A 56647-nucleotide genomic window follows, 5' to 3' on the forward strand; every position below is an offset into this window, starting at 1 on the left:
GCCAGGCCGGCGTCAACTGGATGTCGGCACACTCCGGCATCGACTTCCCCGTGTCGTACGGCTCGGAGGTCATGGCGGTGACCGACGGGACCGTCTCCACGAAGTGGAACAGCGCCTACGGCAACATGGCGATCGTGACGGCCAAGGACGGCACGGAGACGTGGTACTGCCACCTCTCCACGCACAAGATCTCCAGCGGTCCCGTGAAGGCGGGCGACGTCATCGCCTTCTCCGGCAACTCCGGCAACTCCACCGGCCCGCACCTGCACTTCGAGGTGCGTCCCGGCGGCGGCTCGGCGATCGACCCGCTGCCGTGGCTGCGCAGCCACGGCCTCGACCCGACGTAGCCCCGGCCGTCGAAGCCTCCGACGCCCGCCGTCCGTACGGCCTGGTCGTCGCTCGGGTCCGACCAGGCCGTAGGCGTCAGAGCTTCTCGACCGGCGCGTACCGCAGCAGGAGCCGCTTCGGCTTGGGCTCGCCGAAGTCCACCGTCGCCTCCGCGTTCGCCCCCGTGCCCTTCACTCCGACCACGGTGCCGAGGCCGAACTGGTCGTGCGTGACCCGGTCCCCGACGGCCAGCGAGACCACCGGCTTCTCCGAGGCGCGGCGCGTGGCGAAGCCCTGCGCGCCCCCCGCGCGCGACCGCGACGAGGACAGCGACGAGGCGATGCCCGCAGCCGGGCCTGACGACGCCGGAGCGCCGACGGAGCCCTTCCGCTTCCAGTCCAGATGCGTATCCGGAATCTCTTCGAGGAAGCGCGACGGCGGGTTGTAGGAGGGCGTGCCCCAGGCGCTGCGCATCGAGGAGCGCGTGAGGTAGAGCCGCTCCCGTGCGCGCGTGATGCCCACGTACGCCAGGCGGCGCTCCTCCTCCAGCTCCTTGACCTGGCTGAGGGAGCGCATGTGCGGGAAGACGCCGTCCTCCATGCCGGTCAGGAACACGACAGGGAACTCCAGGCCCTTGGCGGTGTGGAGCGTCATCAAGGTGATGACTCCGGAGCCGTCGTCCTCCTCATCCGGAATCTGGTCCGAGTCGGCGACCAGTGCGACACGCTCAAGGAAGTCGGAGAGCGATCCTGCCGGCGCCGTCACCGCATCGCCTGCTCCCGCCTCACCTGCTCCCGCATCGCCCGCCGCAGCCTCACCACCGGCGGTCTGGGCCTCTTCCCGCTGGGCGTTCTCCTGCTCGAACTCCAGCGCTACGGCCGCGAGCTCCTGGAGGTTCTCGATGCGGGTCTCGTCCTGCGGGTCCGTCGAGGCCTGCAACTCGGCCAGATAGCCCGTGCGTTCGAGTACGGCTTCCAGGACGACGGCCGGGCCCGCGCCCGACTCGACGATGGTCCGCAGCTCTTCCATCAGCGTGTTGAACCGCTTGACGGCGTTCGTGGAGCGGGCCGCCATTCCGTATGCCTCGTCGACACGGTGCAGCGCCTGCGGGAAGGAGATCCTCTCGCGCTGCGAGAGCGCGTCGATCATCGCCTCGGCACGGTCGCCGATGCCCCTCTTGGGTACGTTCAGGATGCGCCGCAGCGGGACGGCGTCCTCGGGGTTGGCGAGAACGCGCAGGTAGGCCAGCACATCGCGGACCTCCTTGCGCTCGTAGAAGCGGACGCCGCCGACGACCTTGTAGGGCAGGCCGACGCGGATGAAGATCTCTTCGAAGACGCGGGACTGCGCGTTCGTCCGGTAGAAGATCGCGACGTCGCCGGCCTTCGCGTCTCCCGCGTCCACCAGGCGGTCGATCTCGTCGGCGACGAACTGCGCCTCGTCGTGCTCGGTGTCCGCCACATAGCCGGTGATGCGCGCGCCCGCGCCCTGGTTGGTCCAGAGGTTCTTCGGGCGGCGGCTCTCGTTCCGCTCGATGACCGCGTTGGCCGCCGTCAGGATCGTCTGCGTGGAGCGGTAGTTCTGTTCGAGGAGGATCGTCGTCGCGTCCGTGTAGTCCTCCTCGAACTGGAGGATGTTGCGGATGGTGGCGCCGCGGAAGGCGTAGATCGACTGGTCCGCGTCACCCACCACGCACAGCTCGGCCGGGTCGTCGCCCTCGCCCCCGGAGGGGCCGACCAGCTCGCGCACCAGGGCGTACTGCGCGTGGTTCGTGTCCTGGTACTCGTCGACCATGACGTGGCGGAAGCGGCGGCGGTAGTGCTCGGCGACGTCCGGGAAGGCGCGCAGGAGGTTGACCGTCGTCATGATCAGGTCGTCGAAGTCCAGTGCGTTCGCCTCGCGGAGACGTGACTGGTACATGGCATAGGCCTGGGCGAGGGTCTGCTCGAAGCCTCCCCCAGAGCCGCCGGCCTGGGAGGTGCCCCCAGCGACCTGGCCCGCGAAGTCCTCCTCGTCGATCAGCTCGTTCTTGAGGTTGGAGATCTTGGCGCTGAACGACTTCGGCGGGAACTTCTTGGGGTCGAGATCGAGGTCGCGGCAGACCAGGGCCATCAGGCGCTTGGAGTCCGCGGCATCGTAGATCGAGAACGAGGACGTGAAGCCCAGCTTCTTGTACTCGCGGCGCAGGATGCGGACGCAGGCGCTGTGGAACGTCGACACCCACATCGCGTTGGCCCGGGGGCCCACGAGCTGCTCGACGCGCTCCTTCATCTCGCCCGCGGCCTTGTTCGTGAAGGTGATCGCGAGGATCTGGCCCGGGTGCACACCGCGCTCGGCGAGGAGGTACGCGATGCGGTGGGTCAGGACGCGGGTCTTGCCGGAGCCCGCGCCGGCGACGATGAGCAGCGGGGAACCCGCGTGCACGACGGCCGCGCGCTGGTTCTCGTTCAGTCCTTCGAGCAGCGTCGCCGGGTCGGTCACCGGGCGCGGGGCACCGTCCCGGTAGTGCGTGTCCCGGGTCATGGGCGCGTCGAACTTCCCGTCGAACAAATCGTCCGGAACGTGCTCCGGAGCGCTGTCCTCGGGCGGGGGCGGGTGTTCTTCGTCCGCGGCCCGGGAGGGCTGCAGGTCCGCCAGGAAGCTGTCGTCAAAGAGGCTGCTCATCGCCTCCCGAGTCTAGGCGGACCCACTGACAACCCGCGCCGGGTTCCGCCGACCCGTCCGTCGCTCACGGCATGTCCACGGCCGGACACCGTCCGAGACGGCCCTGTGGGCACGCTGCGCACGGGCCGCGCCGGAGCCTCGTAACGTCACGAAAACGTATCGGGCATATCGAGCATCGACCTTCACAGGCGTCGCACAAGTTGGCTAGCGTGCTGCGCGGGCCGCTCGTATTCCCACCGGCGAACCCCGCCGGGAACGCGCGGCCCCCGCCGAGTCCGACATGTTCGGAGCCGGGGACCCACCGAGAACCTGGGGTGAATCGGTCCCGTGCGCAGTACGGAACCGTAGGGCAACCTTCCGGACCATCCGCCCGAACCCGACAGCTAACCCGGTAGGCGGGCTACGGAAGGAGTCGCCTCCCTTGGCGTCGCACCGCAAGCCGCGGAACCGGCCGGCCGGAGTCCGCACCGCCCCCGCCGTCGGCATCACCACGGCCGCCCTCACCTCCGTGGCGCTTCTGTCGCAGAGCGCCCAGGCCGCGCCCGCCTCGCCCACGAGGCCCAGCCTCGAAGAGGTGCGGAAGAAGGTCGACGACCTCTACCACCAGGCGGGCGTGGCCACCCAGAAGTACAACTCGGCCAAGGAGAAGACCGAGAAGCAGCGCAAGAAGGTCGACCACCTCCTGGACGATGTGGCCAAACGCACGGACAAGCTGAACGACGCACGTCAGGAACTCGGCTCCTTCGCCGCCGCGCAGTACCGCACCGGAGGCGTCTCGGAGACGGCAACGATGTTGCTGGCCGACGATCCGCAGGGCTATTTCGACCAGAATCACCTGGCGGACCGGCTGACCACGCGGCAGAAGAAGGCCGTCGACGACTACGAGACGCAGCGGGCGGCGGCGACGAAGCAGCGCACGAAGGCGGCGAGGAGCCTTGGGACGCTGACCGACTCGCGGGACGACCTGCGGACCAGCAAGCGGACCGTCCAGAAGAAGCTGGGCGAGGCGCGCGAGCTGCTGTCGGACCTGACCGCCGAGGAGAAGGCACGGCTCGCGGCGATCGAGCGCGAGAGGGAGCGGGAGGCGAAGCGGAAGGCCGAGAGGCTGGCCCGCGAGCAGGCCGCCGAGGCGGAGCGCGAGCGCCGGGCCGAGGAGGCGGCGCAGCGGGAACGGGAGAAGGAGCGGGGAGACGGTCAGGGCACCGGCTCGGGTTCTGGCCCGGGCACAGGTTCCGGTTCCGGCTCCGGCTCCGGAAGCTCGGACGGGAGCTACGCCACCAAGGCCGCGAAGGTCATCGACTTCGCGGAGGCCCAGATCGGCAAGCCCTACGTGTGGGGCGCCGCGGGCCCCGACTCCTACGACTGCTCCGGCCTCACCCAGGACGCCTGGAAGGCCGCCGGGATATCACTGCCGCGCACCACATGGGACCAGGTCAAGGTCGGGACGACCGTGAAGACGGCGGACGCCGAACCGGGTGACCTGGTCTTCTTCTACGACGACATCAGCCACGTAGGGATCTACACGGGCGACGGCAAGATGATCCACGCCCCGAAGCCGGGCGCGAACGTCCGCGTCGAGTCCATCTACTACATGCCGATCCACAGCGTGGTGCGCCCGGCCTAGCTCCATCTCTCCGCACCCTGCCGCACCGCACCGCGCCTCGCCCTGCCGGTGCCGGAGTGACTACGGAAACGGCACCACGGAAGACGAAAACGCCCTCCACGCGTGCGTGGAGGGCGTTTCCCTGGTCCCGTTCTCAGCAGCCCGGCATCAGGTCCACAGCACGGCGATGAAGATGTTCGCCGTGGTCAGCAGCCCCACCGCCCCGAACACGCCCTTGTCGATCTTCTCCTCGTCACGCTTCACATAGACCAGCGCGAGGATCACGATCAGCACGGCCATCTTGATGCCGATCTTGAGGTTGTTGACCGCGTTGTCGTCGGCCTGGTTGAGGCCCACCAGGACCACACCGGTGACGAGCATGGTCAGCGCACCGTGCAGCATCGCCGGGACGAAGCGGGCCGTGCCCTGGCCCATCTGCTTCATCTGGGTCAGGAAGCCGCCCAGGAGGCAGGCGATGCCGATGATGTGCAGGGCGACGAAGAGATGGATGAGTACGTCCATGGGCCGGAGCCTAACCCTCGCCCCCCACGCCGGTCGCAGGCGGGCCCGTAGCAGCTCTGCGAGGGCCGGACGGTTGTATCCGCCGTATCGGTCAGGGCCGTACACGAAGGCCGCCCCGCTTCGCGACCGCCACGGTCAGACCCGTTCACCGTTCCGCCCACTCACGACAGTTGCGCACAATCCGCGGCCAACCCGTGACGGCCCCGCTTAGCGTCCTTCCCCAGGTGACCGGCTCCCCAATGCCGCCCGGCGCACGGGCGGCAGTCGGACACCACCGCCGAGAAAGGTCCGGCGGCGGTCCGCTCCCCCTGTGCGGGCCGCCGCCGGACATGTGAGGAGCTCTCTTCGTGGCAGCACACCGCAAGCCCCGGCACCGCTCGTTCAGCGGGAGCACGGCCCGCACAGCCGCCACGATCGTCCTCGCGGGAGCCGCCTCCGCGACCGCCTTCGACGGCACGGGGCACGCGGAGCCGCAGCTCGGCCCGGCCGAGGTGAGGTCGAAGGTCGACGCGCTGTACCACGAGGCGGAGATCGCCACCGAGAAGTACAACGGCGCCAAGGAGAAGGTCGACAAGGCGGAGAAATCGCTGGGCGAGCTGCGTGACGAGGCGGCCCGCAGGACGCAGAGGCTCAACACCGCCCGGCAGAGCCTCGGCTCCTACGCGACCGCCCAGTACCGCGCCGGCGGCCTCGATCCCTCCCTGCAGCTCGCGCTCTCCTCGGACCCCGAGCAGTACCTGGAGCGCGCCTCGCTCGCCGACCGGGCCGGCAGCCACCAGGCCGCCACGGTCAGCGGCGTACGGGAGCATCTGCGGGGCATCGACCAGCTGCACGACGAGGCCGACGGCCGCCTGGCCACCCTCCGGGCACGCCAGGCGGAGCTGCGCAAGCACAAGGCCACGGTCACCGGAAAGCTCTCCGAGGCCAAGCGACTCCTCTCCCGGCTCACCGCCGAGCAGCGCGCGGAAGCCACGGACGAGCGCATCGAAGGCCAGGCGGACGCCGACGGCCCCCGGACGTCCCGCACGGATGCCCGGCAGGCGGCAGGGGCTGCGTCGAAGGCTCCCAACGCCCGGGCGGCATCCGCCGTCTCCTACGCGTACCAGGCGATCGGCAGCCCCTACGTGTGGGGCGCCACAGGCCCCGACGCCTTCGACTGCTCAGGGCTCACCCAGGCCGCGTACCGCGCGGCAGGCGTCTCACTGCCCCGCACCTCCTATGCGCAGATCGCCGCGGGCGAGCGCGTGCCCCGCTCCGGGCTCCGCCCCGGTGACCTGGTGTTCTTCTACTCCGGCATCAGCCACGTAGGCATCTACGTGGGCAACGGTCAGATGATCCACGCCCCCAACCCGAGCGCTCCGGTCCGGCTGGCACCGGTCGACCAGATGCCGTTCGCGGGAGCCACGCGGGTGGCTTGAGCAGCCGGCCCGGGCCGATGCCCTCGGCAGACGCCGCCCACTGACCGGCCCCTTGCCCTCGTCGAACCCGGTCGTCCCGCCGCCTCGGCCTCGCGCACTGCACTGCCGATGGCTCCGCTCAGACCAGCCGCCGCGCCGTCGCCCACCGTGTCAGCTCGTGGCGGTTGGAGAGCTGCAGCTTCCGCAGGACCGCCGACACATGCGACTCAACGGTCTTCACGGAGATGAACAGCTGCTTGGCGATCTCCTTGTACGCATACCCGCGCGCGATGAGCCGCAGGACCTCCCGCTCCCGCTGAGTGAGGCGGTCCAGGTCCTCGTCGACCGGCGGCGCGTCGGTGGAGGCGAAGGCGTCCAGGACGAAGCCGGCCAGACGCGGCGAGAACACCGCGTCGCCGTCCTGCACCCGGAAGATCGAATCCACCAGGTCGGTGCCGGTGATGGTCTTGGTGACATACCCGCGGGCGCCGCCGCGGATGACACCGATGACGTCCTCGGCGGCATCGGAGACCGAGAGCGCGAGGAAGCGCACCGGATTCTCCGCGTCCGCCATCAACGGCGCGCAGCGGCGCAGCACTTCCACACCTCCGCCACCGGGCAGGTGCACGTCGAGAAGGACGACCTCGGGCCGTGTGGCCGTGATGGTCGTGACCGCCTGGTCGACATCGGCCGCCTCTCCGACCACCTCGACGCCGGTGACGTCGGTCCGGCCGATCTCCGCCTGCACCCCGGTGCGGAACATCCGGTGGTCGTCGACGAGCACGACCCGCACGCGACGCCCGCCCGCACCGCCGCCCTCGTCCGAACCGGTCGGCTCCACGGGCTCGTTCGCCTCGGTCGCGTCGCTCATGTCGTCGCCGTCCTCTCCATTTCCAGCTCGACTTCCGTGCCGCCGCCGGGCACCGCGCGCAGCCGCGCCGTGCCGCCGTTGCGCTGCATGCGGCCGATGATCGATTCTCGTACGCCCATGCGGTCGTCCGGCACGGAATCCAGGTCGAAGCCGGGGCCGCGGTCCCGGACGGACACGAACACCGTCTCTCCCTCGACTTCGGCGAAGACCTGCACCGCGCCGCCCTCGCCACCGTACTTGGCGGCGTTCACCATCGCTTCCCTCGCGGCCTGCATCTGCGCGCTCAGCCGCTCGTCGAGCGGGCAGTCGCCGACCACGACGACCTCGATGGGCACGCCGTGCTTGTCCTCGACCTCCGCCGCGCTGCGACGGACCGCCTCGGCGAGGGTGTCGGGCTCCTCGTCCTCGTCCTTGCCGGTGCCCTCCGGGTTGTAGAGCCAGGCGCGCAGGTCGCGCTCCTGGGCACGGGCGAGGCGGCGCACCTCGCTCGCGCTCTCGGCGTTGCGCTGGATCAGGGTGAGTGTGTGCAGCACGGAGTCATGCACGTGGGCGGCGACCTCTGCTCTCTCCTGGGCCCGGATGCGCATCAGCCGCTCCTCCGAGAGATCCTGCGTCATGCGGACGAGATAGGGGCCGGCGAGGAGCGCGATGCCGACCAGCACGGCCAGCGCGGCCTGCAGCACGGCCCCCAGGTGGGCGGCCGACCCCTGGAGCACGAAGATGCCGGAGACACCGGCACCGACCAGGAGCACCCCGGCAGCCGAGCGGGCCAGCGTCAGGGTGCGCCGACGACGGCCGACCGCCATCCAGCGGGCCCTGCGGGCGTTGTCGGCCTGCCGCCAGACAAGAGCGACGCCGGCGGCGACGAGCAGGGACGGGACGACATAGGCCTTGGTCGAGCCGTCCAGATTCACGTTGCTCACGAACGCCATGGCGACGACGACCATCGCGAGGAGCGCGACGATCTGCCCCTTGTCCGGCTTGCGCGCCACGAGTCTTCGCCGGCCGTCGGGTGAGAGCTCGGTCGTGACGGCCGCGGGCGGCCGCTCCGCGTCCACACCTCCGATGCCGAGCGGGACGAAGAACCAGAACGCCGCGTACAGAAGAGCGCCGAGACCGTCCGCCGTGGCCAGGCCGACGAAGATCAGCCGCACCCAGATCACGGGCAGCCCGAGGTGCCCGGCGAGACCGCGTGCGACACCACCGAGCCAGCGGCCGTCGCCGCTGCGGTAGAGCTTGCGCAGCGGTCGGACGGCGTCGATGGGTGGTGCGGCGGTCTCCGGCATGTCATCGATATTCACACGCGGGCGCGAGCGGGGGCATCAGGGTCGATCCCCGAGACTTCCCTGATCTCGGCCCCCGTCCCGCCCCTGTCAGGGTCCGTGCCCGAGACGTCTCAGGGGCGATATCAGGGTCCGGCCAGGGTTGTCCCGACTGCCGCGCCGCGCTCACGGCCGTCACCATGGACACATGACAGATCAGCAGCCCACCGAGACGGAGACCGAGGCCGCCATCCACGACGCCCTGCGCGGTGCGTACGGCGCTTCGGGCGGCCCCGTGGGCGGCCTGGGGCAGGAGCTGGCCGCAGACTCGCGGAAGTTCCGCCGCGATCGCCGTCACAAGCGGCTCGGCGGTGTGTGCGCGGGGCTCGGCCGGCACTGCGACATGGACCCGGTGATCTTCCGCATCGGCCTCGCAGTCCTCTCGATCACGAGCGGTCTCGGTCTGGTCTTCTACGGCTTCGCGTGGCTCTTCGTCCCGTACGAGGACGAGGAGGAGAACGAGGCGCGCAGGCTCCTCTCCGGCCGGGTGGACGGCCAGGCGCTGACCGCCGTGCTGTTCGCCCTCGTGGGCTGCGGAGTGTTCCTCACCTTGCTGAACAACGGCGGGGCGCTGACGTTCGCCGCCGTCCTCGCCCTGCTCCTTGCGGGCGCGGGGTACTGGTCGCAGCAGCGCGGGGCCCTCGCCCCCGACCCGGTCGCGGCGCAGGCCGCGGCGGACGCTCCGCCCGAGGCGAAGGCGCCGCCGGTCACCTTCGGCCCCTCCTGGTGGCGCGACCCCATAGTGAAGGACGGCACGCACGACGGGCCCTCGGGCTACTTCTGGGGCCCGCAAGGTCTGGAGATCCGCTATGAGCCGTCGGGACACCACCATGGCGCGCCCGGCGCGGGAGCCGCGTCCGTCCGGCCCCCGAAGCCCCGTGGACCGCGCTGGATCGGTGGCTGGGTCTTCCTGTTCGCACTGCTGGCCGGCGGCCTCGGCACGGGGCTGACCTGGCACGAGCATCCGCTGGGCACGACCTTGCAGGCGGGTCTGGCGTGTGCGCTCGCGGTGTTCGGTCTCGGCATCGCGGTCAGCGCCTTCCTGGGACGCACGGGAGCGGGATCGATCGTGCTTGCGGTCATCACCGCCGGGCTCCTCGCGGCCACGGCGGCCCTGCCGAAGAACATCACCACGCACTATGCCCGGACGGACTGGATACCGACCACGGCGGCCGATGTCCGCCCCCAGTACGAGGTGGGTCTCGGGACGGGCAAGCTCGACCTGAGCAGGATCGACCTCGGCAAGGGCCAGACGCTGGAGACAAGCGCCGAGGTCGGCATGGGCGACCTGAGGGTGATCGTGCCGAAGGACGCCACCGTGCGGCTCGACGCCGAAGTGGGCGTCGGCGACATCGTGTTGCCGGACGACGGCGGCAAGGACCTGGACATCGCTCCAGGCAGGGAGAAGAAGGTGACGCTGGAGCCGTCTTCGGGCGGCAAGGACGGCGGCACGCTCGATCTGCGCCTCGAAGTAGGCGTCGGACAAGCGAAGGTGACCCGTGCTACGTCATGAATCACACCCCGGCAAGCTGGTGGCGGGCCTCAGCATCCTGGCGGTCGCCGTCGTGTACGCGGGCGACGCCGGAGGTGCCTGGGACGCACCGTGGTTCGTCGCGCTGCCCATGGTGATGGCGGGGCTGCTCCTCGCAGGCGTGACGGCGGCGATCCATGGCATACGCCCGCGCGGCGCGGCCCGTACGGGTGGCCGCCCCCGGTCCGGCGGGGAGCCGCGCGACTGATCGGGCTCCGCGGCTAGCGAGGCCCCCGGGCGCCCCTGCGGCGGCCGGCGAGCATGGCGTCGACGGAGAGGACGGAGGCCCCGGCGAGTACCAGCGGCAGCCATGCCATCAGATAGGCGAGGTCGTTGCCGTAGTAGTAGGGCTCGGTGGCCCAGCTGACCGTCAGCCACAGGCTGAGCGAGATCAGCGCACCGCCCAGTGCGGCGATACGGGTGAAGAGGCCGAGCAGGGTGCCGATGCCGACGGCCAGTTCACCGAAGGCGATGGTGTAGCCGAAGCCGACGGGGCTCTTCAGCGAGAGATCGACCAGGGAGGGGATCGCGGAGATGTCGCGGATGTCGGTCATCATCTGCCCGATCGACCCGACACCGCTCGCCCGCATGAAGACGTCGTCGGTGAGCTTGTCCAGACCGGCGTAGATGAAGGTGACGCCGAGGAAGATCCGTAGGGGGACCAGGGCGTAGCGGGAGGCGGTCGTCCGCCGGTCTTCACGCCTGGCGCAGTGGGTGTGGCTGTCCGTCCGCATGCCGTGAGCCATGGCTCTCGCCGCCTCTCCCGTCGACCCGTCACCTGACCATACGGAGAAGAAGGGGCGGTTGCTCATCCGTCTGCGTCGGGTCTCGGAGCATCCCGCGCGGAATCCTGCACGACATCGTTCGAAATCTTGAGGGGAGGAGAGTTGCGATGCTTCAGGCGAGGGGGGTCGGCCGGTGGCTGGGCCGGCTGGTTCAGTCCGTGACGTCGACCGTGACGCGGTTGGTCTCGATGCCTGCCGCGGTGATCACCTGGACTTCGACGCGACCGGGTTCGACGTCGACGGGGACGGGCACGGTCAGCGTGGCGTCGGTCGGGTTGGTGAAGCCACCCGCCACGGGCACGAGGGGTACGTGGACGTGGACCGCGCCGATGCGGACGATCATGCGGGCCAGCCGGTCCGCGCTCCCCGCACCCGGCGGCACGAAGCCGGCGCCGCGGATCTCGATGTCGTCGCCCGTGCGGATCGGGGCGTCGAGGTCACCGGCCTCCCGGGACCGCACCACGGAAAGGATGACGGGACGGCCGCCTTCGGAGTACTTCCCCGCCAGGTACGTCGCGGCCGACACGAGGACGAGCAGCGCGAGTCCCCAGGGCAGATCCGGCAGCTGCTCCGGCCGACGCGCGAGGCGTACGGCGGCGAATACCACGGCGACGGCGCTGACCAGGACGTACTGCGTGTCGGTGAAGCTGCCGCGGCCCGCGTCGTCGGTGAGCGTGTCGGCGGCCCGCGGCCGGTGGGCGCGCACCTTCTGGAGCCGCTGGCCGAGGACCCGCAGGCCGACGACCCTGCGTACGAGGACGGCGACCCCGCACACCACGGCGAGGACGGTCACCGTCGCGGCGGCCCGTTCGATCCCAAGCCCGGCGATCACCTCGTCCCGCTCGTCGTGCCCCGAGGCCACGGCAAGCCGGCCCGCGAGGACGAGCACCGCGAAGACGACGAGGAACACCCAGGAAGCAGCCACGGCGCGCGAGGTGGAGAGCCGGTTGTCCTCACCGATCACCGGCGCGAGGATGCCGCCGCGCTCCCGGTGGACGTATGCCGCGCCGGTCAGCGTTCCGCACACGAGGGTGGCGGCGATCAGTCCTGCCGTGCGCGCGGCGGTCCAGCCCGCGCCGATCGCGGTGAGCGCCTGGACCAGAAGAAGGACGGTGAAACCTCCCCACACGACACCCAGCGTGCGGGGCCACAGGCGCCGCAGCCACGCCTCGCCCTCGGCCCTGCCGCGTTCGGCCACGTCCTGCGCGGACTGCGTCAGCTCGTCCGACACCCACTGCCGGGAAGCTCCCGCCGAGTGGGCGACGGCCGCGGGGACGCCTTCGCCGGCCGCCAGTTCATCACGCTTGGTGAGGAACGCGGCCACGGCCAGCCGGTGCCCCTCGCGGGCGCCGTGCGGGCAGCCACCGCACGTGCAGCCGCCGCCGTGCGCGCCCTGTCTCGCCTCCTGCACCGCCACCGCGTACGCCGCCTTCCCCGCCCTCGCGACCCTTCTGGCCGCCTCTGAACTTCCCTGTGAAACAAGGGGATTGTGCCGCACTGAGGGGTGTCCTCACTCCTCGGGTCAGGTCAGCGGGGGTGAACTGGTCGCCGCGATGTTGACTTCGGGGTCAGGTCAGCAGGTCGGGCTAGCTGCGGCTGATGTCCTGCCGCGGGGACGGGTGTTTGAGCCACGCGACCAGATCTATGGGTGTGGGCGCCCGCACGTGCCCTCATCCTCCGCGTCCTGCTGTACGAGGCGGAAGCTGCCGGGGGCGAGCGCAGGTGGTCAGAGGGGTGGGGAGCAAGGAGCCGGGTCGATCAAAGGCGACAGAAGGTGTCCGGTATCGGCGGGAGACTCGACGCATGTCGTTCAACCAGAGAGACCTCGGCACAGCGGAGCCCGTCGGCTGGGAAGGTTTCGTAGCGGCGGAGCCGGTGTTCGCGGCGACGGTCCAGAGCCGCTTCGACGCATTCGTCCACCACACCCTCGCCACGCTCCGCAAGGACGGGTCTCCGCGCACCTCGGGGATCGAAGTCCGTTTCCTGCACGGCGAGTTGTGTCTCGGCATGATGCCGGGCTCCCTCAAGGCGCTGGATCTGCGCCGCGACCCGCGCTTCGCGCTCCAGGCGAACCTGGGTTCCGACGCCGAGATGACCGAGGGGGACGCCCGGATCACGGGCCGTGCGGTCGAGGTGCGGGACCCTCGGGTCATCGCGCGCTATGCCGACGCGGTGCAGCCGCCGGACCCGGACGCGTTCCATCTCTTCCGTACCGAGCTGACGGAGGTGGTCCGTACGTACATCGAGGACGGGAAGTACCTCGCGGTGCAGCTCTGGAAGCCGGGCGCTGCGCTGCGGACGACGCGCCGCACCTGACGGTCTCCACCGGGCGGCCGGGTGACGCGGAACGGCGCCGCCCGCCTCGCGGGAGGCGGACGGCGCCGTTCACGGCAGGAGGGAGATCACTCCCACTCGATGGTCCCCGGCGGCTTCGAGGTCACGTCGAGCACGACGCGGTTCACGTCGGCGACCTCGTTGGTGATACGCGTGGAGATCTTCGCGAGGACGTCGTAGGGCATGCGGGTCCAGTCGGCCGTCATGGCGTCCTCGGACGAGACGGGGCGCAGCACGATCGGGTGACCGTAGGTGCGGCCGTCGCCCTGGACGCCGACGCTGCGGACGTCCGCGAGCAGGACGACCGGGCACTGCCAGATGTCGCGGTCGAGACCGGCTGCCGTCAGTTCCTCGCGGGCGATGGCGTCGGCCTCGCGGAGGAGGTCCAGACGCGCCTTGGTGACCTCGCCCACGATGCGGATGCCGAGGCCGGGTCCCGGGAAGGGCTGGCGCTGGACGATCTCGTCCGGCAGGCCGAGCTCGGCGCCGACCATCCGGACCTCGTCCTTGAACAGCTTGCGCAGCGGCTCGATGAGCTGGAACTCAAGGTCCTCGGGGAGGCCGCCCACGTTGTGGTGGGACTTGATGTTGGCGGTGCCGGTGCCGCCGCCGGACTCGACCACGTCGGGGTAGAGCGTGCCCTGGACGAGGAACTCCACCGGCTGGTCGCCCGGGGCCTCGGCGATGATCTCCGCCTGGGCCTGCTCGAAGACGCGGATGAACTCGCGCCCGATGATCTTCCGCTTCTCCTCGGGGTCCGAGACGCCGGCGAGGGCCTTCAGGAAGCGGTCCGCGGCGTCGACGACCTTGAGCTGGACGCCGGTCGCGGCGACGAAGTCCTTCTCGACCTGCTCGGTCTCGCCCTTGCGCATCAGGCCGTGGTCGACGTACACGCAGGTGAGCTGCGAGCCGATGGCCTTCTGCACGAGGGCGGCGGCGACGGCGGAGTCCACGCCGCCGGACAGGCCGCAGATCGCACGCTTGGTGCCGACCTGCTCGCGGATGGCGGTGACCTGCTCGTCGATGACGTTGCCGGTCGTCCAGTCGGGCTTGAGGCCGGCGCCGCGGTAGAGGAAGTGCTCCAGGACCTGCTGGCCGTGGGTGGAGTGCATCACCTCGGGGTGGTACTGCACGCCGTACAGCTTCTTCTGGTCGTCCTCGAAGGCCGCGACGGGCACGACGTCCGTGGACGCGGTGACGGTGAAGCCCTCGGGCGCGGCGCTGCACGCGTCGCCGTGCGACATCCACACGGACTGCTCGGCCGGGGTGCCCTCGAAGAGGGTGGAGTCGGCCTTGGAGACGGCGAGCGGCGTACGGCCGTACTCACGCGCGCCGGTGTTGTCGACCGTGCCGCCGAGGGTGGTCGCCATGAGCTGGAAGCCGTAGCACATGCCGAAGACGGGGACGCCGGCCTCGAAGAGGGAGCGGTCGACGGTGGGCGCGTGCTCCGCGTACACCGAAGAGGGGCCGCCGGAGAGGATTATTGCCGCGGGCTTCTTGGCGAGCATCTCGGCGACGGGCATCGTGCTCGGCACGACTTCGCTGTAGACCCGTGCCTCACGGACGCGACGGGCGATGAGCTGGGCGTACTGCGCTCCGAAGTCGACGACCAGAACGGTGTCGGGAGCGGCGGCAGCGGTGGGCGCTGATGGCACGGCGGCGGCCTTCCGGCGTTGAGCGTGAGCAAGAGGCTCAGTGCGTGAGCAGGGGGTCTGTTTTGTCGATTCTACCGGGCTCGACGGGATCACCTTCGTCGCATCCGACGGCTCTCGCGACGGGAGGGAGACGTGGGGTGACAACGCGGGCGGCACGCGGGCGGCACGCGGGCGGCACGCGGGCGGTACGCGGGGTGGCACGTGGGCGGTACGTGGGGCGGCACTCGGGCACCACGTGGGGAAGCACGCGGGCGGTACGCGGGGCGGCATGCGGGCGGTACATGGGGTAGCACGCGGGCGGTGCGTGGGGCGGCGGGCGCCGGGCTTGGTGGTGCGGGTTGTACGCCGGGGGCGCGCGCCAGGTTCCCCCCTCGCCCACGCCCCCCGGGGGCTAGCGGGGGCGGTGGGGTCTCAGTATGCGGGCCGTCTGCCGGGGGCGTTTGACCGCGCGTGGGCCGGTGGGGGCATACTGGCTCCGTGACCAAGCGCTACGACTTCCTCTTTACCTATGGCAACCGGCCTGCCGGCTGCCATGGTCGAGCTGCTTGATCACCTGACAAGCGACTTACCGGGCGCCCCGGGCCGACAAGGCCCGGGGCGCTTCGTCGTATCCGGACCTTGCCGCTCCGGGGCTCCCCGGCCGAACCGGACCTCCCAGGAGCCCACGATGACCACCGCCACCACCCCCATTGCCTCCGCCGACTCCGCCGCTGCCACCGCAGCCACCGCCCCGTCCGGTGCCAAGGGTGCCGCCCTGGCCGCTGCCGAGAGGACCGGTGCGTGTACTCCCGAGGCCGTCGGCACGATCGAGAACGCGCGGGAGCGTATCGACGCGCTCGACGACCGCATCATCGGGCTCGTCCAGGAACGGATGGCCGTCTCGGCCGTCATCCAGGAGGCCCGCATCACCTCGGGCGGGCGCCGCGTGAACCTCTCGCGCGAGATGGAGATCCTCGGCCACTACAGCGACGCCCTCGGCAAGCCCGGCACCGCCCTCGCGATGACGCTCCTCGAACTGTGCCGTGGCCGCGTCTGACCACCCGATCCTGCCTCCCCCGCAGCCGGGCCACACGCGCCCTGCGGATCTGAGTTCGGGTCGGCTCTCACCCGTACGGCGCGTGACCGGTTGCGGGCGGGCTTCGTTGGTCCCGGTGTCCGTGTCAGCCAGGGGCGGGCCCGCAAGAACCACGCGTGGCTCCGCTGGGGCGATGAGGCGCACGGACCGTTTTCCCGTGCGCCGTGGGACCTCGCTCCAGTGATGTGACCGGACGGCAGGGGACAGCAGCCCGGTCACCCAAGAGAACGGTCGGCTCCGGGGACGCCCGGGGCCGACCGGGCTCCTCCTCCCCGTCTTCCTCGGCCGCCCGCCCGCGCGCGCCCTCCGGCCCTTTTCCCGGCCTCTTTTGCCTATAGAAGCGGTCGAAACGGTTGCCCCGCGCCCGCCCATCGAGCACGATGCGTAGGAGGACGGCCTTGCGGCCATCCGTTCGCAACGTGACTGCCAGTGGTCGAGACCAGGCGTGCGCCCCCCGTGCGCCGGGGCGGCCACTGGTTGTGCGGGCCAAGCGGCGCACACCCCCCGGCGCCGCCCCGCGGCACCGACACTGCCCTGAGTCGGTGCTGACGGCCAAGGGCCCCGCGGATCCGTCCCGCGGGGCCCTTCGCTACGTCCGGTTACCGCCCGCTACTGCTTCTCCAGCTTCGCGACCTGGGCCTCGACGACCTTCTTCGGTACGCCGAACTCCTTCGGCTTGAGCAGGTTGATCGAGTAGAAGGCGACGAGCGTCGAACCGCTGCGCACGACGGTGAAGCTCATCGGCGTCTTCTGGTCGTCGATGAGGCCCACGAGCTTGTACGACACGGCGTCGTCGCCCAGCTTCGGGGCGGTCAGGGGAGCGACCTCGCCGAACTTGGAGCCCGCGTCCTCGTAGGACTTGCACTTCTCCGTGGACGTACGGAGGTCGTCCATGACGTTCTTGGCGGCGCCCTCCTTGTGGGCGAGCAGCGCGAACGAGATGACCGTGGCGTCCAGCTCGTCCGGGCCGGTCATGGAGCGGCCGACGCGGGCAGCGGCCCTGGGGTCGCTGGTGAACATGAACATGTCGGCGACCGCCTGGCAGGCGCGCGGGTTGACCGGCAGGGTCAGCTCGGGCATGTCCTCGGCGGAGAGTTTCTCGACCTTGTACCCCTTGAGGTCGCCGTTGGCGAGCACGGCCTTCTCCAGCTGGGCCGAGGAGAGCGCGGCCTTCGCCTCCGGCTTCGGCTCGGGGTCCTTCTTCGGCTGGTCCGAAGCGGCCGACTTCGACGGCTTCTTGCCGTCGTCGGAGTCGGAGCCGGAGTCGCCGCCACCACCGCACGCAGCGGTCAGGCCCAGCGCGACCGTGACCGTCGCGGCCACCACGGCCCGGGACACAGTTGACTTCACGTTCTTCTCGCCTTCAGTTCTCATCCTGCGGATCGCAGGCCCCCGCCCGAGGCGACATGAAAGCGCTGACACGCCGACTTTGCCAGTGATTTGCGTAACGATCGGAAACCGCCGGAAAGGTTGTACCGCGCCTGTGTGACTTTGGCGGCTGCGACGTCGTCCAGGGACGTCCATCAAGGTCGCCCGGGGCCGTCCACCAGGTCAGAGCTTGGCGAGTTGCGCGTCGACGATCGCGGGCGCCACCTCGGGGTTCTCGTCGGCGGTGGGCCTGGCCCCACCGACCCCACCGTCCCCGCCGCCGTCCCGTTCCGCCTGCCGGTCCTCCTGGACGCCCTCGGGGTCGTAGAGGTTCGACGCCGCGAAGGTCATCAGCGTGCCGCCGCGGCGTACGACCGTGACGCTCTCGCGGATCACGAAGTCGCCCTCGCGGTGCGCGTACGCGTACGAGACCGCCTCGTCGCCCTTGTCCGGCGCGGGCAGCGGGTGCATCCCGAAGTAACGGTGGCCGCCCACGCGGAAGGTGGCGCACCCCTTGGCCTTCGCCGCCTCTGCCCTCTCCGTTGCCTCTGCCCTCTTCGCCGCCCCGGCGGTCCGCGTCGCCTCGCGCAGGTCCGCCATCGTGCCCCTCGCGTCGGTGACCGCGTAGGAGGCGAGTTCGACGTCCGTCGTCGTGTGGTCCCCGGCGTCCGCACCGGTCACCACCCGGGCGACCCGGGCCCTCGGCTCGGGGAGGACGGCGAGCGGGGCGCACCTCGCGGGGGACGCCTGGCCGGCGCGGGCGGCGGTGGACGCCGCCGTGTCGGACGCCTTCGGGCGCTCGACCTCGTACCCCTTGATGTCACCCGTGGCGAGGGCCGTCCTCTCCAGCCGTGCCGCGGGGCCCTTCGAGGGAGCCGCACCCTCCCTCGGCTTCCCCCCACCGCCACCGCCACCGTCGCCGCCCTCACCCCCGCCGCCGCACGCGGCGGCCGATCCGAGAAGGGCGAGGGCCGCTACGGCCACCACGGATCGCGACACAGCTGACTTCACGGACTTCTCCCCCGGCTCCCGGCACTTCACGTACGTAGGCGTGGTGCGGAGTCACTCGCACCACTTCGGCCTCCACGACGGCCTTCACGACCGCCGCAACGACTACGACGGAAGAAGATCATCACCGGTTCCGCCGGGATCTCCGCCTGGCCCGCCCCTCCGCTCACCGGCCCCGTTCACACGCCCCGCCCACCGGCCCCGCTCACCACCCCCAGATCCAGAACCGCAGCGGGCTGAGCAGCACGATCGCCGCGGCCATGCCGCCGAAGACGATCACCACGCTCCACACCTGGCGGCTCCGCCGCGAGCGCTCGGAGCGGCCGCCGCGGGTCGGACCCGTGGGCGCCGCGCGCCAGTCGTCGGGGCGCCAGCGCACGGGCTCGGCGTCCCGTTTCGCGCGCCGGCGGCGCAACCGTCCGGCCCTCGCCGCTTCCTGGCGGGCCGCCTCCTCGTCCAGCCGCCTGAGCCGTTCGGCCACCATGCGGGCCCGCGCGGACGGCTCCTTCGGCGCCGACGCACGGATGTCCCGTTCGCTGTCGTTCTCGAACCTCTCCCACACCTCATCGGGTATGGCCACGCCGTCCCCTCCCCTTTTCCCCCCTCGGCCGGGCCCGGCGCCCGGAGAGGGGGGCAGTTCTACGGCACCCCCTCACGACCGCACAAGCAATGTGATCCATGCCACATAAGGATTCTGTGAATGCGGGGACAACCATTCACAGCCATTGCAGGTCATGCATGCAGTAACTATGGCCACACCCGCGTCCACACCGCGGAGGCCTCCACCTCCGTGCTGCCGCCCAGGCAGTGCGCCGGACTTCCTGAGGAACTCATGAAGCTTCGCCGTGCCATGGCAGCAGTGGCGGCCACGGCTGCCATAGCCCCGATCGCGCTTCTGTCGGCCCCGGCCGCCTACGCGACGGGGGACACCGCCGACGAGACGCCGGCCGCGGTGGCCGAGACGCCGGACCCCTCGAAGAGCACGGCGGAGGGCGACCCCGCCAAGACGCCCACGGGTACGCCGGACCCCAGCAAGACGCCCACGGGCAAGCCGACCCCCACACAGACCCCCACCCAGACCCAGACGCCCACGGGCAAGCCGACCCCCACACAGACCCCCACCCAGACCCAGACCCCGACGGGCAAGCCGACCCCCACCGCCACCGACGAGCCCACCGACGAGCCGACGGACTGCCCCGTCGACGACGACGGCGTGGACGTGGACTCGGACCTGAAGATCGAGCTGACCGGTCTGCCGGGCAAGATCGTGGCGGGCAGCGGCTGGCACGAGTTCCAGCTGACCGCCGCCAACCCGACGGACAAGACGCTCGGCGAGGTCAACTGGATCGCGGCCGTGGACAACTTCTCGGACAGCGACTCCGAGAAGAACTGGCTGAGCAACTACGCCGACCTCCAGTACTGGGACCCGGCGGCCAAGTCCTGGACGTCGATCGACGGTGACCTGAACGGCGGCCTCGCCTTCGGCGTCACCTCCGAGCTCGGCCCGAAGGACAAGGTCGCGGTCAAGCTGCGCCTCGACGTCAGCGCCAAGGCCCCGACCGGCGAGGGCTACGCGATCGGCCTCGGCGGCTACGTGGACAGCGAGGCGAACTGCGTGCACAACTCGTTCGCGTACTACCCGCTGACGATCCTCAAGCCGGGAAGCACCAACGAGAACCCGGGCACGCCCACCCCGAAGCCCGACGTCAAGCCGTCGGACGTGAAGGTGCCCCAGGGCGGCGCCAAGGAACTCCCCGTGACCGGCAGCCTCGCCGAGACCGGGTCGAGCTCGATGCTGCCGACCATCGGACTCGTCGGCGGCGCCGCTGTCGCCGTCGGTGCGGGCGCGATGTTCGTCGTCCGTCGCCGCAAGGCCGACACCGCCGCGTAACAGCGGCCCACAGCACGCGGAAGGACCTGCGCTCGGAGGGGGGTGCAGGTCCTTACGTGTGTCCGGGTACCGGTACCCGGACGGCTGACGTGCGCGGGTACCGGCACCCGCGCCTACTTCTTGGGCGGCACCGCCGGCATCCCGAGGAACGGCAGCCGCAGCGCGCCGAAGGCGTCCGCGGGGACCGCCGGGGCCTTCGGTTCGACCGCAGCGAGGCGCGCGTACCGCTCGCCCTGGGCGGGTCGCGGGTCCTCCGCGCCCTTGTTGGGCCAGAAGGACATGGCCCGCTCGGCCTGTGCGGTGATCGTCAGGGACGGGTTCACGCCGAGGTTCGCGGAGACCGCGGCCCCGTCGACCACCGAGATGCCGGGGTGGCCGTAGAGCCGGTGGTAGGGGTCGATGACGCCGGTGTCCGGGGAGTCGCCGATGGGGCAGCCGCCCAGGAAGTGGGCGGTCAGCGGGGTGCCCATCAGCTCGCCGATGTTGGAGCCCGCGAAGCCGTTGATCTCCTGGGAGAGGAGCGTCGCCGCGCGCGTGGCCTCGGGGATCTGGTCGGGGTTGGGCGCGCCGTGGCCCTGCCGCGCGGTGAGCAGGCCCTTGCCGAGCCCCTTCTCCTTGCGGTACGTGGTCAGGGAGTTGTCGAGCGTCTGCATGACCAGGCCGATGATGGTCTTCTCCGACCACCGCCGGTTGGAGAGCGAGCGCACGAGGAGCAGGGGGTGGCGGGCCACGTTGCCGAGCCACCCGGCGACCCGCGCCTTGCCGCCCCTGCGGCTGTACGGGACCTGGAGCACGGTCAGGCTGCCCATCGCGTTGGACTTCTTGCCGTACCGGACGGGCTCGATGTGCGTGGTGGCGTTCGGGTGGATCGACGAGGTGATCGCCACGCCCTTGGTGAAGTCGGCCTTCGGCGCGCCGTGCCGCTCGCGGTAGCGGCGGTCGGTGGTCTGGGCGCCCACCAGGGCCTCGGAGTTGGTGCGGGTGAGCGTGCCGAGCCGGGGCGAGAGGCGGGGCAGCAGACCGGTGTCCTTCATGCGGTGGAGCAGCGTCTGGGTGCCGTACGTACCGGCGGCGACGACGACCTCGCGGGCCGTGAATGTGCGGCCCCTGCCCTTGCGCCGGTCGTTCGTGGGCAGTGTCGAGACCGCGTAGCCGCCCCGCGCGTTCTCGGTCACGGCGACGACCGACGTCATCGGGTGGATGACCGCGCCGGCCTTCTCCGCGAGGTGGAGGTAGTTCTCGTTGAGGGTGTTCTTCGCGCCGTGCCGGCAGCCGGTCATGCACTCGCCGCACTCGTTGCAGGCCTTGCGGGCGGGGCCCGCGCCGCCGAAGTAGGGGTCGGGGACCTCCGTGCCGGGCCGCGCGGTCGCGGTGCCGTCCCCGTCGTCGCCGTCGCCGAAGAACACGCCGACGGGCGCCATGTGGAAGCTGTCCCCGACGCCCATCTCCTCGGCCGTGGCCTTGAGGTGGACGTCCGAGGGCGTCATCGTCGGGTTGAGCCGCACCCCGAGCATGCGCTTGGCCTGCTCGTAGTACGGACCCAGCTCGGCCTGCCAGTCCGTGATGTCCTTCCACTGCGGGTCGTTGAAGAACGCGGCGGGCGGTACGTAGAGGGTGTTGGCGTAGTTCAGTGAGCCGCCGCCGACGCCCGCTCCCGCGAGGACCATGACATTGCCCAGCAGATGGATGCGCTGGATGCCGAAGAGGCCGAGGGCCGGGGCCCAGAGGTAGTTCTTGAGGTCCCAGGAGTTCTTGGGCAGGGACTCGCGGGTGAAGCGGCGGCCCGCTTCGAGGACGCCGACGCGGTAACCCTTCTCCGTCAGGCGCAGCGCGGACACGGCACCGCCGAAGCCGCTTCCCACGACGATGACGTCGTAGTCGTACGACGCGTCGCCGCCCGCCTGGTTCCGGACAGAGCTCTCCTGTGACATCGACTCTCCTCGTGGGGAACGGGCGCCGTACGGGGCGCGGCGGGCTTCGGCTAGCGCAGCCGCAGGGCCTTCATGACCTTCAGGCTCGTGCTCATGAACGCCGCGTACTTCTCGTCGTCCAGGCCGAAGGAGGGCGCGAGCGGCATCAGCCGCTGCTGGGCGATCGTCTGCGCCTCGGTGTACTTGAGGATGCCCTCGGAGCCGTGCCTGCGGCCGAGGCCCGAGTCCTTCATGCCGCCCATCGGGGCCTGCACGCTGCCGTAGGCGGGCGCGTAGCCCTCGTTGACGTTGACCGTGCCGGTGTGCAGGCGGGCGGCGAGCTTCCGGCCGCGGCTGCCGTTCTTCGTCCAGACCGAGGAGTTGAGGCCGTACGGCGTGGCGTTGGCCAGCTCGACCACCTCGTTCTCGTCCGTGAAACGGTAGATCGAGACGACCGGGCCGAACGTCTCCTCGCCGCAGACCGCCATCGGCGCCTCGACGCCGTCCAGGATGGTCGGCTCGTAGAAGTAGGGGCCGATGTCCGGGCGCGCGACGCCGCCCGCGACGAGCGTGGCGCCCTTCGCGACGGCCTCCTCGACGTGCCGGGTGACGGTCTCCAGCTGGCGCTCGCCGACGAGCGAGCCCATGTCGGCGCCGTACGCGAGGGACGTGCCGAGCCGCATGGCCTTCGTACGCTCCGCGAAGCGCGCCACGAAGCGGTCGGCGATGGACTCGTGGACGTAGAGCCGCTCGATGGAGATGCACAGCTGGCCCGCGGAGGAGAAGCAGGCGCGGACCGCGCCGGCCGCGGCCTTGTCCACGTCGGCGTCGTCCAGGACCAGCATGGCGTTCTTGCCGCCGAGTTCCAGCGAGACGCCGACGAGGCGGGCTGCGGCGCCCTGCGCGACCTCGCGGCCCGTGCGCGTGGAGCCGGTGAACGAGACGTAGTCGGCGTGCCTGACGATCTCGGGGCCGACGACCGGGCCGTCGCCGAGCAGGACCTGGAATGCCTCGGCGGGCAGGCCGGCCTCGATGATGAGGTCACGGGCCCACAGGGCGGTGAGGCAGGTCTCCGTGTCGGGCTTCATCACGAGCGCGTTGCCCGCGACGAGGGCGGGCAGCGCGTCGCCTATGGAGAGTTCGAGCGGGTAGTTCCAGGGGGCGATCTGCCCGACCACACCGCGCGGCAGGCGGTTCTCGGTGACCTTGGTGAGCGTCGGGACGACGCCGGTGTGCCGCTTGGGGCCCAGGTACGAGGGGGCCTTGCGGCCGTAGTGCCGGGCGGCGACCACGACGGCCTGGATCTCCTCGTGGGCGTGGAGCCTGGCCTTGCCGGTCTCCAGCTGGATCAGGTCGAGGACCTCGGCCTGGCGCTGGAGCACCAGGTCGTGGAAGCGGAGCAGGACGGCGGCGCGCTGCCTGACGGGCGTACGCGCCCAGGCGATCTGCGCGGTGCGCGCCCGCTGGAACGCGGTGGCCACGTCGTCGGGGGTGGACTCGGGCAGGTCGGCCAGCTTCTCGCCGGTGAGCGGCGTGTGGTTGGCCGTGCGGCCCGAGCCGATGACGTCACGGGTGAGCTGGGCGATCAGCTCGGGCGTGACCACGTCGGCGGCGGTACGGGCGCCGTCGGGTGCCGGGGCGGTCGGGTTCGTACCGAGGGGCGCTGCGGTGGCCTGCGTGTCCGTCATGCTCGTGAGAGTAGGCCCACACAAGCCTTTTGGGTACCCATCGGTAACGGGCTTCACGGGTCACTCACACCACGCCAGTGATTGCTGGCGATAAAGCCGCTGATCAGGGCGTTACCGCTTCACCGGGCCACTTCTCAGAGCTTGTCGAGCTCCAGCTCCGCGATGGCGGTCTCCGCGACCTCGCGGCCGCGCGCGGTGAAGTCCCCCTTGCCGGGATAGCCGATCATCAGCCGGTACATGTCGCCCGCCTCGGACTTGTAGTACAGGATGCGCATCTCCCGCGGGCGCGGGTTCTGGCTGTCGTTGCTGGAGTAGACGACCGTGTTCTCCGCCGCCTTGCGGCCCTGGTACGTGGTCTCCTTGCCGTCGCTCCTGGGCACGGGATCGGAGGCCATGCCGAGGCCGTAGCTGCCGGACTGCTTGTACTCGGCGTTGTCGTCCCACATCTGCGCGGCGGCGGTCTCGGCGATCTCGCCGCCGTCGTCCTCGGCCTTCTTCTCCAGGGTGAGGCTGATCCAGACGCTGCCGCTGGGGTCGGTGTACTGCACCCAGTGCGTCGTCGGCTCCTTGTTGTCGTCCTCGCTCCTGGTGTAGCCCTCGGGAGCGGCGACGGTCGCCGCCAGCTCCTTCGACGCGTGCTTCTCCCAGCCCTCCGTGTCCGAGCCGCCGAACGGGTCGAGCGCCACGAGCACGGAGGCCACCACGGCCGCGGCGACCGCTCCGGCGACGGCGGCCAGCGCCCTGCGGCTCAGGAAGATGCCCTTGCCGCGCTCCCGGCCCGCCCCGTCGCCGACCGTGACGGCCTGCGTCGGCGGCGGCTGCGGGGGCCTGGCCGCCTCCTCCAGGAGGGCGCGGACCCGGGCGGCGTCCGGGCGCTGGGCGGGGTCCTTGGCCAGCAGGCGGTTGATCGCCTCGGCGAGCGGGCCCGATGCGGACGCGGGCGGGGCGGGTGTGGCGTTCAGGACGGACTGGAGCGTGGCCGGGGTGTTGTTGCGGCGGAAGGGCGAGACGCCCTCGGTCGCCGCGTACAGGACGACGCCGAGCGACCAGAGGTCGGACGCGGGGCCGGGCCGCTGCCCGAGCACCCGCTCGGGGGCGATGAACTCGGGCGAGCCGACGAAGCCGCCGGTGTCCGTCAGGTTGGTCTCACCCTCGATCTGGGCGATGCCGAAGTCGGTGAGGACGACGCGGTCGTGGTTGCCGAGCATCACGTTGTCCGGCTTCACGTCGCGGTGCAGGATGCCCGCCCGGTGCGCGGCGTCCAGGGCGTTCAGGACGTCGAGGCCGACGCGTGCGGCGTCCCTGGCGCCCAGCGTGCCCTCCTGGAGCGCGGCGCCGAGCGAGCGGCCGTGCACCAGTTCCATGACGATCCAGGGCCGGCCGTCCTCGACCGCCACGTCATGGACGTTGACCACGGCCGGGTGGTCTAGGCGGGCCGCGGCGCGCGCCTCGCGGCGCATCCGCTCGTACGCGTTGGCGCGCTCGCGCTCGGGCAGGTGGTCGGGCAGCCGCGGCTCCTTCACCGCGACCTCGCGGTCGACCGTCTCGTCCTTGGCGCGCCACACCGTGCCCATGCCGCCGTGCCCGAGCCTCGCCAGGAGCCGGTAGCGGCCCGCGACGAGCCGCCCGGCGCCGGGGTCGGCCGCGGCCCGCTGCTCCGGCACCACCTGGGTGGGCTGCGGCTGTGCCGGCTGCTGCTGCGCGTAGGGGTTGCCGGGGTGTACCGCGCCGTCCTGCCCCGGTACGCCGGGCCGCGGCGGCGGCTGCAGGTCGAAGCTCGTCGGGTCGTACGGGCCCGGGCCGTGTGAGGTTCCCCCGTCATTGCTCATGCCTCATGACTACCGTGGGCGGCACCTCGTTTTCCAGCCAGGCCGCTCACTTGTGACCGGGGTGATGCACGGGCCCGGACAGCAGGGGCGACCACCGTACGACCGGCCCTGACGACGCCTCCTAGCGCCGTACGAACGTGTCGACCGCCGTGTCGAAGTACTTCCGCACCTGCTCCGACTCCTCCGCGGGCCCCGAGACCCACACGTCGTACATCTTGCCGCCCTCCGCCCAGCACAGGTCGTACGTCTGCCGCTCGCCGCCCGCCTTGCCGGGGTCGTCCCAGATGAACTCCCAGAGCGCCGCGGGCCTGCCGTTGCGGGTGGTCTCGGTGATCTCGCCGTCGCGGTAGCCGGGGTTGGTCCGCGGCCCCTCGTCGTCGGCGCGGCGCTGTACCGCGAGCGGTCCGCCCGGCTCCGGCTCGGCCTCCTTGATGCCGACGCGGTAGGTGCCGCCCGGCGAGACGTAGAAGATCCGGACGCCGTCGGTCCGGCGCACGAAGCCGCGCGGCACCGCGAGCTCGAAGCCCTCGGGGTCCTTGGCGAGGCGGTAGCCGTCGGGTGCCTGCGGGGTGGAGGGGCCGGGCGACGGCGTCTCCTCGGTGACGGTGACCGTGGGGCTCGGGGGGACGGTGGTCGGCGATGGCGACGCCGTGTTGGCCGGTTTTCCGTCGTCGCCGTCCCTGCCGAGCAGCAACGCGGTGGCCGAGACCGCGCCCCCGGTCACGGCCGCCACCAGCGCCGCCGTGATCAGCACGGCCCGTCTCTGGCGCCCGCGCGGCCCCAGCGCCCGGGCGGGCCTCGGCAGCAGGACGCGCCGCGCGCCCGCCAGGCGTCCGTGCCCCGCGCCTTCGCGGCCCGCTCCCCTGCCGCCGGCCGGCGGCGCGGACATGCGCCCCGTGTCGACGTACTCCCGGAGCAGCCGCTCGGCCCCCGCCGCGTCGAGGCGCCGCCTCGGGTCCCGCTCCAGCAGGCCGTTGACGACGGGGAGGAGCGGGGCCGCGCGCTCCGGCGGGCGGATCTCCTCGTATATGACGGCGTGCAGGACACCGCCGATCGAGTCCCTGCGGAAGGGCGACTCGCCCGCGAGCGCGGTGACGAGCAGCGCGCCGAGCGACCAGAGGTCGGAGGCGGGTCCGGTCCGCTCCCCCGCGATGCGCTCGGGCGCGGTGTACTCCGGCGAGCCCACGAACGACCCCACTTCCGTGAGCGTCGTCGCCCCGCTGACCTGCGCGATCCCGAAGTCGGTGAGCACGACACGGCCGCCGGCCCGCTCCACGAGCACATTGGCGGGCTTCAGGTCGCGGTGCAGGATGCCCGCCTCGTGGGCGGTGCTCAGGGCGCCGAGCAGGTCGATGCCCATCCTGGCGACGGTCTGCGCGTCGAGCGGACCCGTCCGGCCGATCTGCCGGGCCAGCGACCCGCCCTCGATCAACTCCATGACGATGTACGGCTGCTCGCCGTGCTCGACGACGTCGTGGACGACGACGATGTGCGGATGCCGCAGCTGGGCGACCGCGCGGGCCTCGCGCAGGGTGCGCTCGCGCTGCTGCGCGGCCTCGGTGTCGGAGAGCGTCTCGTCCCTGTCCAGTTCCTTGACGGCGACCTGGCGGCCGAGCAGCAGGTCCGTGGCGCGCCACACCGTGCCCATGCCGCCCCGGCCGAGCCGCGCGTCGAGACGGTAACGCCCCGCGATCACCCGGGCGTTGCCGTCGCCCCCCATGGCGTCGGCGTCCCCTCCGCCGGCTCTGCCCGCGCCGGCGCCGGCCGCGCCGGCGTGGTCTCCCAGGCTCCCCATGCGGCCATCATGCCCCACACGTGTACGAAGGAAATGGGTGTCACCGCCGGGCGGCTGGTTCCGGCCGCAGCCACCGGGAGCCCCACTGGTGCACCGGGGCACCCGGGGCCCGCGTCAGCCCTCCCGCCAGCCCCGGAGCATCGAGTCGAACTGCTGCCGGGTGGTGTCCCAGCCCTCGGCGGGGGCCGAGAGGTAGATGGCGTACTCGACGCCGTCCTTGCTGATGTAGATCTGTTCGATGGCCCGCCGGGGGCCCTTGGTGGTGTCGTTCGCCCCGGCCGTCCAGCTGAACTCCCAGAGGGCTCCGTGCCGGCTGCGGAACGTGTTCGAGTCCAGGTGCAGCCGCCGGTAGTCCTGGTACTTCCGCAGGCCCTTCTCCAGGTCCAGCTGATGCATGTACGGGGAGTCGAAGTCGGGGCTCTTGTCGACGCCGATCCGCAGGAAGCGCCGTCCGCCGTCCGGCGTGTAGTCCACCTGGCTGCCGTTCGCCTGGCGCTTCCAGCCCTTGGGCAGCATGAGGCTGAAGCCGTCGGGGTCCTTCACGCGCTCCCAGTCGGCGGGTATGCCGCTCACGGACTGCCCCGCCTGTTGCCCCGCGGTCCGCCCCTGTTCCTCGCCGTCGCCGCCGGTGAGGTGCAGGAAGCCGAGGACTCCGCCGCCGCCGAGCAGGGCGGCCGCGACCACGAGGGCGGCGACGGCGAGCCCGCGGCGGCGCGACCCGGCCCGATCCGCCGCGGGGCCCCGGCCGTGGGCGTCGTGGCCGCCACCGGCACCCTGGACGGCCGTGACGGGCCCCGCGCCGTGCGGGACCGCCGCCGAACCGTACGGGCCCGCTGAACCGTGTGGCGCCGCCGAGCCGTACGGGCCCGCCACGCCGTAGGGGGTGGTCCGGCCGTACGAGGTGGCCTGCCGCGGGCGGATGGGGTGCGCCTGGGTCGGCACATAGGCCTGCGCCGCGCTCGGCCGCCGCCCCTCCGCGGCCTCGGCCAGCATCGACTCCGCCTCCTCGGCGGTCGGCCTGGCCGCCGGGTCCTTGCGCAGGAGCGCCTCGATGACGGGCGCGAGCAGGCCCGCGTGCGCGGGCGGGGGCGGCTCCTCGGTGACGACGGCCTGCATGGTGCCGAGCGGCGACGTGCGCCGGAACGGCGAGGTGCCCTCGACCGCCGTGTACAGCGTGGCCCCGAGCGCCCACAGGTCGGACGCGGGGCCCGGGTTGGCGCCGCTGACCCGCTCGGGCGCGAGGTAGTCGACGGAGCCGACGACCTCCCCGGTGCGGGTGATCGTCGAGTCGCCCTCGATCGCGGCGATCCCGAAGTCGGTGAGCAGGATGCGGCGGTCGTCGGCGAGCAGGACGTTGCCGGGCTTGACGTCGCGGTGCAGCACCCCCGCGGCGTGCGCGGCCCGCAGCGCCTTCAGGGTCCACAGGCCGATCCGGGCGGCCTCGACCGGCTCCACGCGGCCCTGGTCCTTGACGGCGTCCGCGAGCGAACAGCCCTCGACCAGCTCCATCACGATCCACGGCCGGTCGTCGTACTGGAGGACGTCGTGGACGGTGACGACGGCGGGATGGTTGATCCTGGCCGCCGCCCGCGCCTCCGTCTGGGTCCGCGCGAAGAGGACCGCGCGGTCGGCCTCCTGCACGAACTGCGCGGCCGTCAGTTCCTTGACGGCGACGGTACGGTGCAGCACCTCGTCCTGCGCGCGCCACACCCGTCCCATGCCACCGCGGCCAATGGATTCACCGAGACGGTAGCGGCCCGCGAGGAGCAGGCCCTGGCTCTGATTCACGTTCCCCCGCAATGGTCTTGACAGGGCCAGGTTAAGGAGCGGGCCGCGCGCAGGGAACCGCAGGGGGGCCACGGAGACCTCAATGTGACGCTTGCCGCGCATGCCGGACGGGGCGGCCCACGCTCTCCGGGCCTGGTCAGGAAGGGTTCTGAGGGCCCGTCGGGGATCAGCCGGAGACGCGGTAGGTGGCGGACGCCTGTTCGTAGATCCGCGTCACCTCGTCCCGCTCGGCCTCCGGACCGCGCACCTGCACCACGTGGTACTTGCCGCCGACGACCATCGCGAGATTGCGTACGTAGAGCTCGCGGCCCGCGTCGTCCTGCCAGGTGAACTGCCCCTCGGCCATGGCCCGCCCGCCGACGTCGATGCGCCGCATGCCGCTGGAGGTGGCCCAGGACGAGTCGCGGAACGGCTGAAGCTCCCGCTCGTGCTCGCGCTGGTACTTCATGGGGTCCCGGCCGTAGCCGTCGGTCGTGTCGCGGCCCGGGACCACCAGGAGTTCGAAGTCGCCGTGGGTGTAACGGACCTGGCCGCGGCCGTTCTTCGGCTGCCGGTCCCAGCCGCGCGCGACGGCCACGCGGAATCCCTCGGTGTCCTTGCGCAGGACGAACCCCTGCGGCAGCTCGGGTCCTGTGGTCTGCGGCTGCTGCGAGCCGCGGTTCTTGCCGGACGCGTCCCCGTCCCTGCCCTTGCCCTTGTCCTTGCCGGGGTCGTTCTCAGGGTCCTTCCCGGGCTTCTCCCCGTCGCTGGGGTCGGGGTTCGGCGGCGCCGCCGAACCGGCCTCGCCCACGGACCCGGCCCGGTCGCCCGAGCCCCCCTCGTCGTTCTTGGGCATGAACAGCATGGCGTACGCGATCGCCGCCACGAGGCCGATCAGGATGGCGAGCAGCAGCAGCCGTCCCAGCGACCGCGGGCGCGCGGGGCCGCGCTCCCGCGACACGGGCGCGGCCTCGCGCGGGGGCGGCGGCGTCCCGCGCAGCTTGCGCGGCTCGGGCGGCGGCCCGGACGCCCGCACGGCCCTGCCCCTGCCGCGCTTGTGCCGACCGTGCCCCCCGGTGGTGGCGGGCGCGGACGCCCGGCGCTTGCGCACGACCTCGCCCCTGCGGCGCACGATGGGCAGGCGCCCCGCGTCGTACGGCGGCACCGGCACCACGTGCGCCCCCGCCTCCGGCTCCGGCGCGGACCGCACCAGTGAGCGGAGCCAGCCGTTGACCTCCTCGAAGTCGAGGCGGTCGGTGGGGTCCTGACGCAGCAGCGACTCCACCACGGGCCGCAGCGGTCCGCACTCCTCGGCGAAGGCGGGCGGTTCCGCGCACACCATCTGCACCAGTTCCGCGGTGCTGTCCTCGGGGTAGGGCGCGTGTCCCTGCACGGCCCTGAAGAGGAGGGCGCCCAGGGCCCACAGGTCGGTGGCCGGGCCGATCGGCGCGGCGAGCTGCCAGTTCTCGTGCACGGGGCCCGCCTGCTCGGGCGCCCACCGCTCGGTGACGGCCCCCACCACGACCATGCGCGCGTGCCGCGCCCGCTCGGCGTCCAGGGCGCTGCCGGGGCCCCGCCGCGCCTCGCCCGCGTCCCCCCACTCGCCGAAGCCGCCGGCGGGGGCGCCGGTGCCGGTCGGGGCGGGGGTGGCTTCGGGGGTGCGGGGCTCGCCCGCGCCGCCGGGCGCGCCCTTGCGACGGGCCGTGGCGCCGGTGGGCGGTGCGGGGTCGCCCGCGCGGGCCGCGGGGACGCCGCCGCGCGGCTCCGCGGCGTGCCACGGCTTCGTCCCCGCCACTCCGTACGGGTCCGTGATCCTTCCGGGCGGCCCGGGCTCCGTCTCGGCCCCGGCCGCCCTGCCCGGACCGCTCCCGCCGCCGCTCCGCGGCTGCGGCACCCCGCGTCCGCCGCTCTCCTCGTCGCCGAGACGCGCCGCGGCCCTCGTGCCCGCCCGGTACGCCGCGACGGCCGCGCCCGCGCGCGCGGTCCGCGCGTCGTTCCACGCCGCTCCCGCGGTGTCCGCCGCCTCGACGGCGCGCCGCACCGCGGACTCCGCGAAGCCGGCCGCCGGCGCCGGTTCGAGCACCTCTTCGCCCGACTCGTACGCACCGCCGTCGTCCAGGCCCGGTTCGAAGGCCCCTTCGTACGCCGACACGTTCCCCACCGAGCCCGCGGAGCCCGCCGGCTGGCCGGCCTCCACCGGGCGAGGGTCGTATCCGCACAGGGCTTCCTCGGCCGCTCCGGCCGCCAGGCCGGTCAGCATCACGCGGCCGTCGTCGCAGATCAGCACCGTGCGGGCGGTGATGTTCCGGTGCACCCAGCCGTGCGCGTGCAGCACGCGCAGCGCCGCCAGGACGTCCGCGGCGACCTCGGCCGCCCGGTACGGGCTCAGCGGCCGGTCGGCGAGGAGCGCCGCCAGAGGGCGCGCCGCCACCAGTTCGCTCACTATCCACAGCGAGCCGCCCTCGGCGAACACGTCGAAGACCTGGTCGAGCCGTGGGTGATCGGGTATCTGCGCGGCCGTCTGCGCCGCCTCCATGGCGCGCCGCACCGCGGGGTCCGTCGGCCTGCGCGTCGTCCGCGCCGAGGCCCGCCGCATGCCGCCCGCGGCGCCGGCCCTGGGCACGAAGCCCTCGGGCAGATCGTCCTCGTCGAGGACCTCCGCCTCGACGACCTCGGGCAACGGAACCTGCCTGACCAGCACTTCCTGCCCGCTGTACGTGTCGAAGGCACGGGACTCGGCCAGTTCGTACTCGTCCGTGGGCGGTAACGGCAGGCGGTAGCGGTCGGCGAGCACCCGACCCGCGTAGTCGTCCACGATGCCTTCCCCGTCCGCCCGGTGGTCAATTCCGTTCGTCTTGCGGCTCATTGCGGTCCGTAGCGGCTCATCGCGCTGCGCGGGGTCCGCACGTCCTCACGATACGTGCCCTACCCGCACCCCAATGAGGCGATACGAGATCTCGGCGCCCAAATCTCAGGCCCACGCTTGCCGTCCCCGTAACCCGCCGTCCCCGTAACCCGCCGGGCCTCCGAGCCGCCCGGTCCCCGTACGGCGGGCAGGCCGGTCTCAGGACTTCGGCTGGAACGTCCGCGTGAAGGTCTTCCACGCGGAACGCCGCTGCTCGCTGCCCCAGTCGTCGGCCTTGGCGGTGTACATCAGTCCGTAGCCCAGGCCGCTGTGGACGACGAAGCCGCGGTCCACCGACCGGTACTTGGTCCCGCCGTCCACGTAGGTGAACTCCCAGTCGGCGGTGTTCCAGCCGCGGAAGCCCACCTTCTCGATGCGAATCCGGTCGTACTGCGACCGGACCATGTAGTTCTCCTGGTTCTTCCAGTCGCTCACCGGGTCGTCCTTGGGCGTCGTCGTCCATCCGACGAGCAGCTTCTGCCCGTCGGGACCGCTGAACCGCGCGCCCGCGCGGCTCGTGGTCTGGAACTTCCACCCCTTGGGCAGCCCGATCTTGAAGCCCTGGTCGTGCTTGTACGTCGACGCCGCGCCGTCGGCGGGCTTCTTGGCCTCGTCCTTGCTTGGGTCGTGGCCCTGGCCCTCGTCGGCGTCCTCGTCCTTGCCGGGGTCCTCGGTCTTGCCCTTGCCCTCGCCCTGGGCCCCGTCCTTGCTGTCGTCCGAACCGGCGCCCTTGTCGCCCTTGTCGTCCTTGCCGTCCCCGGCGGTCGCCCCGCTGGACGCGGCCTTGTCGCCGCCCTTGCTGTCCTTGCCGGAACCGCTGTCGTCGCCGCCGGAGAGCGCGAAGGCCAGCACCGTGCCGAGCACCGCGAGCACGGCCACCACGGTGACTATCACCAGCGTCCGCCGCGGCACCACGTCGGTGAGCGACGCCTTGGGAGGCACCCTCGGCGCTCCCCTCGGCGGCGTCCCGGGCGGCGGCACCGCGGCGGTGCCGGGCACGCTCCCGGCACCCGCGCCGACCCCGGCGCCACCCGCCCTCGTGGCCGCTCCGGCACCCGCCGCGCCGCCCGTGCCCGACGGCGAACCGGGCGTCGTCGCCTTGCGGACCGACCGGAACGCGTCCTTCAGCCGGTCGGCGGCCTCCTCGGCCTTGCTCCCGACACCGGTGGCCGCGCCCGCGCCGGCGGCGGCGCCCGCCTTCTTCGCGGGCCTGGCCTGGCCGCCCGCCTTCGACTGCTTGGTCAGCTTGGCCGGCCTCTCCGGGACCGGCGGCAGCGGCACCACCTTCGTCGCCTCGACCGGCTCGGGCGCCGCCTTGGCCTCCGGCGCGTGGATGACGTCCCGCAGGAGCGCCCGCGCTCCCGCGTCGTCGAGCCGCTGCGCGGGGTCCTTGGCGAGCAGGCCGTAGATGACCTTCTCCAGGGCCGGCCCGGCGTTCGTGGGCCGTTCCACATCCTCGGTCATCACCGCGGTGAGGGTCGCGATGGCCGAACCCTTGTCGTAGGGCGGCACGCCCTCCACCGCCGCGTACAGCAGGCCGCCCAGTGACCAGAGGTCGGCCGCCGGGCCCGGCTTGTGGCCGCGGGCGCGCTCGGGCGAGATGTACGAGGGCGCGCCGACGAGCATGCCCGTGGACGTGATCGACGGGTCGCCCTCGACCTGCGCGATGCCGAAGTCCGTGAGGACCACCCGGCCGTCCTCGGCGATCAGCACGTTCGACGGCTTGACGTCACGGTGCAGGATGCCCTCGCGGTGCGCGGAGCGCAGCACGTCGAGCACGGCGAGGCCGACCTCGGCCGCCCGCCTCGGCGTGAGCAGCCCGTCCTCGCGGATCACCTCGGCGAGGGACTTGCCCTCCACCAGCTCCATCACGATCCACGGCCGGTCGTCCTCGTCCACGACGTCGTAGACCGTCACGGCGCTGGTGTTGCGGATTCGCGCGATCGCCTTCGCCTCGCGCAGCGTGCGCGTGATGAGCCGCCGCTTCTCCTCCTCGTCGATGCTCGACGGGAACCGCAGCTCCTTCACCGCGACCGTGCGGCCCAGCGTCTCGTCCTTGGCGCGCCACACCGTGCCCATGCCGCCGCGGCCGAGCACCTCTCCCAGCCGGTACCGGCCGGCGAGGAGACGTTCGCTCTTGTCCCGACGGGCCTCACCCGTCTGCTCCGCGTCCGACATGCGTCCCCTCTGCTGCTACCGCTGCTACCCGCGCAACCCGCCCTGACAGAGCCTTCATTGTCCCCTACTCGGGGACCGCCCGGCGCCCAGGGTCCACCGTTGCGCACGATGGGCCGCGCGTGGGGCGGGACCGCCGTGCCCATACCGGGCTCCGTGCGGGCCAACCCCCTTACGGCGGGCCTGATCTGGCTGTCCGTCGGCCGACCGACTCTCGGCGGTGGCCACGGAGGCCACTCTTCCGCTGCTCATCGGCCGAGGCAAGGCCCGGACCGCGGCCCTGTGCCCCACAGCTCGCCGCTCCCGGCACGGCAGACCCTCGCAACTGGTCACGCCCCGGCCGGAGCGGCGGTCACCGCAGCCTCCCCCTCCTGCCGCCGCATCACCCGACGCCACGTCATATAGCGGACAGGGAAGGACAAGCGGGTCAACTCAACGGCACGATGTCCGGCGCCCCCAGCCTCGCGGCGTCCGCCGTCAGGTCGTCGGGCTGGCGCTGCGACTCCCGCTCGGCCTCCACCCGCTTCTCGTAGTGCTGGACCTCACGCTCGATCTGGTCCTTGTCCCAGCCGAGGACGGGCGCCATCAGCTCGGCGCACTCCCGGGCGCTGCGCGTGCCCCGGTCGAACGTCTCGATGGAGATGCGCGTCCGGCGCGTCAGCACGTCGTCCAGGTGCCGGGCGCCCTCGTGCGACGCGGCATAGACGACCTCGGCCCGCAGATAGTCGTCGGCCGCCTGGAGCGGCGCGCCGAGGGCGGGGTCGGCGGTGACCAGTTCGAGCACTTCCTCGGCCAGGGCGCCGTACCGGTTCAACAGGTGTTCCACGCGCACCACATGAAGGCCCGTCCGGGCGGCGATCCTCGCCCGCGCGTTCCACAGCGCGCGGTACCCCTCGGCGCCCACGAGCGGGGTGTCCTCCGTGACGCAGTCGGCGACGCGCTGGTCGAGGCCGTGCACGGCCTCGTCGACGGCGTCCTTGGCCATCACGCGGTACGTCGTGTACTTGCCGCCGGCGATGACCACGAGGCCGGGCGCCGGATGGGCGACCGTGTGCTCCCTGGAGAGCTTGCTCGTGGCGTCGGACTCGCCGGCGAGCAGGGGCCTGAGTCCCGCGTACACCCCCTGGACGTCGTCGCGGGAGAGCGGCCTCGCGAGCACCGAGTTCACGTGCTCCAGGAGATAGTCGATGTCGGCGCTGGACGCGGCCGGATGCGCCTTGTCGAGGTCCCAGTCCGTGTCGGTCGTGCCCACGATCCAGTGCCGTCCCCACGGGATGACGAAGAGGACGCTCTTCTCGGTCCGCAGGATGAGGCCCGTCGTGGAGTTGATCCGGTCCTTCGGCACGACCAGATGGATGCCCTTGGACGCCCTGACGTGGAACTGGCCCCGCTCGCCGACCATCGCCTGGGTGTCGTCCGTCCACACGCCGGTGGCGTTCACCACCTGCTTGGCGCGGATCTCGTACTCCCCGCCGCCCTCGACGTCCTCGACCCGGGCGCCGACCACGCGCTCGCCCTCGCGCAGGAAGCCGGTGACCTTGGCGCGGTTGGCGACCTTCGCGCCGTACGCCGAAGCGGTGCGGACCAGGGTGGCCACATAGCGGGCGTCGTCCATCTGCGCGTCGTAGTACTGCATCGCGCCGACCAGGGCGTCCTTCTTCAGGCACGGGGCGACGCGCAGGGCGTGGCGGCGCGTGAGATGGCGGTGCACGGGCAGGCCGCGGCCGTGGCCGCGCGACATCGACATGGCGTCGTACAGCGCGACGCCCGATCCCGCGTACAGCCTCTCCCAGCCCTTGTGCTGCAAGGGGTAGAGGAACGGCACCGGCTTCACCAGGTGCGGGGCGAGGCGTTCGAGGAGGAGGCCGCGCTCCTTCAGGGCCTCGCGCACCAGCGCGAAGTCGAGCATCTCCAGATAGCGGAGTCCGCCGTGGATCAGCTTGCTCGATCTGCTGGACGTGCCCGACGCCCAGTCCCTCGCCTCGACGAGACCGGTGGACAGGCCCCGGGTGACGGCGTCCAGAGCCGTGCCGGCACCGACCACGCCTGCGCCGACGACCAGGATGTCCAGCTCCCGGTCGGCCATTCCCGCGAGTGACTCGGCACGCTCGGCCGGGCCCAGTGTCGCTGTCCTCACCGCTGCCTCCCGCATGGATCGGGTGTGGTCGGACTCACATCATGCCCAGATTTCGGCCGCGCCCGCTGATCTCGCCCGCAGCCTGTGGACAACACTCCGGAGCCCGGCACGAAGCAATACCGCAAAACGGTCATATTTACTCCTAGTCTGACATTGCGCTCGCCTCTCTTGTCCACAGGGCTTGCGCGCTCGTACCGCTCCGGCTATTGGGAGGACGGCCCACCGCCATGCCCGCAGATCTCGCCGTCATCGGTCTCGGCCACCTCGGCCTGCCCCTCGCGCAGACCGCCGTCGCACGCTCCATCGCGACCATCGGCTACGACCCCGTCCGCGCCACCGACCTGGCGGGGGGCCGCCTGCCGAGCGACGGCACCGAGGGCATCCTCACCGCCGCCGACCTCCGCCGGATGCTCGCCAAGGGCTTCAGGCCCACCACCGACCCCGCCCAGCTCGGCCGCGTCCGCACCGCCGTGATCTGCGCCCCTGCCCCGCCCGCCGCCGACCGCTCGCTCGACATGAGCCAGGTGGCCGAGGCGGCCCGGGCGCTTGCCGCACGGCTGCGGCCGCACACCACCGTCATCGTGGAGTCCCCCGCGTACCCCGGCACCACCGAGGAATTCATCCGTCCCCTCCTCGAAGCCGGCTCGGGGCTGGTCGCCGGGCGCGACTTCCACCTGGCGTACTCCCCCGGCCGCCTCGACCCCGGCAACCGCGACCACGGCTACGCGGGCACCCCCAAGGTCATCGGCGGCATCACCCCGGCCTGCACCGAGTCGGCCGCGGCCTTCTACGGCCGCCTCACCGACAAGGTCGTACGCGCGCGTGGCCCCCGCGAGGCCGAGACCGTGCACCTCCTGGAGACCAACTACCGGCACGTGAACATGGCCCTGGTCAACGAGATGGCGGTGCTCTGCCACGACCTGGGCATCGACCTGTGGGACGTCATCCGCTGCGCCGAGACCAAGCCCTTCGGCTTCCACGCCTTCCGCCCCGGCCCCGGCGTCGGCGGCCACGGCGTCCCCATGGACATCCCCGGGCCCGCCCGCGGCGCTCGCCCCCTGCGCATGGTCGAACTGGCCCAGCAGGTCAACGACCGCATGCCCCAGTACGTCATCCAGCGCGCGGCGACCCTCCTGAACGAACACGGCAAGTCCGCCCGCGGCGCGCGCGTGCTCCTGCTCGGCGTCACCTACAAGCCCGACCTCGCCGACCAGCAGGGCGCCCCCGCCCAGGAGGTGGCGGCCCGCCTCATGGAGCTCGGGGCGGCCGTCAGCTACCACGACCCCTACGTGCCGAGCTGGCAGGTGCTCGGGCACCCCATCCCCCGCGCGGACTCCCTCTACGAGGCGGCCGCCGACGCCGACCTCACGATCCTCCTCCAGCACCACCGCACGTACGACCTGCAAGGACTCGCCGTGAAGGCCCAGCTCCTGCTGGACACCAGGGGCGCCACCCCGGCGGGCGCGGCGCACCGGCTCTGAGGCCCTGGGGACGCGGAAGGGCCCCGGTACACCCGTACCGGGGCCCTTCCGCGCGTGTCGCCGTCAGCGCTTGTGCTGCGAGTCCGCGACCGTCACCTCGACGCGCTGGAACTCCTTGAGCTCGCTGTAGCCCGTGGTCGCCATGGCGCGGCGCAGCGCCCCGAAGAAGTTCATCGAACCGTCCGGGATGTGCGAGGGGCCGGTCAGGATCTCCTCGGTCGTGCCGACCGTGCCGAGGTCCACCTTCTTGCCGCGCGGCACGTCCTCGTGGACGGCCTCCATGCCCCAGTGGTGGCCCTTGCCGGGCGCGTCCGTGGCGCGGGCCAGCGGGGAGCCCACCATCACGGAGTCGGCGCCGCACGCGATGGCCTTGGGCAGGTCGCCGGACCAGCCCACGCCGCCGTCGGCGATGACGTGCACGTACCGGCCGCCGGACTCGTCCATGTAGTCACGGCGGGCTGCGGCGACGTCGGCGACGGCCGTGGCCATCGGCACCTGGATGCCCAGGACGTTGCGCGTGGTGTGCGCGGCGCCGCCGCCGAAGCCGACCAGGACACCCGCCGCGCCGGTGCGCATCAGGTGCAGGGCGGCCGTGTAGGTGGCGCAGCCACCGACGATGACCGGCACGTCGAGCTCGTAGATGAACTGCTTGAGGTTCAGCGGCTCGGCGGCCCCGGAGACGTGCTCGGCGGAGACCGTCGTACCGCGGATGACGAAGATGTCGACCCCGGCGTCCACGACGGCCTTGGAGAACTCGGCGGTGCGCTGCGGGGAGAGCGCGGCGGCGGTGACCACACCGGAGTCGCGCACCTCCTTGATGCGCTGCCCGATGAGGTCGGCCTGGATCGGCGCGGAGTAGATCTCCTGGAGGCGCCGGGTGGCGGTCTCCGAGTCCAGCTCCGCGATCTCGTCGAGCAGCGGCTGCGGGTCCTCGTACCGCGTCCAGAGCCCTTCGAGGTTCAGGACGCCGAGGCCGCCGAGCTCACCGATGCGGATCGCGGTCTGCGGGGAGACCACCGAGTCCATGGGGGCGGCCAGGAAGGGCAGCTCGAAGCGGTAGGCGTCGATCTGCCACGCGATCGAGACCTCCTTCGGGTCGCGGGTGCGCCGGCTCGGTACGACGGCGATGTCGTCGAAGGCGTACGCGCGGCGGCCGCGCTTGCCGCGCCCGATCTCGATCTCAGTCACGTTGTGGGGCCTTTCCCTCTTGGTCTGCCTGTCCAGTATCCCCGACACGCACCGCGGGGGCGGCCCCGGTGACCCGGGACCGCCCCCTCACGCGTGCGTGCGGCCTGGCGACTACTTCGTACGGCTGTAGTTCGGCGCCTCGACCGTCATCTGGATGTCGTGCGGGTGGCTCTCCTTGAGGCCCGCGGACGTGATGCGGACGAAGCGGCCCTTGCTCTCCATCTGGTCGATGCTCGCCGCGCCGACGTAGCCCATCGTCTGGCGCAGGCCGCCGACGAGCTGGTGCAGGACGTTGGCCAGCGGGCCGCGGTAGGGCACCTGGCCCTCGATGCCCTCGGGCACGAGCTTGTCGTCGGAGGCGACCTCGGCCTGGAAGTAGCGGTCCTTGGAGTAGGACCGGCCCTGGCCGCGGGACTGCATGGCACCGAGCGAGCCCATGCCGCGGTACGACTTGAACTGCTTGCCGTTGATGAACATCAGCTCACCCGGCGACTCCTCGCAGCCCGCGAGGAGCGAGCCGAGCATCACGGTGTCGGCGCCGGCGGCGAGCGCCTTGCCGATGTCGCCGGAGTACTGGAGGCCGCCGTCGCCGATGACCGGCACGCCGGCCGCGCGGGCCGCGACCGCCGCTTCGTAGATCGCGGTGACCTGCGGGACGCCGATGCCGGCGACCACGCGGGTGGTGCAGATCGAGCCCGGTCCGACGCCCACCTTGACGCCGTCGACGCCGGCGTCGATCAGGGCCTGCGCGCCGTCGCGGGTGGCGACGTTGCCGCCGATCACGTCGATGCCCACGGCCGACTTGATCTTCGACATCCAGCTCAGGGCGTTGCTGTTGTGGCCGTGGGAGGTGTCGACGATCAGGAAGTCGACCCCGGCTCCGGCGAGCGCCTGGGCGCGCTCCAGTGCCTCGGGGCTCGCGCCCACGGCGGCACCGACGAGCAGCCGGCCCTCGGCGTCCTTGGCCGCGTTCGGGTACTGCTCGGCCTTCTTGAAGTCCTTGACGGTGATGAGGCCCTTGAGCACACCGGCGTCGTCGACCAGCGGCAGCTTCTCGATCTTGTGGCGGCGCAGCAGCCCCATGGCGTCCACACCGGAGATGCCGACCTTGCCCGTGACCAGCGGCATGGGGGTCATGACCTCGCGCACCTGCCGGGTGCGGTCGTTCTCGAAGGCCATGTCGCGGTTGGTGACGATGCCGAGCAGCTTGCCCGCCGCGTCGGTCACCGGGACGCCGCTGATGCGGAACTTCGCGCAGAGGGCGTCGGCCTCGGCGAGCGTGGCGTCGGGGTGCACCGTGATCGGGTCGGTGACCATGCCGGACTCGGAGCGCTTCACGAGGTCGACCTGGTTGACCTGGTCCTCGATGGAGAGGTTGCGGTGCAGGACACCGACACCGCCCTGGCGGGCCATGGCGATCGCCATGCGGGCCTCGGTGACCTTGTCCATCGCCGCGGAGAGCAGCGGGATGTTCACCCGGACGTTCCTGGAGATGCGGGACGAGGTGTCGACCGCGTTGGGGAGCACTTCCGACGCGCCCGGCAGCAGCAGCACGTCGTCGTAGGTCAGCCCGAGTGTCGCGAATTTCTCGGGCACCTCAGTCGAAGAACCGCCGTTTGCAGTCATGACACCTTCCCCAAATGGCCTTGATCGGTGCGGATGTCCATGCTAACGGCCGTGGAGGGTGTCTCATTCCACGAGCAAGATCATCGGGCGGATTCGTGCGTTCGTACGGCCGGGGAGGTGGGCGAGGTCACTGCTCGGCGAGCGCCCGCAGCCGGCTCAGCGCGCGGTGCTGGGCCACCCGCACCGCGCCCGGCGACATCCCCAGCATCTGCCCGGTCTCCTCGGCGGTGAGCCCCACGGCGATCCGGAGCAGCAGCAGCTCGCGCTGGTTGTCCGGGAGGTTGGCGAGGAGCTTCTTGGCCCACTCGGCGTCACTGCTGAGCAGCGCGCGCTCCTCGGGGCCGAGCGAGTCGTCGGGCCGCTCGGGCATCTCGTCCGAGGGCACGGCGGTGGACCCGGGGTGGCGCATCGCCGCGCGCTGCAGGTCGGCCACCTTGTGCGCCGCGATCGCGAAGACGAACGCCTCGAAGGGGCGCCCGGTGTCCTTGTACCGCGGCAGGGCGAGCAGCACCGCGACGCAGACCTCCTGCGCCAGGTCCTCCACGAAGTGGCGCGCGTCACCCGGCAGCCGGGACAGCCGGGTGCGGCAGTAGCGCAGCGCGAGGGGGTGGACGTGGGCGAGGAGGTCGTGCGTGGCCTGCTCGTCCCCCTCGACGGCGCGGAGGACGAGGGCACCGATCACCGTCGTCTTGTCTTCGCGCATCGGTCCATGGTGCCTTGACGGCGTCGGATCCGTGGCACCGCGTCCGTAGTTGTGCACTGAAGCGTTATGAGCAGGTGCGCCGGAACTCATCCTCCGCGCCCTCCCCTCCCGCTCGATCGACTCGTCCCCGAGGAACTCCACACCTCAAGGATGCGGCATCCGCCGCGAAGCGACGGCAACCGCGCCCGCGACGCCCTGCCGCGGGCACTCGTCGCCCCGCCCACCACGCGGCGGGCGGGGAGCGCCGTGCCCCCGCGGCGGCACATTCAGCGGACCAGGCCCCAGCGGAATCCGAGCGCCACGGCGTGGGCGCGGTCGGAGGCGCCGAGCTTCTTGAACAGCCGCCTGGCGTGGGTCTTCACGGTGTCCTCGGAGAGGAAGAGCTCCCGTCCGATCTCCGCGTTCGACCGGCCGTGGCTCATGCCCTCAAGGACCTGGATCTCACGCGCCGTGAGCGTGGGCGCCGCGCCCATCTCGGCCGAGCGCAGTCTGCGCGGGGCGAGCCGCCACGTGGGGTCGGCGAGCGCCTGCGTGACGGTCGCCCGCAGCTCCGCGCGCGAGGCGTCCTTGTGCAGATAGCCGCGGGCACCGGCGGCGACGGCGAGCGCGACCCCGTCCAGGTCCTCGGCCACGGTGAGCATGATGATGCGCGCACCGGGGTCGGCGGACAGCAGCCGCCGGACGGTCTCGACGCCGCCCAGGCCGGGCATGCGCACGTCCATCAGAATCAGGTCCGAGCGGTCGGCGCCCCAGCGGCGGAGGACTTCCTCGCCGTTGGCCGCTGTCGTCACACGCTCGACGCCGGGCACGGTCGCGACCGCGCGGCGGAGCGCCTCTCGGGCAAGCGGGGAGTCGTCGCACACGAGGACGGATGTCATGACTGTCCTCCGCGGCTCTCACAGCTGCTGCGCGTCACCTTGAGCCTCCAGGCTGGTACTTATTCGTCACCTGTGCGGTTGACGCTCTCGGACACCTGCCCGAGCGCTTCTTCTTTCAACCGCCTCGCACTCTCAACGACGGTCACCCGAAAGAGTTACGGGGCTGTCAGCCATCTTCGGCACTCTACGTGAGGGCGCGGATACGGCGGAGGGGGCGCGGCAGACCCACAAGCTTTCATCACACGGGCTGCCCCATTTAGCGCCTTTTCTTCCCTTTTTGCGGTGTCTGAGGCTAGATTCCTAATGAGTCATATTTTCATCTCCTTAGATCGTAGATGTACGGTCGTGGGCACCGTATCCGCGTCAGAACGGCTTCAAGGGGACCAGCAATGGCAGATTTCTCCCGCCTTCCCGGACCGAACGCAGATCTGTGGGACTGGCAGCTCCTCGCGGCCTGCCGCGGGGTGGACAGCTCGCTCTTCTTCCACCCGGAGGGTGAGCGCGGCGCGGCGCGCTCGGCCCGTGAGAACTCCGCCAAGGAGGTCTGCATGCGGTGCCCGGTGCGCGCGGAGTGCGCGGCGCACGCGCTGGCCGTCCGCGAGCCGTACGGCGTGTGGGGCGGCCTGACGGAGGACGAGCGCGAGGAGCTGATGGGGCGCGCGCGGAACCGGCTCGTCACCGCGTCATCCGCCCCGGCGGCCTCGGCGTCGCCCACGACGGCGGCGTCGTCGCACCACTGAAGGAACGTTTTTCCCAGACCGACCGGCCCCCAGACCGACCGGCCCCCAGACCGACCGGTCTCTCTGACCGGCTGGCTTCCTGATTGACCGGCCTTCCTGACCGACCGGGCAGTTCAGCGGGCAGCGGCCCGCGCGAGGTGGTCGAGCGTGGCGGCGACGGCCGGCACCTGCGCCAGGTCCGGCAGCGTGAGCGCGACGATCTCCCGCCGCACCGGCGGCTCCACCGTCACCGTACGGACCCCTCTCGGGCGCACGGACTCGATCGCGAGCTCGGGCAGGACCGCCACCCCGAGGCCGGCGCCCACCAGGCCGATCACCGCCGGATAGTCGTCCGTGGCGAAGTCGATCCGGGGCACGAAGCCCGCACCCTCACAGACGTCCACGAGCTGCCTGCGGCAGCGCGGGCACCCCGCGATCCAGGGCTCGTCGGCGAACTCACCGATGGTGACCGCCTCCGCCCCGGCCAGCGGATGCCCCTCCGGCACGAGGCCGACGAGCCGGTCCGCGAGCAGCGGCCGTACGACGAGGTCGTCCCAGTCCTCGGCGGCGGACGCGCCGGACCCCTTGGCCTCGGGCGCCGCGCGCCGCGCCGCGTACCGGAAGGCGAGGGCCACGTCGCAGTCGCCCTCGCGCAGCATCTCCACCGAGCGCGGCGGCTCGGCCTCCACGAGGGAGACGCGGGTGCCGGGGTGCTCCGCGCGCAGCGCCGCGAGGGCGCCGGGGACGAGCGTCGAGCTGCCGCTGGGGAACGAGACGAGGCGGACGCGCCCCGCGCGCAGTCCGGCGATGGCGGCGACCTCCTCCTCCGCGGCGGTGAGCCCGGCGAGGATGCCCGTGGCGTGCCTGACCAGGGCCTCGCCCGCCTGCGTGAGGCGCATCTCGCGGCCGGTGCGGATCAGCAGCGGCGTGCCGGCGGAGGCTTCGAGGGCCTTCATCTGCTGGCTCACGGCGGGCTGGGTGCAGCCGAGCTCGCGGGCGGCGGCCGAGAAGGAGCCGGTGCCGGCGACGGCACGCAGCACACGGAGATGTCGGGCCTCGATCATTCCTCGATCATAAGCGACGCTTGGGTGGAGGGCGAAATATTGCTTCGCCACTTTGAGGCGGTTCGCCTAATCTGCCTGCCATGAAGCTTCTCTCCGTGAACATCGGGCGCCGCACCGCCGTCCCCTACACCGCGGCGCCCTCCGGCCTCACCGGCATCGACAAGCGCCCGGTGACCGGGCCGGTGCACGTGTCGGCGCCCGGCCCGAAGGGCGTCGGCGGCAGCGGTCTCGCGGGCGACGAGATCGGGGACCTGCGCCACCACGGCGGAAACGACCAGGCGGTGTACGCCTACGCGCGCGAGGACCTCGACGCCTGGGAGCGCGAGCTGGGGCGGCGGCTGGCCGACGGTGCCTTCGGGGAGAACCTCACGACGGCCGGCGTCGACGTGAACGGGGCGCTGATAGGCGAGCGCTGGCGGATCGGCGGCGGCCCGCTCCTCGAAGTGACGAGCGGGCGCGTCCCCTGCCGGACGTTCCAGGGGCACCTGGGCGAGGGGGGCTGGGTGAAGCGGTTCACGCGGCAGGGCGTCACGGGCGCCTACCTGCGGGTGCTCGAACCGGGGGTGATCCGCGTCGGCGACCCGGTCGAGGTGGTGCACAGGCCGGAGCACGACATCACCGCCGCGCTCCAGTTCCGTGCCGTCACCACGGAGAAGGAGCTGCTGCCGAGGCTGCTCGAAGCGGGCGACGCCCTGGACGCCGGGGCCGCGGAGAAGGCGCGCGCCTACGTGGCGCGGCACGGCGGCCGGGCCTCCTGACCCCGGCGGCCCCCGACCGCGCGTACGCGCCGATCCCCGGATCTCACTAGCCTTGGGCCATGACTACGGCTCTGATCACGGGATCTACCGCCGGCATCGGCGCCGCCTTCGCGCGCCGCCTCGCCGGTGACGGGCACAACCTCGTCCTCGTGGCGCGCGACACCAGACGGCTGCGGGAGCAGGCGACCGAACTGCACGACCGGCACGGCATCGAGGCGGAGGTGCTCACCGCCGACCTCGCGACGGACGGCGGCATCGAGGCCGTGGAGAAGCGGCTCGCCCGCCGCAGGGACCCGGTCGACCTGCTGGTCAACAACGCCGGGTTCGGCAACAAGGGCCGCTATCTGGAGGTGCCCGTCGCGGACGAGCTGACCATGCTGAAGGTGCACTGCGAGGCGGTGCTCCGGCTGACGTCGGCGGCGACGGAGACCATGCGCGAGCGCGGCAGGGGCGGGGTGGTGAACGTCGCGTCGGTGGCGGCGTTCCTGCCGCGCGGGACGTACGGGGCGTCGAAGGCGTGGGTGGTGCAGTTCACCCAGGGCGCGGCGAAGGACCTCGCGGGTTCGGGGGTACGGCTGATGGCGCTCTGCCCCGGCTTCGTCCGTACGGAGTTCCACGAGCGGGCCGGGATGGGCACGGACAACATCCCCAAGTGGATGTGGCTCGACCCCGACAAGGTCGTGGCGGCGGCCTTGGCGGATCTCGCGCGGGGCAGGACCTTGTCCATCCCCGACCCCCGCTACAAGGCCCTCATGGGGGTGGCGAAGCTGGCGCCTCGCCCTCTGCTGAGTGGGGTCACGTCCCGTACGGGGCGGAAGTACGGCCCCCAGTAGGGCTGTCCCTCCGCGTCCCTGCGTGCCCCTGCGTGTCCGCTCGCGCAGTTCCCCGCGCCCGAGGGGAACCGGAAAAGGGCTGAGGCCCGGCTCCCCGTAAGGGAGAGCCGGGCCTCAGTCACCGTTCAGGCGAGCGCGGCGCCTCAGTGGGAGTGGCCGTGACCGTGGCCGTGACCGGCCTCGGCCTCTTCCTCGGCCGGCTTCTCGACGACCAGGGTCTCGGTCGTGAGGAGCAGCGACGCGATGGACGCGGCGTTCTCCAGGGCGGAGCGGGTGACCTTGACCGGGTCGATGACGCCGGCCTTGACCAGGTCGCCGTACTCGCCGGTCGCGGCGTTGAAGCCGAAGCCCTTCTCCAGCTCGGCGACCTTGGAGGTGATGACGTAACCCTCAAGGCCGGCGTTCTCGGCGATCCAGCGCAGCGGCTCGACGGCGGCGCGGCGGACGACGGCGACACCGGTGGCCTCGTCGCCCTCCTTGCCGAGGTTGCCCTCCAGGACCTTGACGGCGTGGACCAGGGAGGAGCCACCACCGGAGACGATGCCCTCCTCGACCGCGGCGCGGGTCGCGGAGATGGCGTCCTCCAGACGGTGCTTCTTCTCCTTCAGCTCCACCTCGGTGGCGGCGCCGACCTTGATGACGCACACGCCGCCGGCCAGCTTCGCGAGGCGCTCCTGGAGCTTCTCGCGGTCCCAGTCGGAGTCCGTGGCCTCGATCTCGGCCTTGATCTGGGCGACACGGCCCTCGACGTCGGCCTTGTTGCCGCCGCCGTCGACGATCGTGGTGTCGTCCTTGGTGACGGTGACGCGGCGGGCGGTGCCGAGCACGTCGAGACCGACCTGGTCGATCTTGAGGCCGACCTCTTCGGCGATGACGGTGGCACCGGTGAGGGTGGCCATGTCGCCGAGCATCGCCTTGCGGCGGTCGCCGAAGCCGGGGGCCTTCACCGCGACGGCGTTGAACGTGCCGCGGATCTTGTTGACGACCAGGGTCGAGAGGGCCTCGCCCTCGACGTCCTCGGCGATGATGAGGAGCGGCTTCGAGGAGTTGGCCTGGATGACCTTCTCCAGCAGCGGCAGGAGGTCCTGGATGGAGGAGATCTTGCCCTGGTGGATCAGGATGTACGGGTCGTCGAGGACGGCCTCCATACGCTCCTGGTCGGACACCATGTACGGCGACAGGTAGCCCTTGTCGAAGGCCATGCCCTCGGTGAAGTCGAGCTCCAGGCCGAAGGTGTTGGACTCCTCGACGGTGATGACACCGTCCTTGCCGACCTTGTCCATCGCCTCGGCGATGAGCTCGCCGACCTGCGGGTCCTGGGCCGACAGACCGGCGACGGCCGCGATGTCGGCCTTGTCGTCGATCGGGCGGGCGGTGGCGAGCAGCTCCTCGGAGACGGCCGCGACGGCGGCGTCGATGCCCTTCTTCAGGGCGGCCGGGGAGGCGCCGGCGGCGACGTTGCGCAGGCCTTCCTTGACCAGGGCCTGGGCGAGCACGGTGGCGGTGGTGGTGCCGTCACCCGCGATGTCGTTGGTCTTGGTCGCCACCTCCTTCACGAGCTGGGCGCCGAGGTTCTCGTACGGGTCCTCGACCTCGACCTCACGGGCGATGGTGACGCCGTCGTTGGTGATGGTCGGGGCGCCGAACTTCTTGTCGATGACGACGTTGCGGCCACGGGGGCCGATCGTCACCTTGACCGTGTCGGCAAGCTTGTTGACGCCGCGCTCAAGGGCGCGACGGGCGTCCTCGTCGAACTTCAGGATCTTCGCCATGGGAGCGGTTCAGCCCTCTCGAAACTCAAGTGAACGAGCCGCGCCCCTCGCCGCCCGGCAATCAGCGGGGTGACCAGGGGCGCAGCTCAAAGCAGAAAGTTGCTTCAGGGTGAATTACTTCTCGACGATCGCGAGCACGTCGCGAGCCGAGAGGACGAGGTACTCCTCGCCGTTGTACTTCACCTCGGTGCCGCCGTACTTGCTGTACAGCACGATGTCGCCGGTCTTCACGTCGAGCGGCAGGCGCTCGCCGTTCTCGAACCGGCCCGGGCCCACGGCCAGGACGACGCCCTCCTGGGGCTTCTCCTTCGCGGTGTCCGGAATGACCAGGCCAGAGGCGGTGGTCTGCTCGGCATCGAGCGGCTGGACCACGATGCGGTCCTCAAGCGGCTTGATGGCAACCTTGGAGCTGGCGGTCGTCACGATCCGGTCTCCCCCTTCGGAGATCTCACGGGGTCAAGTCTGAGGTGTGGCGACCAGGTGGATCCGTCGTCGCGGGTGCCGGACCTGCCCGTCGCTGTTGGCACTCTCCAACGGGGAGTGCCAGAAGTGAGACTAGGACGGCGATTAGCACTCGGTCAAGCGGAGTGCCAATCGGCGGTGCCGGGTTCTTACGGTTCCCCGGTCACCGCCGGCCGTGGCGGGCTCGGCACGGGCGTGTCCCGGCAACGGTTCCCGGCGCCCCGCGGTTCCCGCCGCGCCGTCTCCGCGGGGCGGGGCCGCCCGGTCACCCGCGGCCCGGCGGCGGGCGCCGTGCCCCCGCAGCCGTCCGCCCCCGGCGAGCGCCTCGGCACCTTCTCCGCCGCCTTCCGGCCGAGGCGTTCGATCGGGTCCACCGATTCGGCGCAGCCCGTGAGGACCGCGGGCGCGAGCAGGGCGCCCAGGAGGGCTCCGGTCAGGAGCCGGCGGCGTGCCCGCGCCCGGGGGTTCACAGGTAGTCCTCCAGCCTGGCCACCGCGTAGCCCTTGTCCGTGACCGTCTCCATGACCTGGCGGACCATGTCCGGCATGGTGCCCTTCCAGTCCTCGCGGCCCCGGAAGTGGGTGAGGATGATGTCGCCGGGGTGCAGGTCCTTGTCCCACTCGCGCCACTCCATGTGGTCGGCGAATGCCTCGGACGCCCACAGCGGCACCGCCTTGATGCCGCAGGACCTGGCGGCGCGGAGCGTGTCCCGGTTGTAGTTGCCGTAGGGCGGCCGGAAGAGTTCGGGCCGCTTGCCGTACCGCTTCTCGATGACGTCCTGCATGCCGCAGATCTCGTGGCGCTGGTCCTCGTAGGACAGGCCGGGCAGGTAGGGGTGGTGGAGGGTGTGGTTGTTCAGGGCGACCCCCCGGTCCTGCATCTCCTTGAAGTACCCGTAGTCCTTCTTGACCAGGTAGTCGCTGAGGAACGCGGTGTAGGGGATCTTCAGGTCGCTCATCATCCGCAGCAGCGCCGGGTCCTTCTCGTCGCCGTCGTCGATGGTCAGGAAGACGACCTTCTGCCGGGTCGGGACCGTGGTGAAGACCGGCGGCAGACGCGACTGCCCCGCCACCTCGAAGCCGTCGCGGGTCCTGATGCGCGGCTTGGTGCGCGGCGGCTCCGGGGCCTGGAGCGGGGGGTCGGCAAGGCCCCAGCGCTTGGCCGCGGCGGCCCGCGCGGCCTGGGCGCCGTGGAGCCGGTGGGCGTAGAGGTCGAGTGCGTCGGCGGCCGGGGCCCGGAGCGCCTGCCGGCCGCGGGCGCCGGGCGCTCCGCTTCTGTCGCCCTCGGAGGCGCATCCCGAGGCGATCGCCGCGGCGGTGAGCACGGCCACCGCCGCGGCCGGCCGGCCCTTCCGCCTTACGGCGGAATATTCCTTTTGTCGTACTAGTCGCATGGCGCCGAATCCTCGCAGCTCAACGCCCTGCCGAGGCCCGACACCGCCGCCGGGCACCGCACCGTCCACCGACTGGCCCACAATGGGGCAGGTGAACGACCCGAACACGCCGCGTACCCACGACGCCGGCCCCGGCGACCCCCTCGCCGCCTTCGCGGCCCTCCTCACCGAGGAGGGCAGGGCCCTGCTCGACGAGGTGCGGGACGTCGAGCCCGCGCGGGAGCTCGCGGCGGCCACCCGGCTGCGCCGCGAGCACCCCGCCTCCCTCGTCTCCGCCGCGCTGGCCCAGGCCCGCCTGCGGCAGCGCGCCACGGCGAAGTTCGACGCCGCTGACGCGGCCCGGATGTTCTTCACGCCGGACGGCTTCGAGCAGTCCACCCGCACCTCCGTCGCCACCCACCGCGCCGAGTCCTTCGCGGCGCTCGGCGTGCGCTCCCTCGCCGACCTGTGCTGCGGCATCGGCGGCGACGCCATCGCACTCGCGCGGGCCGGGATCTCCGTGCTCGCCGTCGACCGCTCCCCGCTGACCTGCGCGGTCGCGCGCGCCAACGCCGAGGCCCTCGGCCTCGCCGAGCTGATCGAGGTCCGCGAGGCGGACGTCACCGAGGTCGACACCAGCGGGTACGACGCGGTGTTCGTGGACCCCGCCCGCCGCGGCGGACGCGGCCGGATCTTCGACCCCGAGGCGTACTCACCGCCCCTGTCCTGGGCGGTCGAGGCGGCCCGCAAGGCCCCGCGCGCCGCGCTGAAGATCGCCCCGGGCGTGCCGCACGAGGCGGTCCCCGATGAGGCCATGGCGGAGTGGATCTCCGACCGGGGCGACGTGAAGGAGGCCGTGCTCTGGTTCGGTGACGACGTGACGCCGGGGACCCGGCGGGCGACGCTGCTGCCCACGGGCGCCTGGATCGACGCCTCGCCCGCCGCCGCGCTCCCCGACCCGGCCGTGCGGCCCGTGGGGCGCTACCTCTACGAGCCCGACGGCGCCGTCATCCGCTCCCACCTGGTCGCCGAGGTGGCCGAGCAGGTCGCGGGCGGCCTCATCGACGAGACCATCGCGTACGTCACCTCCGACGAACTGCACGACACCGCGTACGCCACCGCGTACGAGATCACCGACCGGCTTCCCTTCAACGTGAAGAAGCTCAGGGCGCTGCTGCGGGAGCGCGGGGTGGGCGTGCTCACCGTGAAGAAGCGCGGCTCGGCGGTGGAGCCGGACGAGCTGCGGCGCAAGGTGAAGCCGCAGGGCGAGAACGCGGCGACCGTCTTCATGACCCGGGTGGCGGGCGCCCCCACGATGCTGGTCGGCCATCCGGTGTCCGGCGGCTGAGCGGCGCCGTCAGCAGCCGGCCGCCCGCGCCAGGAGCAGCTCGCGCTCCCGGCCGTTGCGGGTGAGCGAGGCCGCGCGCTCGAACTCCGCGCGGGCGTCCGCCGTCCTTCCGAGCCGGGCGAGGAGGTCGCCGCGCACGCTGGGCAGCAGGTGGTAGTCGCGCAGGGCCGGTTCGGCGGCGAGCGCGTCCACCAGGGCGAGGCCGGCCGACGGCCCCTCCGCCATCGAGACCGCCACCGCCCTGTTCAGCTCCACGACCGGGGAGGGGGCGCGGGCGGCGAGCAGGCCGTAGAGGGCGGCGATCTGCCGCCAGTCGGTCTCCTCGTAGGTGTGCGCGTGGGCGTGGCAGGCGGCGATGGCGGCCTGGAGCGCGTACGGGCCGAGGGGCCGCCCCGAGGCCGCGGACTGCGCGCGGGCCAGGCCGGCGTAGCCGCGGCGGACCAGCATCTGGTTCCAGCGGGCCCGGCTCTGGTCCTTCAGCAGCACCGGCTCGCCCGCGGGTCCCGTGCGCGCCGCCGCGCGGGAGGCCTGCAGTTCGAGCAGGGCGGCCAGGCCGTGCACCTCGGACTCCTTCGGCATGAGCCCGGCGAGCACCCTGGCGAGCCGCAGGGCGTCCTCGCAGAGGCCGGGACGCAGCCAGTCGTCGCCCGCCGTGGCCGCGTACCCCTCGTTGAAGATCAGGTAGATGACTTCGAGGACGGAGCCGAGGCGGGCCTCCCTGTCGGGGCCGTACGGGACCTCGAAGGCGACGGCCCTGGCGGCGAGGGTCCGCTTGGCGCGCACGATCCGCTGCGCCACCGTCGGCTCCGGGGCGAGCACGGCCCGGGCGATCTCCCCGGTGGTCAGGCCGCCGAGCAGGCGCAGGGTGAGCGCCACGCGGGCGTCGGCGGAGAGCACCGGGTGGCAGGCGGTGAAGACCAGGCGGAGCAGGTCGTCGTCGATGTCGTCGGGGTCGGCGGGCGCGTCGCTCCGGGGCGGCGCCGACGCCAGGTCGCGGCCCATCAGCGCCAGCTTGTCCGCGTAGCGCTCGCGGCGGCGCACGAGGTCGATGGCGCGGCGCTTCGCCGTGGTCATGAGCCAGGCGCCCGGGTTGTCGGGGACGCCCTGCTCAGGCCACTGTTCGAGGGCGGCCACCAGGGCGTCCTGCGCCAGTTCCTCGGCGATGCCGACGTCCCGCACGATCCGGGCGACCCCCGCGATGACGCGGGGCGACTCCATGCGGAAGACGGTCTCGATGGCGCGGCGGGGATGCTCCGGCGAAGGGCTCACGGCCACCCATCAGAGCACCCCGGCGCGGCCATCGCAAAGGTCACCGGTGCGGGCCTCCCCGCGGGGCCCGCGGGCTTGTCAGCCCTCTTCGATCTCCCGCACCTCCGCGGTGATCGTCCAGTACTCCTCGTGCGTCCTGAGGAACCGCTTCGTCCACTCGATCGCCTCGGCCCTGTCCTTGGCCTGGACGATCGAGTAGCCGCCGATGACCTCCTTGGTCTCGGTGAACGGGCCGTCGGTGACGGACAGCTCGCCCTGGTCCCAGGTCACCCGGGTGCCCTCGGCGACCGGCTTGAGCCCGGCCGTGTCGAGCATGACCCCGGCCTTGGTGATCTCTTCGAGGAGCGCGCCCATGCGCTCCTGGAGCTCGGGGCTCGGGCCGCCCTCGGGCGCGGTCTTCTCGTCGACACGGATCAGCGTCAGAAAGCGCGGCATGGTGGTCTCCCCACGGCTTGCGGCGAGGTCTTCTCCTCGCCTCTCACCCGGGCGTCGAACGGGGGACGCCCGTATCGACACCGCCGCGGAAAAAGTTCCGGGAAGTTTCCCCGCGCCCCGCGGGCGGGGCGTGCCAGGCTCCCCCGCATGCCCTTCGACCACAACGACCACTACCACCGTCTGCTCCTGCGGAAGCTGCCGCCGCACGGCAGCACCGCGCTCGACGTCGGCTGCGGCACGGGCCGCTTCGCCCGCCTCCTGGCGGCGCGCGGCTACGAGGTCGACGCCGTCGACCCGGCCCCGCACGTCGTCGCGGAGGCGCGGGCGGCCGGCGGCGGCCCCCGCTTCCGTACGGCCGACGTGACCGAGGAGGAACTGCCCGAGGGCCGCTACGACGTCATCACCTGTCTGGCGAGCCTGCACCACATGCCGTTCGGCACGGTCACGCGCCTGCGCGCCGCGCTCGCCCCCGGCGGCACCCTGCTCGTCCTCGGCTGCTACGCGGGGGTGACGTGGTGGGACCCCGTGGCGTCCGCGGCCAACGCCGTGGCCCGGGTGGCGGTGTACGCGGGCGAGCGCCTGCGCGGCGCGCACGAGCCGCCGCTCAAGCCACCCGTGCGGCAGCCGGACATGACGCTCCCGCGGGTCCGTGCCGAGGCGGCGCGGCTCCTGCCCGGCAGCGACGTGCGGCAGCTGCTGTTCTGGCGGTACCTGCTGACGTATCAGCGGGCCTGATCAGGGGCTTCGGTCGTCGGCCGACTCGAACCGCCAGCGGTGCACCGCCCGCGTCACGAGGTCCGACGGGGGCTCCGGCAGCTCCGGCAGGTCGGCGTCGTAGGGCGCGTCCCACCAGGTGACGACGAGCACGCGGTCCTGCGGCGCCGTGAAGTGCTCGCGGCGGACCGGCTCACCGGACAGCTCCCGCGCCCTGGCCCAGGCGAGCAGTTCCCCGCCCCGGCCCCCGGCGGCGCGGGCCTCCCACATCAGGGCGACGGTCACGGGTACAGGTTCTCCTTGCTGACCTCGTGCACATGGTCGTGGCCGTGGGTGTGGCCGGGCACGTGCGGCTCCGTGACCGGCAGCGACGAGTCCGCCGACAGGTCCCAGGCGGACGCCGCGCGGTTGCGCGCCACCATCTCCGCGCCGAGCGCGGCGACCATCGCGCCGTTGTCCGTGCACAGCTTGGGGCGCGGCACGCGCAGCCGGATGCCCGCCTTCTCGCACCGCTCCTGGGCGAGGGCGCGCAGCCGCGAGTTGGCGGCCACACCGCCGCCGATCATGAGGTGGTCGACGCCCTCGTCCTTGCAGGCGCGCACGGCCTTGCGGGTCAGCACGTCGACGACCGCCTCCTGGAAGGACGCCGACACGTCGCGCACCGGCACGTCCTCGCCCGCGGCCCGCTTCGCCTCGATCCAGCGGGCGACGGACGTCTTGAGCCCCGAGAAGGAGAAGTCGTACGGGGCGTCGCGCGGCCCGGTGAGCCCGCGCGGGAAGGCGATGGCCTCAGGGTCGCCCTCGCGCGCGTACCGGTCGATGACGGGGCCGCCGGGGAAGCCGAGGTTCAGCACGCGCGCGATCTTGTCGAAGGCCTCGCCCGCCGCGTCGTCGATGGTCGAGCCGAGCGGCCGCACGTCGGAGGTGATGTCCTCGGACAGCAGCAGCGAGGAGTGGCCGCCGGAGACCAGGAGGGCCATGGTCGGCTCGGGCAGCGGCCCGTGCTCCAGCTGGTCCACGCAGATGTGCGAGGCGAGGTGGTTGACGCCGTAGAGCGGCTTGTCGAGGGCGTACGCGTACGCCTTCGCGGCCGAGACGCCGACGAGGAGCGCGCCGGCGAGGCCGGGCCCCGCGGTGACCGCGATGCCGTCGAGGTCCTTGGCGCTGACCCCGGCGTCCTTCAGGGCGCGCTGGATGGTCGGCACCATGGCCTCCAGGTGCGCGCGCGAGGCGACCTCGGGCACGACGCCGCCGAAGCGAGCGTGCTCGTCCACGCTGGAGGCGACGGCGTCGGCGAGCAGGGTGGTGCCGCGGACGATGCCGACGCCGGTCTCGTCGCAGGAGGTCTCGATGCCGAGGACGAGGGGTTCGTCGCGCGAGTCAGCCATGAATCTCGGTTCCTTGTACGCCGGTTGCGGTGGTGGAGGGGTCGGTGCGGCGCATCACCAGGGCGTCCACGTTGCCGGGCTGGTAGTAGCCGCGCCGGAAGCCGATGGGCTCGAAGCCGAAGCGTTCGTACAGCTTCTGGGCCCGGGTGTTGTCGACCCGCACCTCCAGCATCACCTCGGCGCATTCGAACGCGGTGGCGGCCTGGAGCAGGTCGGTGAGGAGGCGGGCGCCGAGGCCGGTGCCCCAGTGGTCGCGGGCGACGGCGATCGTCTGGACGTCCGCCAGGTCTCCGGAGGCGGCGAGGCCCGCGTACCCGACGAGGCGGTCGCCGTCCACGGCGACCACGTAGCGCCGGGTGGCGTGCGGGCCGCGGGCGTGGGCCAGCTCGGACCAGAACATCCCGCGCGACCACGCGTCGTCCGGGAACAGCTCCTTCTCCAGGGCGAACACCGGGTCGATGTCCCACCAGCGCATCTCGCGCAGCACGGCTGCGGCGGTCACCTGGGTCACTTGGGGGTGACCACCTTGTAGTTCTTCGGCACCTGCGCGTCGGGGCGGCGCAGGTACAGCGGCCGGGGCGCCGGCAGCTCCTCGCCCGCCGCGAGCCGCTCGGCCGCGAGGGCGGCGAGGGAGGCCGCCGAGACGTGCTCGGGGCCGCGGGCGTCGGTGAAGGTCCCGGGGTAGAGCAGGGCGCCCGCGCCGACCGCGGGCAGGCCGGCGACCTCGGCGGCGATGTCGGCGGGGCGGTCCACGGCAGGTTCACCCGTACGCGTGCGTACGTCGTCGTAGCGCGCCCAGTACACCTCCTTGCGGCGGGCGTCGGTGGCGACCACGAAGGGGCCGCCGTCGATGCCGGAGGCGTACGCGAGGCCGTCCAGGGTGCACACGCCGTGCACCGGGACGCCGAGCGCGAGGCCGAAGGTGTCGGCGGTCATGAGGCCGACGCGGAGGCCGGTGTAGGGGCCGGGGCCCACACCGACGACGACGCCGGTCACGGCGTCGAGCCGGAGCCCGGCGTCGGCGAGCACGCGGTCGACGGCCGGAAGCAGCAGTTCCCCGTGGCGGCGGGCGTCGACCTGGCTCGACTCCGAGACGACTCGGGAGCCGTCGTGCAGGGCGACGGTGACGGCGGGCGTTGCGGTATCCAGAGCGAGCAAGAGCACGCGAACAGCCTACGGCTCCGGCGCACGTCGCACGGCCGCCCCGGGATGTGCGCCCCCTGCTGCTACCGTCACCCCGTAGCCGGACGCAGTACGAAAAGGTGGGTGGCGCAAGGTGTCAAGGAGCAGCTCGGGATTCGTGGCCGGGCTCACCGCCGCCGCGCTCGCCGCGGTCGGCTTCCTCGCCTACCAGGCCTCGGCCAGCGCGCCCGACAGCCTGGCCAAGCCCCCCGCCAAGTCCCCCACCGCCTCCGCCTCGGGCTCCCCCAAGGAGAAGTCCCGCCCGGCGGAGGTGCCGCAGCGGTCCGGTGACGGGGAGCGGGTCGTGTACTCCCTGGGCGCCGACCGCGTCTGGCTGGTCGAGGGCTCCGGCAAGGTGCGCGCCACGTACGAGGTGACGCCCGGCTCGGTCGACCCGGCGCCCGGCACCTACACCGTCGGCTCGCGCACCGGCTCGGTCAAGGGCACGGACGGCGTGGCGATCGAGCACGTCGTGCGGTTCACGAACACCGACGGGGTCACGATCGGCTTCAGCGCGGCGATCGACGGTGCCACGCCGAAGGCCGACCCGGCGACGAAGACCGGCGGCATCCGTCAGTCGCGCGAGAACGGCAGCGCGATGTGGAAGTTCGCCGTCATCGGCAAGAAGGTCGTCGTCGTTCCGTAGCGACGTCCGCCGTGGCGGCCGGGGACGCGGGCGGCGTGGACACCGCGCTCGCCGCCGCGCAGGAGGCCAGCAGGGCGCTCATCGAGACGCCCCCGGGGCGCGCGGCGCCCGCGGGCGCCGGCAGTCCCCGCGGCCGGGGCCGCGGCGCCGCGTCACGTTCTGAAGCCGACATGGATGCCTCCTGGGGGCTTCGGGCAGACGTGGTTAGGTAGACCTAACCAGTTCCGTCACCCATGTGACCACGCGCGGC

At 72.2% G+C, this 56647-nt stretch carries 47 protein-coding genes and 1 riboswitch (1 of these 48 cut by a window edge); of the genes, 15 read left to right on the forward strand and 32 right to left on the reverse strand.

All coding sequences use genetic code 11. The annotated features are described in order from the left end of the window. Window positions 1-347: the 3' portion of a M23 family metallopeptidase gene (locus AB0I16_RS05000; protein ID WP_363247931.1), read on the forward strand. The gene continues 1210 nt to the left of window position 1, outside the view; only the last 347 of its 1557 coding nucleotides appear in the window; its start codon lies off the left edge, out of view; it ends in the stop codon at window positions 345-347. A gap of 76 nt (window positions 348-423) precedes the next feature. Here AB0I16_RS05000 and pcrA read toward each other — a convergent pair whose 3' ends face one another. After that, window positions 424-2991, reverse strand: a complete 2568-nt coding sequence (pcrA, locus tag AB0I16_RS05005; RefSeq protein WP_363247932.1) for a DNA helicase PcrA — start codon at window positions 2989-2991, stop codon at window positions 424-426. 257 nt (window positions 2992-3248) lie between these two features. Continuing rightward, window positions 3249-3405: riboswitch (cyclic di-AMP (ydaO/yuaA leader) on the forward strand. A gap of 7 nt (window positions 3406-3412) precedes the next feature. Between pcrA and AB0I16_RS05010 the strand changes: the two genes are divergently transcribed. Further along, window positions 3413-4615 (forward strand): C40 family peptidase, encoded by a 1203-nt coding sequence (locus AB0I16_RS05010; RefSeq protein WP_363247933.1) that lies wholly within the window; start codon window positions 3413-3415, stop codon window positions 4613-4615. Window positions 4616-4762: 147 nt separating this feature from the next. Here the strand turns inward: AB0I16_RS05010 and AB0I16_RS05015 are convergent, their stop codons facing one another. Beyond that, window positions 4763-5116: a hypothetical protein gene (locus AB0I16_RS05015; RefSeq protein ID WP_363247934.1), complete on the reverse strand. Its 354-nt coding sequence runs from the start codon at window positions 5114-5116 to the stop codon at window positions 4763-4765. Window positions 5117-5463: 347 nt separating this feature from the next. Here AB0I16_RS05015 and AB0I16_RS05020 point away from each other — a divergent pair, with 347 nt between their 5' ends. Continuing rightward, the gene (locus tag AB0I16_RS05020; protein WP_363247935.1) at window positions 5464-6534 is read left to right on the forward strand and encodes an NlpC/P60 family protein; all 1071 of its coding nucleotides are present in this window, start codon (window positions 5464-5466) and stop codon (window positions 6532-6534) included. A gap of 118 nt (window positions 6535-6652) precedes the next feature. Here the strand turns inward: AB0I16_RS05020 and AB0I16_RS05025 are convergent, their stop codons facing one another. Both AB0I16_RS05025 and AB0I16_RS05030 read right to left on the reverse strand, forming a co-directional pair. Then, complete coding sequence (locus AB0I16_RS05025) at window positions 6653-7384, reverse strand: response regulator transcription factor (RefSeq protein ID WP_363247936.1); 732 nt, start codon at window positions 7382-7384, stop codon at window positions 6653-6655. Beyond that, window positions 7381-8670: a PspC domain-containing protein gene (locus AB0I16_RS05030; RefSeq protein ID WP_363247937.1), complete on the reverse strand. Its 1290-nt coding sequence runs from the start codon at window positions 8668-8670 to the stop codon at window positions 7381-7383. The genes AB0I16_RS05025 and AB0I16_RS05030 overlap by 4 nt, the downstream gene beginning before the upstream one ends. Before the next feature lie 184 nt (window positions 8671-8854). Between AB0I16_RS05030 and AB0I16_RS05035 the strand changes: the two genes are divergently transcribed. Together AB0I16_RS05035 and AB0I16_RS05040 are read left to right on the forward strand one after the other, a co-directional pair. Beyond that, window positions 8855-10219, forward strand: a complete 1365-nt coding sequence (locus tag AB0I16_RS05035; protein ID WP_363247938.1) for a PspC domain-containing protein — start codon at window positions 8855-8857, stop codon at window positions 10217-10219. Next, complete coding sequence (locus AB0I16_RS05040; protein WP_363247939.1) at window positions 10206-10445, forward strand: hypothetical protein; 240 nt, start codon at window positions 10206-10208, stop codon at window positions 10443-10445. The genes AB0I16_RS05035 and AB0I16_RS05040 overlap by 14 nt, the downstream gene beginning before the upstream one ends. Window positions 10446-10458: 13 nt before the next feature. On the opposite strand, the gene AB0I16_RS05045 is transcribed toward AB0I16_RS05040, so the two are convergent. Both AB0I16_RS05045 and AB0I16_RS05050 read right to left on the reverse strand, forming a co-directional pair. Continuing rightward, a complete protein-coding gene (locus AB0I16_RS05045; RefSeq protein ID WP_363247940.1) occupies window positions 10459-10983 on the reverse strand; it encodes a DoxX family protein in 525 nt (174 codons plus the stop codon). Between the two features lie 190 nt (window positions 10984-11173). Continuing rightward, complete coding sequence (locus AB0I16_RS05050) at window positions 11174-12439, reverse strand: hypothetical protein (protein ID WP_363247941.1); 1266 nt, start codon at window positions 12437-12439, stop codon at window positions 11174-11176. Window positions 12440-12825: 386 nt separating this feature from the next. On the opposite strand from AB0I16_RS05050, the gene AB0I16_RS05055 reads away from it, so the two are divergent. Continuing rightward, on the forward strand, window positions 12826-13338 hold the full coding sequence (locus AB0I16_RS05055; protein ID WP_363247942.1) for a pyridoxamine 5'-phosphate oxidase family protein: 513 nt from the start codon (window positions 12826-12828) through the stop codon (window positions 13336-13338). 86 nt (window positions 13339-13424) lie between these two features. Here the strand turns inward: AB0I16_RS05055 and guaA are convergent, their stop codons facing one another. Then, window positions 13425-15011, reverse strand: a complete 1587-nt coding sequence (guaA, locus tag AB0I16_RS05060) for a glutamine-hydrolyzing GMP synthase (protein ID WP_363247943.1) — start codon at window positions 15009-15011, stop codon at window positions 13425-13427. A 667-nt stretch (window positions 15012-15678) separates the two neighbouring features. Between guaA and AB0I16_RS05065 the strand changes: the two genes are divergently transcribed. Then, window positions 15679-16047 carry a chorismate mutase gene (locus tag AB0I16_RS05065; protein ID WP_363247944.1) on the forward strand — a complete coding sequence of 123 codons (369 nt, stop codon included), beginning with the start codon at window positions 15679-15681 and terminating at the stop codon, window positions 16045-16047. Between the two features lie 648 nt (window positions 16048-16695). Here the strand turns inward: AB0I16_RS05065 and AB0I16_RS05070 are convergent. The 3 genes from AB0I16_RS05070 to AB0I16_RS05080 form a co-directional block, all read right to left on the reverse strand. After that, window positions 16696-17460: a hypothetical protein gene (locus AB0I16_RS05070; RefSeq protein ID WP_363247945.1), complete on the reverse strand. Its 765-nt coding sequence runs from the start codon at window positions 17458-17460 to the stop codon at window positions 16696-16698. Window positions 17461-17637: 177 nt separating this feature from the next. Further along, the gene (locus AB0I16_RS05075; protein WP_363247946.1) at window positions 17638-18465 is read right to left on the reverse strand and encodes a hypothetical protein; all 828 of its coding nucleotides are present in this window, start codon (window positions 18463-18465) and stop codon (window positions 17638-17640) included. A 202-nt stretch (window positions 18466-18667) separates the two neighbouring features. Further along, window positions 18668-19042: a hypothetical protein gene (locus AB0I16_RS05080; RefSeq protein WP_363247947.1), complete on the reverse strand. Its 375-nt coding sequence runs from the start codon at window positions 19040-19042 to the stop codon at window positions 18668-18670. A gap of 252 nt (window positions 19043-19294) precedes the next feature. Between AB0I16_RS05080 and AB0I16_RS05085 the strand changes: the two genes are divergently transcribed. Next, a complete protein-coding gene (locus AB0I16_RS05085) occupies window positions 19295-20353 on the forward strand; it encodes an LAETG motif-containing sortase-dependent surface protein (RefSeq protein ID WP_363247948.1) in 1059 nt (352 codons plus the stop codon). Window positions 20354-20466: 113 nt separating this feature from the next. Here AB0I16_RS05085 and AB0I16_RS05090 read toward each other — a convergent pair whose 3' ends face one another. The 8 genes from AB0I16_RS05090 to AB0I16_RS05125 form a co-directional block, all read right to left on the reverse strand. Then, window positions 20467-22284 (reverse strand): GMC family oxidoreductase, encoded by a 1818-nt coding sequence (locus AB0I16_RS05090; protein WP_363247949.1) that lies wholly within the window; start codon window positions 22282-22284, stop codon window positions 20467-20469. Window positions 22285-22334: 50 nt separating this feature from the next. After that, entirely contained in the window at window positions 22335-23951 is a 1617-nt protein-coding gene (locus AB0I16_RS05095; RefSeq protein ID WP_363247950.1) for a succinic semialdehyde dehydrogenase, read from the reverse strand. Between the two features lie 134 nt (window positions 23952-24085). Beyond that, window positions 24086-25780, reverse strand: coding sequence for a serine/threonine-protein kinase (locus AB0I16_RS05100; RefSeq protein ID WP_363247951.1), 1695 nt, complete (start codon window positions 25778-25780; stop codon window positions 24086-24088). Window positions 25781-25901: 121 nt separating this feature from the next. Continuing rightward, on the reverse strand, window positions 25902-27500 hold the full coding sequence (locus tag AB0I16_RS05105) for a serine/threonine-protein kinase (RefSeq protein ID WP_363248120.1): 1599 nt from the start codon (window positions 27498-27500) through the stop codon (window positions 25902-25904). Between the two features lie 189 nt (window positions 27501-27689). Continuing rightward, a complete protein-coding gene (locus AB0I16_RS05110; protein ID WP_363247952.1) occupies window positions 27690-29363 on the reverse strand; it encodes a protein kinase in 1674 nt (557 codons plus the stop codon). A 166-nt stretch (window positions 29364-29529) separates the two neighbouring features. Next, complete coding sequence (locus AB0I16_RS05115; protein ID WP_363247953.1) at window positions 29530-32208, reverse strand: protein kinase; 2679 nt, start codon at window positions 32206-32208, stop codon at window positions 29530-29532. Window positions 32209-32406: 198 nt separating this feature from the next. Then, complete coding sequence (locus tag AB0I16_RS05120; RefSeq protein WP_363247954.1) at window positions 32407-34425, reverse strand: serine/threonine-protein kinase; 2019 nt, start codon at window positions 34423-34425, stop codon at window positions 32407-32409. 424 nt (window positions 34426-34849) lie between these two features. Beyond that, window positions 34850-36559 (reverse strand): glycerol-3-phosphate dehydrogenase/oxidase, encoded by a 1710-nt coding sequence (locus AB0I16_RS05125; protein WP_363247955.1) that lies wholly within the window; start codon window positions 36557-36559, stop codon window positions 34850-34852. 227 nt (window positions 36560-36786) lie between these two features. On the opposite strand from AB0I16_RS05125, the gene AB0I16_RS05130 reads away from it, so the two are divergent. Continuing rightward, window positions 36787-38040, forward strand: coding sequence for a nucleotide sugar dehydrogenase (locus tag AB0I16_RS05130; protein WP_363247956.1), 1254 nt, complete (start codon window positions 36787-36789; stop codon window positions 38038-38040). 63 nt (window positions 38041-38103) lie between these two features. On the opposite strand, the gene AB0I16_RS05135 is transcribed toward AB0I16_RS05130, so the two are convergent. The 4 genes from AB0I16_RS05135 to AB0I16_RS05150 form a co-directional block, all read right to left on the reverse strand. Continuing rightward, window positions 38104-39228 (reverse strand): GuaB3 family IMP dehydrogenase-related protein, encoded by a 1125-nt coding sequence (locus AB0I16_RS05135; protein ID WP_363247957.1) that lies wholly within the window; start codon window positions 39226-39228, stop codon window positions 38104-38106. Window positions 39229-39339: 111 nt separating this feature from the next. Then, window positions 39340-40854 carry an IMP dehydrogenase gene (gene guaB, locus AB0I16_RS05140; RefSeq protein ID WP_363247958.1) on the reverse strand — a complete coding sequence of 505 codons (1515 nt, stop codon included), beginning with the start codon at window positions 40852-40854 and terminating at the stop codon, window positions 39340-39342. A 127-nt stretch (window positions 40855-40981) separates the two neighbouring features. Next, window positions 40982-41557: a sigma-70 family RNA polymerase sigma factor gene (locus AB0I16_RS05145; protein ID WP_062775217.1), complete on the reverse strand. Its 576-nt coding sequence runs from the start codon at window positions 41555-41557 to the stop codon at window positions 40982-40984. Window positions 41558-41823: 266 nt separating this feature from the next. Next, on the reverse strand, window positions 41824-42435 hold the full coding sequence (locus AB0I16_RS05150; protein WP_003948568.1) for a response regulator transcription factor: 612 nt from the start codon (window positions 42433-42435) through the stop codon (window positions 41824-41826). 389 nt (window positions 42436-42824) lie between these two features. On the opposite strand from AB0I16_RS05150, the gene AB0I16_RS05155 reads away from it, so the two are divergent. Continuing rightward, the gene (locus tag AB0I16_RS05155) at window positions 42825-43175 is read left to right on the forward strand and encodes a WhiB family transcriptional regulator (RefSeq protein ID WP_363247959.1); all 351 of its coding nucleotides are present in this window, start codon (window positions 42825-42827) and stop codon (window positions 43173-43175) included. Between the two features lie 113 nt (window positions 43176-43288). On the opposite strand, the gene AB0I16_RS05160 is transcribed toward AB0I16_RS05155, so the two are convergent. Then, window positions 43289-44218, reverse strand: a complete 930-nt coding sequence (locus AB0I16_RS05160) for a LysR family transcriptional regulator (protein ID WP_363247960.1) — start codon at window positions 44216-44218, stop codon at window positions 43289-43291. Window positions 44219-44298: 80 nt separating this feature from the next. Between AB0I16_RS05160 and AB0I16_RS05165 the strand changes: the two genes are divergently transcribed. Continuing rightward, complete coding sequence (locus AB0I16_RS05165; RefSeq protein WP_363247961.1) at window positions 44299-44976, forward strand: MOSC domain-containing protein; 678 nt, start codon at window positions 44299-44301, stop codon at window positions 44974-44976. Window positions 44977-45035: 59 nt separating this feature from the next. After that, on the forward strand, window positions 45036-45809 hold the full coding sequence (locus AB0I16_RS05170) for an SDR family oxidoreductase (RefSeq protein ID WP_363247962.1): 774 nt from the start codon (window positions 45036-45038) through the stop codon (window positions 45807-45809). 143 nt (window positions 45810-45952) lie between these two features. On the opposite strand, the gene groL is transcribed toward AB0I16_RS05170, so the two are convergent. From groL to AB0I16_RS05185, 3 genes are all read right to left on the reverse strand, one after another. Beyond that, window positions 45953-47581: a chaperonin GroEL gene (groL, locus tag AB0I16_RS05175; RefSeq protein WP_363247963.1), complete on the reverse strand. Its 1629-nt coding sequence runs from the start codon at window positions 47579-47581 to the stop codon at window positions 45953-45955. Between the two features lie 114 nt (window positions 47582-47695). Then, window positions 47696-48004: a co-chaperone GroES gene (groES, locus tag AB0I16_RS05180; RefSeq protein ID WP_016434667.1), complete on the reverse strand. Its 309-nt coding sequence runs from the start codon at window positions 48002-48004 to the stop codon at window positions 47696-47698. 505 nt (window positions 48005-48509) lie between these two features. Then, window positions 48510-49436 carry a polysaccharide deacetylase family protein gene (locus AB0I16_RS05185; RefSeq protein WP_363247964.1) on the reverse strand — a complete coding sequence of 309 codons (927 nt, stop codon included), beginning with the start codon at window positions 49434-49436 and terminating at the stop codon, window positions 48510-48512. Window positions 49437-49518: 82 nt separating this feature from the next. Between AB0I16_RS05185 and AB0I16_RS05190 the strand changes: the two genes are divergently transcribed. Then, the gene (locus tag AB0I16_RS05190) at window positions 49519-50763 is read left to right on the forward strand and encodes a methyltransferase domain-containing protein (RefSeq protein ID WP_363247965.1); all 1245 of its coding nucleotides are present in this window, start codon (window positions 49519-49521) and stop codon (window positions 50761-50763) included. A gap of 9 nt (window positions 50764-50772) precedes the next feature. Here AB0I16_RS05190 and AB0I16_RS05195 read toward each other — a convergent pair whose 3' ends face one another. Beyond that, window positions 50773-51981 (reverse strand): DUF6596 domain-containing protein, encoded by a 1209-nt coding sequence (locus AB0I16_RS05195; RefSeq protein WP_363248121.1) that lies wholly within the window; start codon window positions 51979-51981, stop codon window positions 50773-50775. A gap of 129 nt (window positions 51982-52110) precedes the next feature. Then, a complete protein-coding gene (locus tag AB0I16_RS05200; RefSeq protein WP_363247966.1) occupies window positions 52111-52467 on the reverse strand; it encodes a YciI family protein in 357 nt (118 codons plus the stop codon). A 147-nt stretch (window positions 52468-52614) separates the two neighbouring features. Here AB0I16_RS05200 and AB0I16_RS05205 point away from each other — a divergent pair, with 147 nt between their 5' ends. Continuing rightward, entirely contained in the window at window positions 52615-53202 is a 588-nt protein-coding gene (locus AB0I16_RS05205; protein ID WP_363247967.1) for a class I SAM-dependent methyltransferase, read from the forward strand. Here AB0I16_RS05205 and AB0I16_RS05210 read toward each other — a convergent pair whose 3' ends face one another. From AB0I16_RS05210 to tsaB, 4 genes are read right to left on the reverse strand one after another with little or no spacing between them, the layout of a single operon-like run. Further along, window positions 53203-53466, reverse strand: coding sequence for a hypothetical protein (locus AB0I16_RS05210; protein WP_363247968.1), 264 nt, complete (start codon window positions 53464-53466; stop codon window positions 53203-53205). It abuts the gene before it with no gap. Then, window positions 53463-54569: a tRNA (adenosine(37)-N6)-threonylcarbamoyltransferase complex transferase subunit TsaD gene (gene tsaD, locus AB0I16_RS05215; RefSeq protein WP_363247969.1), complete on the reverse strand. Its 1107-nt coding sequence runs from the start codon at window positions 54567-54569 to the stop codon at window positions 53463-53465. The genes AB0I16_RS05210 and tsaD overlap by 4 nt, the downstream gene beginning before the upstream one ends. Further along, entirely contained in the window at window positions 54562-55044 is a 483-nt protein-coding gene (gene rimI, locus AB0I16_RS05220) for a ribosomal protein S18-alanine N-acetyltransferase (RefSeq protein ID WP_363248122.1), read from the reverse strand. The genes tsaD and rimI overlap by 8 nt, the downstream gene beginning before the upstream one ends. 32 nt (window positions 55045-55076) lie before the next feature. Next, a complete protein-coding gene (tsaB, locus tag AB0I16_RS05225; protein ID WP_363247970.1) occupies window positions 55077-55733 on the reverse strand; it encodes a tRNA (adenosine(37)-N6)-threonylcarbamoyltransferase complex dimerization subunit type 1 TsaB in 657 nt (218 codons plus the stop codon). Between the two features lie 112 nt (window positions 55734-55845). Here tsaB and AB0I16_RS05230 point away from each other — a divergent pair, with 112 nt between their 5' ends. Further along, window positions 55846-56397, forward strand: coding sequence for a hypothetical protein (locus AB0I16_RS05230; protein ID WP_363247971.1), 552 nt, complete (start codon window positions 55846-55848; stop codon window positions 56395-56397). The last annotated feature ends 250 nt before the right edge of the window (window positions 56398-56647 follow it).

It is taken from the genome of Streptomyces sp. NPDC050703 (assembly GCF_040654435.1).
In the GTDB taxonomy this organism is placed as follows: domain Bacteria; phylum Actinomycetota; class Actinomycetes; order Streptomycetales; family Streptomycetaceae; genus Streptomyces.

Bases quoted from the DNA above. Each gene is read 5' to 3' on its own strand.
- AB0I16_RS05105 (WP_363248120.1), bottom strand. From the start codon at position 27,500: ATGGGGGGCGACGGCAACGCCCGGGTGATCGCGGGGCGTTACCGTCTC.
- AB0I16_RS05115 (WP_363247953.1), bottom strand. From the start codon at position 32,208: ATGAGCCGCAAGACGAACGGAATTGACCACCGGGCGGACGGGGAAGGC.
- AB0I16_RS05170 (WP_363247962.1), top strand. From the start codon at position 45,036: ATGACTACGGCTCTGATCACGGGATCTACCGCCGGCATCGGCGCCGCC.
- tsaD (WP_363247969.1), bottom strand. From the start codon at position 54,569: ATGGCTGACTCGCGCGACGAACCCCTCGTCCTCGGCATCGAGACCTCC.
- pcrA (WP_363247932.1), bottom strand. From the start codon at position 2,991: ATGAGCAGCCTCTTTGACGACAGCTTCCTGGCGGACCTGCAGCCCTCC.
- AB0I16_RS05150 (WP_003948568.1), bottom strand. From the start codon at position 42,435: ATGACATCCGTCCTCGTGTGCGACGACTCCCCGCTTGCCCGAGAGGCG.
- AB0I16_RS05145 (WP_062775217.1), bottom strand. From the start codon at position 41,557: ATGCGCGAAGACAAGACGACGGTGATCGGTGCCCTCGTCCTCCGCGCC.
- AB0I16_RS05160 (WP_363247960.1), bottom strand. From the start codon at position 44,218: ATGATCGAGGCCCGACATCTCCGTGTGCTGCGTGCCGTCGCCGGCACC.
- AB0I16_RS05030 (WP_363247937.1), bottom strand. From the start codon at position 8,670: ATGCCGGAGACCGCCGCACCACCCATCGACGCCGTCCGACCGCTGCGC.
- AB0I16_RS05205 (WP_363247967.1), top strand. From the start codon at position 52,615: ATGCCCTTCGACCACAACGACCACTACCACCGTCTGCTCCTGCGGAAG.
- guaB (WP_363247958.1), bottom strand. From the start codon at position 40,854: ATGACTGCAAACGGCGGTTCTTCGACTGAGGTGCCCGAGAAATTCGCG.
- AB0I16_RS05055 (WP_363247942.1), top strand. From the start codon at position 12,826: ATGTCGTTCAACCAGAGAGACCTCGGCACAGCGGAGCCCGTCGGCTGG.
- AB0I16_RS05085 (WP_363247948.1), top strand. From the start codon at position 19,295: ATGAAGCTTCGCCGTGCCATGGCAGCAGTGGCGGCCACGGCTGCCATA.
- AB0I16_RS05155 (WP_363247959.1), top strand. From the start codon at position 42,825: ATGGCAGATTTCTCCCGCCTTCCCGGACCGAACGCAGATCTGTGGGAC.
- groL (WP_363247963.1), bottom strand. From the start codon at position 47,581: ATGGCGAAGATCCTGAAGTTCGACGAGGACGCCCGTCGCGCCCTTGAG.
- AB0I16_RS05200 (WP_363247966.1), bottom strand. From the start codon at position 52,467: ATGCCGCGCTTTCTGACGCTGATCCGTGTCGACGAGAAGACCGCGCCC.
- AB0I16_RS05190 (WP_363247965.1), top strand. From the start codon at position 49,519: ATGGGGCAGGTGAACGACCCGAACACGCCGCGTACCCACGACGCCGGC.
- AB0I16_RS05095 (WP_363247950.1), bottom strand. From the start codon at position 23,951: ATGACGGACACGCAGGCCACCGCAGCGCCCCTCGGTACGAACCCGACC.
- AB0I16_RS05065 (WP_363247944.1), top strand. From the start codon at position 15,679: ATGACCACCGCCACCACCCCCATTGCCTCCGCCGACTCCGCCGCTGCC.
- AB0I16_RS05185 (WP_363247964.1), bottom strand. From the start codon at position 49,436: ATGCGACTAGTACGACAAAAGGAATATTCCGCCGTAAGGCGGAAGGGC.
- AB0I16_RS05025 (WP_363247936.1), bottom strand. From the start codon at position 7,384: ATGAGCGACGCGACCGAGGCGAACGAGCCCGTGGAGCCGACCGGTTCG.
- AB0I16_RS05165 (WP_363247961.1), top strand. From the start codon at position 44,299: ATGAAGCTTCTCTCCGTGAACATCGGGCGCCGCACCGCCGTCCCCTAC.
- AB0I16_RS05100 (WP_363247951.1), bottom strand. From the start codon at position 25,780: ATGAGCAATGACGGGGGAACCTCACACGGCCCGGGCCCGTACGACCCG.
- AB0I16_RS05045 (WP_363247940.1), bottom strand. From the start codon at position 10,983: ATGGCTCACGGCATGCGGACGGACAGCCACACCCACTGCGCCAGGCGT.
- AB0I16_RS05015 (WP_363247934.1), bottom strand. From the start codon at position 5,116: ATGGACGTACTCATCCATCTCTTCGTCGCCCTGCACATCATCGGCATC.
- AB0I16_RS05130 (WP_363247956.1), top strand. From the start codon at position 36,787: ATGCCCGCAGATCTCGCCGTCATCGGTCTCGGCCACCTCGGCCTGCCC.
- AB0I16_RS05090 (WP_363247949.1), bottom strand. From the start codon at position 22,284: ATGTCACAGGAGAGCTCTGTCCGGAACCAGGCGGGCGGCGACGCGTCG.
- AB0I16_RS05120 (WP_363247954.1), bottom strand. From the start codon at position 34,425: ATGTCGGACGCGGAGCAGACGGGTGAGGCCCGTCGGGACAAGAGCGAA.
- AB0I16_RS05035 (WP_363247938.1), top strand. From the start codon at position 8,855: ATGACAGATCAGCAGCCCACCGAGACGGAGACCGAGGCCGCCATCCAC.
- rimI (WP_363248122.1), bottom strand. From the start codon at position 55,044: ATGCGCTGGTGGGACATCGACCCGGTGTTCGCCCTGGAGAAGGAGCTG.
- AB0I16_RS05070 (WP_363247945.1), bottom strand. From the start codon at position 17,460: ATGAGAACTGAAGGCGAGAAGAACGTGAAGTCAACTGTGTCCCGGGCC.
- AB0I16_RS05195 (WP_363248121.1), bottom strand. From the start codon at position 51,981: ATGGAGTCGCCCCGCGTCATCGCGGGGGTCGCCCGGATCGTGCGGGAC.